This is a genomic window from Streptomyces mutomycini (assembly GCF_001700505.1).
GTDB classification, from domain to species: Bacteria; Actinomycetota; Actinomycetes; order Streptomycetales; family Streptomycetaceae; genus Streptomyces; species Streptomyces mutomycini.
On the sequence record NZ_MAPV01000012.1, the window covers coordinates 1 to 56,689 of the forward strand.

The 56,689-nt window shown below is 72.0% G+C and carries 54 protein-coding genes (1 of these 54 cut by a window edge); 12 read left to right on the forward strand and 42 right to left on the reverse strand.

Annotated elements, in window-relative coordinates; genetic code table 11:
* Nucleotides 1–63 precede the first annotated feature (63 nt).
* From BFF76_RS01255 to BFF76_RS01280, 6 genes are all read right to left on the reverse strand, one after another.
* Nucleotides 64–870: a DUF1684 domain-containing protein gene (locus BFF76_RS01255; RefSeq protein WP_031099108.1), complete on the reverse strand. Its 807-nt coding sequence runs from the start codon at nt 868–870 to the stop codon at nt 64–66.
* A 4-nt stretch (nt 871–874) separates the two neighbouring features.
* Nucleotides 875–2,164, reverse strand: coding sequence for an NtaA/DmoA family FMN-dependent monooxygenase (locus BFF76_RS01260; RefSeq protein ID WP_065846769.1), 1,290 nt, complete (start codon nt 2,162–2,164; stop codon nt 875–877).
* A complete protein-coding gene (locus BFF76_RS01265; RefSeq protein WP_065846772.1) occupies nt 2,161–3,237 on the reverse strand; it encodes an LLM class flavin-dependent oxidoreductase in 1,077 nt (358 codons plus the stop codon). Before BFF76_RS01265 ends, BFF76_RS01260 begins: the two co-directional genes overlap by 4 nt.
* Nucleotides 3,238–3,267: 30 nt before the next feature.
* Nucleotides 3,268–4,020, reverse strand: a complete 753-nt coding sequence (locus tag BFF76_RS01270; protein ID WP_031099117.1) for an amino acid ABC transporter ATP-binding protein — start codon at nt 4,018–4,020, stop codon at nt 3,268–3,270.
* Nucleotides 4,021–4,133: 113 nt separating this feature from the next.
* Nucleotides 4,134–5,975, reverse strand: coding sequence for an FAD/NAD(P)-binding protein (locus BFF76_RS01275; protein ID WP_065846773.1), 1,842 nt, complete (start codon nt 5,973–5,975; stop codon nt 4,134–4,136).
* Entirely contained in the window at nt 5,972–6,838 is an 867-nt protein-coding gene (locus tag BFF76_RS01280; RefSeq protein ID WP_065846775.1) for an amino acid ABC transporter permease, read from the reverse strand. Before BFF76_RS01280 ends, BFF76_RS01275 begins: the two co-directional genes overlap by 4 nt.
* Before the next feature lie 450 nt (nt 6,839–7,288).
* Between BFF76_RS01280 and BFF76_RS01285 the strand changes: the two genes are divergently transcribed.
* A complete protein-coding gene (locus BFF76_RS01285) occupies nt 7,289–8,227 on the forward strand; it encodes an ABC transporter substrate-binding protein (protein ID WP_031099120.1) in 939 nt (312 codons plus the stop codon).
* 30 nt (nt 8,228–8,257) lie between these two features.
* Here BFF76_RS01285 and BFF76_RS01290 read toward each other — a convergent pair whose 3' ends face one another.
* Nucleotides 8,258–9,460 carry a DUF5685 family protein gene (locus BFF76_RS01290; protein WP_199831612.1) on the reverse strand — a complete coding sequence of 401 codons (1,203 nt, stop codon included), beginning with the start codon at nt 9,458–9,460 and terminating at the stop codon, nt 8,258–8,260.
* Between the two features lie 310 nt (nt 9,461–9,770).
* Here BFF76_RS01290 and BFF76_RS01295 point away from each other — a divergent pair, with 310 nt between their 5' ends.
* Entirely contained in the window at nt 9,771–10,211 is a 441-nt protein-coding gene (locus tag BFF76_RS01295; RefSeq protein ID WP_031099123.1) for a cell division protein SepF, read from the forward strand.
* A 22-nt stretch (nt 10,212–10,233) separates the two neighbouring features.
* Here BFF76_RS01295 and BFF76_RS01300 read toward each other — a convergent pair whose 3' ends face one another.
* Nucleotides 10,234–11,454: an acyl-CoA dehydrogenase family protein gene (locus tag BFF76_RS01300; RefSeq protein WP_053930894.1), complete on the reverse strand. Its 1,221-nt coding sequence runs from the start codon at nt 11,452–11,454 to the stop codon at nt 10,234–10,236.
* Between the two features lie 92 nt (nt 11,455–11,546).
* Nucleotides 11,547–13,283 (reverse strand): MFS transporter, encoded by a 1,737-nt coding sequence (locus tag BFF76_RS01305; RefSeq protein ID WP_065846777.1) that lies wholly within the window; start codon nt 13,281–13,283, stop codon nt 11,547–11,549.
* 489 nt (nt 13,284–13,772) lie between these two features.
* Here BFF76_RS01305 and BFF76_RS01310 point away from each other — a divergent pair, with 489 nt between their 5' ends.
* Nucleotides 13,773–14,801 carry a phosphatase PAP2 family protein gene (locus BFF76_RS01310; protein WP_065846780.1) on the forward strand — a complete coding sequence of 343 codons (1,029 nt, stop codon included), beginning with the start codon at nt 13,773–13,775 and terminating at the stop codon, nt 14,799–14,801.
* A 100-nt stretch (nt 14,802–14,901) separates the two neighbouring features.
* On the opposite strand, the gene BFF76_RS01315 is transcribed toward BFF76_RS01310, so the two are convergent.
* A complete protein-coding gene (locus BFF76_RS01315) occupies nt 14,902–15,117 on the reverse strand; it encodes an I78 family peptidase inhibitor (protein WP_031099135.1) in 216 nt (71 codons plus the stop codon).
* A gap of 427 nt (nt 15,118–15,544) precedes the next feature.
* Nucleotides 15,545–16,825, reverse strand: coding sequence for a glycosyltransferase family 4 protein (locus BFF76_RS01320; RefSeq protein ID WP_031099137.1), 1,281 nt, complete (start codon nt 16,823–16,825; stop codon nt 15,545–15,547).
* 299 nt (nt 16,826–17,124) lie between these two features.
* Here BFF76_RS01320 and BFF76_RS01325 point away from each other — a divergent pair, with 299 nt between their 5' ends.
* Nucleotides 17,125–17,907, forward strand: coding sequence for a hypothetical protein (locus BFF76_RS01325; protein ID WP_053930890.1), 783 nt, complete (start codon nt 17,125–17,127; stop codon nt 17,905–17,907).
* A gap of 137 nt (nt 17,908–18,044) precedes the next feature.
* On the forward strand, nt 18,045–18,350 hold the full coding sequence (locus tag BFF76_RS01330; protein WP_031099143.1) for a hypothetical protein: 306 nt from the start codon (nt 18,045–18,047) through the stop codon (nt 18,348–18,350).
* A gap of 68 nt (nt 18,351–18,418) precedes the next feature.
* On the opposite strand, the gene der is transcribed toward BFF76_RS01330, so the two are convergent.
* From der to BFF76_RS01365, 7 genes are all read right to left on the reverse strand, one after another.
* Nucleotides 18,419–19,888, reverse strand: coding sequence for a ribosome biogenesis GTPase Der (der, locus tag BFF76_RS01335; protein WP_031099145.1), 1,470 nt, complete (start codon nt 19,886–19,888; stop codon nt 18,419–18,421).
* Between the two features lie 63 nt (nt 19,889–19,951).
* Complete coding sequence (locus tag BFF76_RS01340) at nt 19,952–20,611, reverse strand: lysophospholipid acyltransferase family protein (RefSeq protein WP_031099147.1); 660 nt, start codon at nt 20,609–20,611, stop codon at nt 19,952–19,954.
* Complete coding sequence (gene cmk / locus BFF76_RS01345; protein WP_031099148.1) at nt 20,608–21,324, reverse strand: (d)CMP kinase; 717 nt, start codon at nt 21,322–21,324, stop codon at nt 20,608–20,610. The genes BFF76_RS01340 and cmk overlap by 4 nt, the downstream gene beginning before the upstream one ends.
* Before the next feature lie 113 nt (nt 21,325–21,437).
* The gene (locus tag BFF76_RS01350; RefSeq protein ID WP_053930889.1) at nt 21,438–22,523 is read right to left on the reverse strand and encodes a prephenate dehydrogenase; all 1,086 of its coding nucleotides are present in this window, start codon (nt 22,521–22,523) and stop codon (nt 21,438–21,440) included.
* The gene (gene aroH, locus BFF76_RS01355) at nt 22,520–22,882 is read right to left on the reverse strand and encodes a chorismate mutase (protein WP_031099155.1); all 363 of its coding nucleotides are present in this window, start codon (nt 22,880–22,882) and stop codon (nt 22,520–22,522) included. Before aroH ends, BFF76_RS01350 begins: the two co-directional genes overlap by 4 nt.
* A gap of 35 nt (nt 22,883–22,917) precedes the next feature.
* A complete protein-coding gene (locus tag BFF76_RS01360; protein WP_031099157.1) occupies nt 22,918–23,547 on the reverse strand; it encodes a TetR/AcrR family transcriptional regulator in 630 nt (209 codons plus the stop codon).
* Nucleotides 23,548–23,552: 5 nt separating this feature from the next.
* Nucleotides 23,553–23,915, reverse strand: coding sequence for a DUF1304 domain-containing protein (locus BFF76_RS01365; RefSeq protein WP_031099160.1), 363 nt, complete (start codon nt 23,913–23,915; stop codon nt 23,553–23,555).
* Nucleotides 23,916–24,092: 177 nt separating this feature from the next.
* Here BFF76_RS01365 and BFF76_RS01370 point away from each other — a divergent pair, with 177 nt between their 5' ends.
* A complete protein-coding gene (locus tag BFF76_RS01370; RefSeq protein WP_053930887.1) occupies nt 24,093–24,509 on the forward strand; it encodes a Rieske (2Fe-2S) protein in 417 nt (138 codons plus the stop codon).
* 19 nt (nt 24,510–24,528) lie between these two features.
* Entirely contained in the window at nt 24,529–25,230 is a 702-nt protein-coding gene (locus BFF76_RS01375) for a nucleotidyltransferase domain-containing protein (RefSeq protein ID WP_065846782.1), read from the forward strand.
* A gap of 31 nt (nt 25,231–25,261) precedes the next feature.
* On the opposite strand, the gene BFF76_RS01380 is transcribed toward BFF76_RS01375, so the two are convergent.
* The 15 genes from BFF76_RS01380 to BFF76_RS01450 form a co-directional block, all read right to left on the reverse strand.
* Nucleotides 25,262–25,939, reverse strand: coding sequence for a maltokinase N-terminal cap-like domain-containing protein (locus BFF76_RS01380; protein ID WP_031099165.1), 678 nt, complete (start codon nt 25,937–25,939; stop codon nt 25,262–25,264).
* Nucleotides 25,940–25,952: 13 nt separating this feature from the next.
* The gene (locus tag BFF76_RS01385; protein WP_065846783.1) at nt 25,953–26,756 is read right to left on the reverse strand and encodes a nucleotidyltransferase domain-containing protein; all 804 of its coding nucleotides are present in this window, start codon (nt 26,754–26,756) and stop codon (nt 25,953–25,955) included.
* 3 nt (nt 26,757–26,759) lie between these two features.
* On the reverse strand, nt 26,760–27,782 hold the full coding sequence (locus BFF76_RS01390; RefSeq protein WP_065846785.1) for an ADP-ribosylglycohydrolase family protein: 1,023 nt from the start codon (nt 27,780–27,782) through the stop codon (nt 26,760–26,762).
* Nucleotides 27,779–28,522: an NUDIX hydrolase gene (locus BFF76_RS01395; RefSeq protein ID WP_031099169.1), complete on the reverse strand. Its 744-nt coding sequence runs from the start codon at nt 28,520–28,522 to the stop codon at nt 27,779–27,781. The genes BFF76_RS01390 and BFF76_RS01395 overlap by 4 nt, the downstream gene beginning before the upstream one ends.
* Complete coding sequence (locus BFF76_RS01400; protein WP_053930883.1) at nt 28,519–29,598, reverse strand: AAA family ATPase; 1,080 nt, start codon at nt 29,596–29,598, stop codon at nt 28,519–28,521. Before BFF76_RS01400 ends, BFF76_RS01395 begins: the two co-directional genes overlap by 4 nt.
* Nucleotides 29,595–30,248: a nicotinamide riboside transporter PnuC gene (gene pnuC, locus BFF76_RS01405; protein WP_031099174.1), complete on the reverse strand. Its 654-nt coding sequence runs from the start codon at nt 30,246–30,248 to the stop codon at nt 29,595–29,597. The genes BFF76_RS01400 and pnuC overlap by 4 nt, the downstream gene beginning before the upstream one ends.
* Nucleotides 30,249–30,383: 135 nt before the next feature.
* Entirely contained in the window at nt 30,384–31,547 is a 1,164-nt protein-coding gene (locus BFF76_RS01410) for a pseudouridine synthase (RefSeq protein WP_065846787.1), read from the reverse strand.
* Nucleotides 31,547–32,197, reverse strand: coding sequence for an SMC-Scp complex subunit ScpB (gene scpB / locus BFF76_RS01415; protein ID WP_053930882.1), 651 nt, complete (start codon nt 32,195–32,197; stop codon nt 31,547–31,549). The genes BFF76_RS01410 and scpB overlap by 1 nt, the downstream gene beginning before the upstream one ends.
* Nucleotides 32,194–33,285, reverse strand: coding sequence for a segregation and condensation protein A (locus BFF76_RS01420; protein WP_065846789.1), 1,092 nt, complete (start codon nt 33,283–33,285; stop codon nt 32,194–32,196). Before BFF76_RS01420 ends, scpB begins: the two co-directional genes overlap by 4 nt.
* A 102-nt stretch (nt 33,286–33,387) precedes the next feature.
* Nucleotides 33,388–33,993, reverse strand: a complete 606-nt coding sequence (locus tag BFF76_RS01425; protein ID WP_078958972.1) for a hypothetical protein — start codon at nt 33,991–33,993, stop codon at nt 33,388–33,390.
* Entirely contained in the window at nt 33,978–35,096 is a 1,119-nt protein-coding gene (locus tag BFF76_RS01430) for a ParA family protein (protein WP_031099184.1), read from the reverse strand. Before BFF76_RS01430 ends, BFF76_RS01425 begins: the two co-directional genes overlap by 16 nt.
* Nucleotides 35,097–35,413: 317 nt before the next feature.
* The gene (gene ald, locus BFF76_RS01435) at nt 35,414–36,529 is read right to left on the reverse strand and encodes an alanine dehydrogenase (protein ID WP_031099186.1); all 1,116 of its coding nucleotides are present in this window, start codon (nt 36,527–36,529) and stop codon (nt 35,414–35,416) included.
* Nucleotides 36,530–36,692: 163 nt separating this feature from the next.
* On the reverse strand, nt 36,693–38,768 hold the full coding sequence (locus BFF76_RS01440; protein WP_065846791.1) for a tetratricopeptide repeat protein: 2,076 nt from the start codon (nt 38,766–38,768) through the stop codon (nt 36,693–36,695).
* Nucleotides 38,769–39,018: 250 nt separating this feature from the next.
* Entirely contained in the window at nt 39,019–39,645 is a 627-nt protein-coding gene (locus tag BFF76_RS01445) for an NUDIX domain-containing protein (protein WP_031099188.1), read from the reverse strand.
* A gap of 93 nt (nt 39,646–39,738) precedes the next feature.
* On the reverse strand, nt 39,739–41,409 hold the full coding sequence (locus BFF76_RS01450; RefSeq protein ID WP_031099190.1) for a CTP synthase: 1,671 nt from the start codon (nt 41,407–41,409) through the stop codon (nt 39,739–39,741).
* A gap of 439 nt (nt 41,410–41,848) precedes the next feature.
* Between BFF76_RS01450 and BFF76_RS01455 the strand changes: the two genes are divergently transcribed.
* From BFF76_RS01455 to BFF76_RS01465, 3 genes are all read left to right on the forward strand, one after another.
* Nucleotides 41,849–43,651 (forward strand): glycoside hydrolase family 15 protein, encoded by a 1,803-nt coding sequence (locus tag BFF76_RS01455; RefSeq protein ID WP_031099192.1) that lies wholly within the window; start codon nt 41,849–41,851, stop codon nt 43,649–43,651.
* Between the two features lie 96 nt (nt 43,652–43,747).
* On the forward strand, nt 43,748–45,145 hold the full coding sequence (locus BFF76_RS01460) for an FAD-binding oxidoreductase (RefSeq protein WP_065846792.1): 1,398 nt from the start codon (nt 43,748–43,750) through the stop codon (nt 45,143–45,145).
* 101 nt (nt 45,146–45,246) lie between these two features.
* Complete coding sequence (locus tag BFF76_RS01465) at nt 45,247–46,875, forward strand: PucR family transcriptional regulator (RefSeq protein ID WP_065846795.1); 1,629 nt, start codon at nt 45,247–45,249, stop codon at nt 46,873–46,875.
* A 10-nt stretch (nt 46,876–46,885) separates the two neighbouring features.
* On the opposite strand, the gene BFF76_RS01470 is transcribed toward BFF76_RS01465, so the two are convergent.
* The 5 genes from BFF76_RS01470 to BFF76_RS01490 form a co-directional block, all read right to left on the reverse strand.
* Nucleotides 46,886–47,965: a glycosyltransferase family 4 protein gene (locus tag BFF76_RS01470; protein WP_031099198.1), complete on the reverse strand. Its 1,080-nt coding sequence runs from the start codon at nt 47,963–47,965 to the stop codon at nt 46,886–46,888.
* Between the two features lie 174 nt (nt 47,966–48,139).
* Nucleotides 48,140–49,885, reverse strand: a complete 1,746-nt coding sequence (recN, locus tag BFF76_RS01475; RefSeq protein ID WP_065846796.1) for a DNA repair protein RecN — start codon at nt 49,883–49,885, stop codon at nt 48,140–48,142.
* An 83-nt stretch (nt 49,886–49,968) separates the two neighbouring features.
* Nucleotides 49,969–50,892: an NAD kinase gene (locus BFF76_RS01480; protein ID WP_053930876.1), complete on the reverse strand. Its 924-nt coding sequence runs from the start codon at nt 50,890–50,892 to the stop codon at nt 49,969–49,971.
* On the reverse strand, nt 50,889–51,704 hold the full coding sequence (locus BFF76_RS01485) for a TlyA family RNA methyltransferase (RefSeq protein ID WP_031099203.1): 816 nt from the start codon (nt 51,702–51,704) through the stop codon (nt 50,889–50,891). The genes BFF76_RS01480 and BFF76_RS01485 overlap by 4 nt, the downstream gene beginning before the upstream one ends.
* Nucleotides 51,705–51,711: 7 nt before the next feature.
* A complete protein-coding gene (locus BFF76_RS01490) occupies nt 51,712–52,026 on the reverse strand; it encodes a hypothetical protein (protein ID WP_053930875.1) in 315 nt (104 codons plus the stop codon).
* 42 nt (nt 52,027–52,068) lie between these two features.
* On the opposite strand from BFF76_RS01490, the gene BFF76_RS01495 reads away from it, so the two are divergent.
* Nucleotides 52,069–52,416 carry an alkyl sulfatase C-terminal domain-containing protein gene (locus tag BFF76_RS01495; protein WP_065846803.1) on the forward strand — a complete coding sequence of 116 codons (348 nt, stop codon included), beginning with the start codon at nt 52,069–52,071 and terminating at the stop codon, nt 52,414–52,416.
* A 35-nt stretch (nt 52,417–52,451) separates the two neighbouring features.
* Here the strand turns inward: BFF76_RS01495 and BFF76_RS01500 are convergent, their stop codons facing one another.
* From BFF76_RS01500 to BFF76_RS01515, 4 genes are all read right to left on the reverse strand, one after another.
* On the reverse strand, nt 52,452–53,255 hold the full coding sequence (locus BFF76_RS01500) for an ABC transporter ATP-binding protein (RefSeq protein ID WP_031099207.1): 804 nt from the start codon (nt 53,253–53,255) through the stop codon (nt 52,452–52,454).
* A 56-nt stretch (nt 53,256–53,311) separates the two neighbouring features.
* Nucleotides 53,312–54,370, reverse strand: coding sequence for a FecCD family ABC transporter permease (locus BFF76_RS01505; RefSeq protein WP_031099209.1), 1,059 nt, complete (start codon nt 54,368–54,370; stop codon nt 53,312–53,314).
* Nucleotides 54,367–55,428 (reverse strand): FecCD family ABC transporter permease, encoded by a 1,062-nt coding sequence (locus BFF76_RS01510; protein ID WP_078958971.1) that lies wholly within the window; start codon nt 55,426–55,428, stop codon nt 54,367–54,369. Before BFF76_RS01510 ends, BFF76_RS01505 begins: the two co-directional genes overlap by 4 nt.
* Before the next feature lie 91 nt (nt 55,429–55,519).
* Complete coding sequence (locus tag BFF76_RS01515; protein WP_031099214.1) at nt 55,520–56,548, reverse strand: HAD hydrolase-like protein; 1,029 nt, start codon at nt 56,546–56,548, stop codon at nt 55,520–55,522.
* A 72-nt stretch (nt 56,549–56,620) separates the two neighbouring features.
* On the opposite strand from BFF76_RS01515, the gene BFF76_RS01520 reads away from it, so the two are divergent.
* Nucleotides 56,621–56,689: the 5' end (the start) of a DUF1015 family protein gene (locus tag BFF76_RS01520; RefSeq protein WP_065846798.1), read on the forward strand. It continues 1,212 nt past the right edge of the window; only the first 69 of its 1,281 coding nucleotides appear in the window; its start codon is at nt 56,621–56,623; its stop codon lies off the right edge, out of view.

Genomic DNA, 56,689 nt, shown 5'->3' on the forward strand with positions numbered 1-56,689 from the left:
CAGGCCGGGTGGGGCGGGGCCCCAGCGGCCCCTCGCGGCCCCTCGCGGCCCCGGGGGGACGGGTCAGCCGTCGATACGGTTCCGCTCCCCCGCCGGGACGGCCACCGTGAGGGTGTTGCCGGGCGGCGGGAACGGGCAGATGAAGTGATCGGCGAACGCGCACGGCGGCAGCAGGGTGCGGTTGAAGTCGACCCGCACCCTGCCCTCCCCGTCGGGGGCCGGGGGCCGCAGGAAGCGGAAGCGGTAGCTGCTGTTCCCGCTGGTGGCGTCGGCGAAGACCGCCCAGAGCGAACCGTCGGGCTCGACCGCGACCTGGAGGGTGTGCTCGGCCCCGTCCACGGTGAAGGCGATCTCGCCCGAGAGTCCCAGCCCCCGCGCACGCCCGTCGGCGTTCTCGACGCGGACGGTCCGGTCGCTGCCGTACGGCCGAAAGGTCCCGTCCAGCGACCACGCCGGGTCGTACGGTGTGGCGTCGATGGTGCGGAACGCCTGGCGGGCCGGGGACCGCGGGTCGAAGTCCCGCACCGCCCAGAGGCCTTCACGGCTCAGCACGACCAGCCGTCGCTCGCCCTGCGCCACCCTGGACGCGTCGATGGGGCCCCGGTCGGCGCCGAGACGGACCTCGCCGGCGGCCGGCTTCGCGTCGACGGTCAGCCCGTCCCCGGGGGCGGCGCTGAGCACCACCTCGCCGCCCTCCTCGCGCCACAGCCCGGGTACGGCCGGAATTCGACCCTCCGGGTGGTCGGCGAGCCAGTGGGTGCCGGCGAGGGAGAGCGGTCCGTGGGGCGCCGCGACGGCGACGATGCGCCCCTCGTGCCAGCGCTGCCAGGCGTGGAACTCCTCGCTGTCCTGCTGTGCGTCCGTGCTCATGGCGTCAACCATTCCACACCGGCTCGGCCAGGCCGAGGTGCGACCTCAGCGTGGAGCCGGTGTATTCGGAGCGGAAGACTCCGCGTTCCTGGAGGAGCGGGACGACCCGGTCGACGAAGTCGTCGAGTCCGCCGGGGGTGAGGTGCGGTACGAGGATGAAGCCGTCGGCCGCGTCGGCGGCGACGGACTTCTCCAGTTCGGCGGCGACCGTCTCCGGTGAGCCGATGAAGGACTGCCGCGCCGTCGACTCGATGACCGTCTGACGGATGGACAGCCCCCCGGCCTCGGAGAGCTCCCGCCATCTCGCGGCCACGGCCGCCGGGTCCGCGACCCGGACCCTGCCCTGGACCAGGCTCGATCCGGGGTCCGGGTCGATGGCGGGAAGAGGCCCGTCGGGATCGTACGAGGAGAGGTCGCGGCCCCAGACCTGTTCGAGGGCGAGGATGGCGTTCTGCGGGGAGACCTGCTGCCGGCGGATCTCCGCGGCGTTCTCCCGGGCCTCGGCGTCCGTGTCGCCGATGACGACGGTGACCCCGGGCATGATCTTCAGGTCACCGGGCTGTCTGCCGTACTTGGCGAGGCGCGCCTTGACGTCCGCGTAGAAGGCCCGTCCGGCGTCCAGGGTGCCGTGCCGGGTGAAGATGACGTCGGCCGCGGAGGCGGCGAATTCCCGGCCCTCGTCGGAATCCCCGGCCTGTATGACGACGGGGTGCCCCTGGGGCGGGCGGGGGACGGTGAACTCGCCTGAGATCTCGAAGTGCTGCCCGGAGTGCTGGAACGGCCGCGAGATGCCGTCGGGGGTCCATGAGTCCCACAGCTTCCGGGCGGTGGAGACGAATTCGGCGGCTCGCGTGTACCGGTCGGCCCGGTCGAGAAAGCCGCCGCGGCGGAAGTTCTCGCCGGTGAAGGCGTCCGATGAGGTCACCACGTTCCAGGCGGCACGGCCCGCGCTGAGGTGGTCGAGGGTGGCGAGCCGGCGGGCGAGTTCGTACGGCTCGTTGAAGGTGGCGTTGACCGTGGCGGCGAGGCCGAGGCGCTCGGTCACGGCCGCCAGGGCGTTGAGGACGGTGAGGGACTCGGGCCGGCCCACCACGTCGAGGTCGTGGATGCGGCCGTCGTGCTCACGCAGCCGCAGCCCCTCCGCGAGGAAGAAGAAGTCGAACTTCCCGCGCTCCGCGGTCCTCGCCAGGTGTTCGAAGGAGGCGAAGTCGATCTGGCTCCGGGAGCGGGGGTCGGTCCACACGGTGGTGCTGTTGACGCCCGGGAAGTGGGCGGCGAGGTGCATCTGCTTCATGACGTCCCCTCCGAGGAGCTCACGCGTGTGTACCGGCCGGCCGGCCGGGCCAGGCCCAGGTGCTCGCGGAGTGTGCCGCCCGGGTAGAAGGTGCGGAACAGGCTGCGGTGCTGGAGCAGCGCCACGGTTCCGTTGACGATCCTCTCCAGGTCGCGCCGCGGTGCGATGGGGGTGAGGTGGAAACCGTCCGCGGCGCCTCCCCCGTGCCACCGGGTGATGAGTTCGGCGAGGTCCACGGGTCCGCCCCGGAAGTAGGTCCCGCGCCCCGCGAGCTGTGGGCCGCTCCTCAGCCCGGGTTCGGGCGCCGCCTCGGCGTCCCCGAGGTCGACAGTGAGGGCGACCAGCACTCGCAGACCGGCGGGGTCCCGACCGTGGGCCGCGGCGCTGCGGAGCAGTTCGTCGCGGAGCGAGGCGGCCTGTTCGGGCGTGGTGGCGCGGATGTGGACGACGTCGGCGTGCTGGGCGGCGGCCTCGCGGGCCGGGCCGGTCGTGCCGTCGATGACGGTGACGGGCCGGCCCTGTGGCGGCCGCGGCACGATGGCCGGGCCGCGGACGGAGAAGGTGCTGCCCTTGAAGTCGACGTAGTGCAGTTTGTCGCGGTCGATGAACCGGCCGGTGGCGACGTCCCGGATCTCCGCGTCGTCCTCCCAGCTGTCCCAGAGCCGTGCTCCGGCGTCTGCGGCCTCCCCCGCCTCCTGCCAGAGCGCGGCGGCGGGTGCGGCCGGGCGGCGTCCGAACAGCCGTGCCTCCGCCTCGGTCGCCGACACGTCGACGTGCCAGCCGGCCCGGCCCTTGCTGACCCAGTCGAGGGTGGCCACGGCGGACGAGACGTGGAAGGGCTCCGTGTGGGTGGTGGTGACGGTGGGCACGAGGCCGATCCGTGCGGTGGCCGGGGCGGCGCGGGCCATGACGGCGAGTGCGTCTGGGCCCGGGCGGGCGAACGAGTCGCTCAGGGTGACGAAGTCGAGTGTGCCCTCCTCTGCGAGGCGTGCCAGCGCGACGTGGGAGCCGGCGTCGTAACGCGGCGGGCCGCCGATCTCGGCGGCGAGGTGGAGTGGCCTGATGGCGGACATGTGACTGCTCCTGGGTGGCGGGGACACGGCTCAGAGGACCTTGGAGAGGAAGGCCCTGGTGCGTTCATGGGCCGGGCGGTCCAGTACGTCGGCGGGCGGCCCCTGCTCGATGATCCTTCCCTCGTCCATGAAGACGACGGTGTCGGCGACCTCACGGGCGAAGCCGATCTCGTGCGTGACGACGATCATGGTGGTGCCGCCGCGGGCGAGGTCCCTGATGACGTCGAGGACCTCGCCGACGAGTTCGGGGTCCAGGGCCGAGGTCGGCTCGTCGAAGAGCAGCAGTTTCGGCTCCAGGGCGAGGGCGCGGGCGATCGCGACGCGCTGCTGCTGGCCCCCGGAGAGGTGCCTGGGGTAGGCCCCGGCCTTGTCGGCCAGCCCGACACGGGCCAGAAGCCTCTCCGCCGCGGCGACGGCTTCCCGGCGGGGGCGGCCGAGGGCCGCGACCGGGGCCTCGATGATGTTGTCGAGGACGGTGAGGTGCGGGAAGAGGTTGAAGTTCTGGAAGACGAAACCGATCCGGGTCCGCCGGCGCAGGACCTCGCGCTCGCGCAGCTCGTACAGCGTGTCGCCGGATCTGCGGTAGCCCACCGGATCACCGTCGACGGCGATCCATCCCTGGTCCGCTTTCTCCAGGTGGTTGATGGTGCGCAGCAGGGTGGACTTGCCCGACCCGGAGGGGCCGAGCACGACGGCCACCTCTCCCGCGCGGACGGACAGGTCGATGCCGCGGAGCACCGCGAGCGGGCCGAAGCTCTTGTGCACGGACCGGATCTCGACCATGACGTCGGAATCGGTGACCTGCTCTGCGGGTGCGCTCATCGCACTGTCCTCCCGGCGTGGTTGCGGCATGGTGGGGGTTCCTTCTGCGACAGGGGTACGGAAGCGGGCCGTGCTCACGCGGTGAGGGGGTCCCGACAGGAGAGGTCCCGCAGGAGGGCTAGCGCCGTCCGGGCGGTGGCGTCGTTCTGCCTGAAGGCCGGGCCGCCGGTGCGCGGCCGGGTGAAGGCGCCACTGGAGCGCGCGGTGGTGAACGGGCCGAGGGCGAAGCGGCGCGGGTGGGGGCGGCCGTCGCGGTCCAGGATCCGGCCGTCCTCGGGGGCGACGGAGAGCAGCCCCGACTCGGTGCCTGCCGCGCCGTCCTCGTACAGGCCGCTGAGCAGCGGACTGCGGGTCCCGCGCAGCGAGGGGCCGGGCAGCCGGGCCTCGACCAGGGCGCGGGCTGCGGTGCGGGCACCGGGGACGGTGGCGCTGCGGGCCCGGAAGACACCCTGTTCCTCGTCGGCCTCGACGGTCATGCCGGCGCCGAGGAAGCGGACGACGCCGGCCTGCGAGAGCGCGAGGAGCTGGCGCAGTCTGGGCCCCGGCGGTCCGGAGGCGAGATAGCTGAAGAAGCCGTGCCATTCCTCTCCGGTGTCGCCGAGGCCGGTCAACTGCCCGTAGACGGAGAGCAGTCCGAGGAACACGGCGAGGTCGGGGCTGTGCCGGGGATCGTGCCGGCGTTCCAGGTCGGCGGTGATGTAGGCGCGAAGGCCGTCCTGGAGTGCGTCGTACGAGGCGTGGCGCACCCCGTCGAGCGGGTGGTCGAGGGCATCGAGGTCGAGCCGGTCGGCGGGGTCGGGGACGGCCGAGGCGACGAGGGCCGCGAGCTCGGGGCTGCCGGGCCCGGCTACGGCGTACTTCTCCTCGAAGTCGCCCCGGTCCATGGCGGTGCGTTCGGGGTGGGCGGTGAAGAGCCGGTGGTAGTGGGCGTGGCCCAGCTCCCTGGTGACCAGCGGCCACAGATCGCGCCGGAAGTCCACGGGGCCGGGGCGGTCGAGGACCTCGGCCACCTGGGCGGCACCGAAGTGGTGGGGCAGGGGCGGCCGTTCACCCTGCCAGGTGTAGCCGATCTTGGAGTGGTACGGGACGCCCCGCCGCGACCCGACGTACAGGACGGGCTCCCTGCCGGAGGGGATGTAGGTCCCGTTGCGGTGGTGCCCGCCGCGTCCCTCGGTGAGCAGCGCCATCAGGTCGATGAAGGCGAGACCGAAGCCGCGCACGAGGACGGGCTCCCCCGCCGGCAGGGCGCTCAGGTCGGTGTCGGCGGTGAAGCCGGGCGGCAGGTGGACCAGTCCGTGGCGTGCGGCGAAGGCCGACAACTCCTTTTGTACCGGGTTCGGTTCGGCGTCGAGGTGGCCGATGGTGAGGATGACGAGTTCGGCGGTGAGTGGCTCGGCCCGCCCCTGGATCCGGACCTGCTGCCGGCCGCCGGCCGGCCCGGTGAGGCGCAGCGCGTGGCCGGTGTGTTCGTGGACGGTGATGCCGGGCGGGAGGGCGGCGACCGCCTGCTCGTACACCCAGCGCAGATAGGCGCTCTGCAGCCTCCGGCTGGGGAAGTCCTGGCCGCCGAGGCCGCGTATCTCGTCCAGGACCGCGGGGTCGGTTGCGATGACGGTCCGTCCTTCGCGGACATCCGCGGCCCAGGTGTGCAGGGCGGGGCCCGGGCGGACCGGGCCGTCCAGCTGGACCGTGTCGTCGGTGAACATGGTGACGTCCTCGGCCATGGAGTTCATCCGGAGCAGCGGGGACTGGTCCTCGCGCCAGATCCGGCCGCCGCCCGGCGGGTACGGGTCGACGAGGTGGATGTCCAGCGGCCGGTCGCCCCACAGCTCGGCGGCGTTGGCGGCTATCCGTTCGATGACTCCGGTGCCGCGCGGCCCGCCGCCGATCACGACGAGCGCCGGTGCGGCGGTCACCGTGTGCCTGCCGTGCCGCGTGCGTAGTGGCGTTCGACGTAGTACTGGCCGATGGACAGGAGGGAGGTGACCGCCACGTACCAGAGCGTGGCGACCAGCAGCAGCGGGATGACCTCGTAGGTGCGGTGGTAGACGAGCTGCACGGAGTACAGCAGGTCCTGTACGGCGATGATGCTGACGATCGAGGTGCCCTTGAGCGTCCCGATCAGCATGTTTCCCGCGGGCGGGACGATGGAGCGCATCGCCTGCGGCAGCACGATCCGCCGAAACCGGCGCCAGGGCCGGAGGCCGAGCGACTGGGCCGCCTCCAGTTGTCCGCGTTCGACGGAGAGGATGCCCCCGCGAACCACTTCGGCGGCGTACGCGGCCTCGTGGAGCGTGAGCCCGATGACGGCGACGGCGACCGGACCGAGGAGGTTGACGGTGCTGACGCCCAGGATCTGCGGGTAGAGGGCGCCGATGTTGAACCAGAAGAGCAGCTGGACCAGGATCGGCGTGGACCTGAACAGCCAGATGTAGCCCCAGCCGACCGCCTGGAGCACGCGGTTGCCGGAGAGTCTGAAGACCGCGAGCAGGGTGCCGAGGGCGAAGCCGAGCACCATGACGAGGGCGGTGAGCCAGAGGGTGAGGCCGAGGCCCCGCAGTACCGAGCCGGTTGTGAGGTAGTCACCGACGACGTCCCACTGGAAGGCGTCGTTCCGGACGACGGAGACCAGGCCCCCCGCGAGGAGGAGCAGGACGGCAACGGCCGCCGTCCACTGCCCTGTTCGGCGTACGGGGACGATGCGCGGGGCGGGGCCCCCGGCGTGCTTGTCCGGTGGGGCGGGACGTGACGGGGCATGGATTTCTGTCTGCGCGGACATGCGAAGGCTCCGTGGATGCAGAGATCGAACACGGGGCGTGCCTTCGACGCGGAGCACAACGTGGACCGGGCCCCTCAGCGCCGGTCCGCTTCAGAGAAAAGCGTCACGCGGTGCTGTTGTCAAGCGTGTCCACAGTGTGAGCCGCACGTCTCACCACGGTTGACGCCCAACCGGATGCCTGTTCCACTTGGGCCATGTATTCGCAGCTGTGGCTGGTCACCCGCTCCCACATCGACTTCGGTCGTGTGTGGTCCTGTTCCTGTTGAGCTGACCCCCCTGCGTCTCCTTTCTTCCCGCTCGCGCCCTCACAGGCGCTCGAGCGGATTTCCCCGCGTTCCTTCGCGTACACAACGCCGCTCCGCCCTCCCCTCGTATCGCTGATCTCCTGCCGCGACGCTCCGTGCTGCCCAGGCACCGGAGCGCGGTCGACGAACCCGGAGAAACCCCGCCATGCCCCGAACCCGGCAGACCGCCGCCTTCGCACTCATCACCGTGGCCGCCCTCTCGCTCACCGCCTGCGGATCGGGTGACCCCGCAGCCTCGCCGGCCGGTGCGGGACCGGCGACCGGAGGGAAGATCCCCGCCACCGACGTGGTCTCGTCGGTGAAGAAGGACGAGGCGGCGGCGAAGCTGCTGCCCGCCGAAGTGCGCGCCTCGGGCACCCTTTCCCTGGCGTCCAGCGTCGGCGCGCCCCCCGGGGCGTTCTACCGGGAGGACGGGAGGACACTCGCCGGCGCGGACATCGACTTCGCGGACGCGGTGGCGAAGAAACTCGGGCTGAAGCTGAAGCGGGAGGTCGCCTCCTTCGAGGCGATCCTGCCGGCCCTCGGCAGCGGCAAGTACGACCTGGGCACCGGCAACTTCGGGGTGACGGACGAACGCCGCAGGACGATCGACTTCGTCACGTACATCAACGACGGGCAGGGCTTCGCCGTCCGTGACGACAGCGGCCTGAAGAAGGTCACCGACCTCACGCAGCTCTGCGGCCTCACCGTCGGCACCGGTGCCGGGACCACCTTCGAGGCGACCCTGGAGGAGAACAGGCACCGCTGCGCCGACACGGGCAGGAAGGCGTACGAGGTCAGGACGTACGCCGACCAGGCCGCCGTCTGGATCTCGCTCCAGCAGGGCCGCAGCGACGTCCTGATGAGCACGATCAACGGACTGCGGTACGCCGTGGCCCAGCAGGAAGGACTGCGCTTCCTCAGCGAGTTCAAGCGGCTCGACGTCGGCTTCGCCTTCAGGAAGGGCACCCCGCTGGCCCCCGCCTTCCGGGCCGCGGTCAACGCCCTCAAGGAGGACGGGACCTACGACCGCATCCTGAAGAAGTGGGGCACCGGGGAGTCGGCCATCGAGTCGTCGCAGATCTCTCCTCCGGAGATCAGGTGAGACCCGGGGCGACGACGGCCTGACGGGTGATCAGCAGTCGCACCCGCAGTCGCAGCCCTCGCAGCAGCTGCAGCAGTCGCCGCAGCAGCCGCAGCCCTCCCCGCAGCCCTCGCACCAGTCGCAGCAGTCGGCCTTGTGGCAGAGCCCCTCGCGCTCCTGGCCGCTCCACGGGTCGTTGAAGCTGCCGGCACAGCACATCTGGCAGGTGCAGGCGAGACCGGCCCAGACCAGGCAGCCGGCTATGAGGCCACGCCGGTTGCGGGGCGGCTCGGGCGGGAGCGGTGGGCCGGACGGACCGCCGGGAGACGGGGCGTACGGGTTGCCGGGCGCCGGCCCGAAAGCCCCCGAGGGCTGCCCTCCCGGCTGGTGCGAGCACGAGGCGGGTCCGAAGGCCCGGTCCACGGAACGCCGCAGCTCGTGCACCAGGAGAACATGCGCCAGCGTACCGTCGGTGAACTCCGCGTCCCGCATCGCGAGACGCACACCGTGCAGGGCGTCGTCGCACAGGCGGCGGGCCTCGGTGAGCGGTGTGCCGGTCGCCGTGAGGGGGTTCCACGCACCCGACGCGGCGTCAGCTTCCCGGTCCTCCACGGCATCCAGCAGATGCGCGAGCCGCCCGAAGAGCCGCCCCGCCTCGGCCAGCGGCCCTGCGTTCTGCGGCTTGCCGGCGAGTACGGCGGTGTGCGCGAAGGCCGCGGCCGTCGCGGTCTCGGTGGGTTCGGTGACCGTCAGCAGCGGGGTGCCGGGCCCCGCGAGGGACTCGATACCGGTCTGCCGGTCGACGGCGTCGACCAGGACCGCCGTGTCGAAGCCCAGCTCGGCCCCGGTGCGCGCCCCCGCCCTGTCCCAGCCCGCCGCGACCCGGCGGGCGGCGGCCGCGACAGGGCGGCGCCCCAACAGCCCGTCCCGGTCGGCCACGTGGTCGCGCACCTTGGCCGACGCCAGCACGAGTGAGACGGCGGCTGCCAGCCTGGCCCCCTCGCCCCGGGCGACCGGCGCGGTCCGCATCGACCGCAGCGGACAGGGGCCGGCGGTACGCCGCCGTACGTCGGTGCGATCCGCCTGAGCGTCCGTCAGGACCGAGACGATGAGGCCGTCGTAGTTCGTGACGACCCGGGCGAACTGTCCGTGGTCCGCGCGGAGAGCGAGACAGAGCCCGCAGAGATGAGCCATCCACTCCGTCTTGAGCCCTTCGGACAGCCGATGGGTGCATGGCCTGACGATTCCGAACACGACGATCCCCCGGGAGCCGTTTCACCTGACGAGTGGCGCTCGCGTAGCTGCGCGGCGTGCATCGTATCGAGCGATCCGTTCACCCGGACGACCCCCATGTCACCCGTACGGACGGGAGCATCATATTTTCCTTCCGCAAGCCCCCCTATGCAGTAGGAACCCTGACGAATCGCCACATGTTCTGCACCAGTAGCGTTACGAATCGCCCGTGCGGCGACTATCCCCTTGGCGCTGTATCCGCATCATGGACGACCATGGGGATAGGAAAGAGATACGGAAGACCAACGAACCGCGGTGAGAGGAGGCGTCCATGGGATCGGTGCGCAAGGCAAGCGCCTGGCTGGGCCTCGTGGAGGACAACGACGAGCGGTACTACGACGACGAGTACTCCGAGGATGCGGAGACCGGCACGAATCAGCCATGGGTGACCGACCCCCGGGTACGGGTCGCCTCCGACGAGGCCGAGGACAAGGGCCGCCGGATCGCCACCGTCACCCCGGACAGCTTCCGGGACGCGCGCGCGATCGGTGAGCTCTTCCGGGACGGTGTGCCGGTGATCGTCAACCTCACCGCGATGGACCCCGGCGACGCCAAGCGCGTCGTGGATTTCGCCGCGGGGCTGATCTTCGGGCTGCACGGCTCGATCGAACGTGTGGCGACCAGGGTCTTCCTGCTGTCCCCGGCCCACACCCAGGTGGTCAACGGCGAAGCCGCCGGCCGGCCGGCCGACGGCTTCTTCAACCAGAGCTGAGCAGGGCGCTCGCCGGAGCGTCCTACCGGAAAGCGTCCAGGCCGGTGAGCGCCTTGCCCAGCACCAGCTGATGCATCTCCACGGTGCCCTCGTAGGTGAGCACCGACTCCAGATTCGTCGCGTGACGCATCACCGGGTACTCCAGCGAGATCCCGTTGGCCCCGAGAATCGTCCGCGAGGTGCGGCAGATCTCGATCGCCTCCCGCACGTTGTTGAGCTTTCCGAAGCTGACCTGCTCCGGGCGGATCCTGCCCGCGTCCATCCGGCGGCCCAGATGGTGGGCGAGCAGGATGCCCTTGTGGAGCTCCAGGGCCATGTCCGCCAGCTTGGCCTGGGTGAGCTGGAATCCGCCGATGGGCCTGCCGAACTGCTCCCGGGACCTGGCGTAGTCCAGAGCCGACTCGAAGCTCGCCCGCGCCGCGCCCATGGCTCCCCAGACGATTCCGTAGCGGGCGTGGCTGAGGCAGCTGAGCGGGCCGCGGAGCCCAGTGGCGCCGGGCAGGACCGAGTCGGCGGGGAGCCGCACGCCGTCGAGGACCAGCTCGCTGGTGACCGAGGCGCGCAGCGACCACTTGTGCCTGATCTCGGGCGCGGAGAAGCCGGGGCTGTCGGTCGGCACGACGAAGCCGCGGATTCCCGAGCCGCCGCCCGCCTGATCGGTCTGGGCCCAGACGACGGCGACCCCGGCGACCGACCCGTTGGTGATCCACATCTTGCGGCCGGTGAGGACCCAGTCCTCACCGTCCCGCTCGGCGTACGTCCGCATCCCTGCGGGGTCCGAACCATGGTCCGGTTCGGTGAGGCCGAAGCAGCCGATGGTCTCGCCGGCCGCCATGCCGGGCAGCCACCGCTGCTTCTGTTCCTCGGAGCCGAAGCGGTGGATTGCGTACATGGCGAGGGAGCCCTGGACGGAGACCAGGGAGCGGATGCCGGAGTCGGCGGCCTCCAGCTCCAGACAGGCAAGGCCGTACTGGACGGCACTGGCCCCCGCGCAGCCGTACCCCTTCAGGGACATGCCCAGCGCTCCGAGCGAGCCCAGCTCCCGGGCCAGCTCGCGGATGCCGGGGAGCTCGCCGTTCTCGTACCACTCGGCGATGTGCGGCAGGACCCGGTCGGCGGCCCAGGTGCGCACGGTGTCGCGGATCGCGAGGTCCTCGGGGTCGAGGAGGTCGTCGATGCCGAGGGGGTCACCCGGATCGAACACCGGGGGCTTCGACGGCTTCGCGGACTCGGTGGTGGACATGAGGTGCCTCCGGCGGCTCGCGGGGGGTGCGGAAACGCGCCACGGTACTAAAACTAGCAGTGGTAGTTACGGCGCCGTGCCGACGTTACGGCTCAGCGTGCCGCCCGTCCAGAGCCCGTTGCCTCGGCGGGTTCACGCCGGGCGGGAAGGGCGGCGCCGCGCTCCCGGGCCTCCTGCGCCGGGGCCGGCCGGGCCTCCCTGCGAAGCCCGGAACCCGCGATTCCGGACCCCGTGGCCTGCTCCGGCACGACGGCCGCAGACTCCCGGCCGGCGTCCTTCACCTCGGGGCAGCAGTCCATGACGCGCGGCAGGCGCAGCGCCGCCAGTGCCCCGAGCAGCAGCAGCCCCGCACTGACCAGCAGCGTGAGGTGCAGACCGTCGACGAAGGCGTGCCGGGCCGTGTCCCGCAGCAGATCCCCCATGGGGCCGCCCAGCCGGCCGGCCACCTGGTAGGCCTCGCCCAGCGAATGCGACGCGGCCGAGCCGGCGGCGGCGGGCACGCCCTCCTCGTGGAGCCGGGAGAGCCCGGGGGCGTAGGCCGCGTTCATGACACTGCCGAGCAGCGCGATCCCCAGGCCCGCACCCAGCTGGTACGAGGTCTCGCCGATCGCGGCCGCGCCGCCGGCCCGCTCGGCGGGCACCTCGCTCAGCATCGATTCGTACGCCCCGAAGAGGGTGGACTGGAGCCCGAAGCCCAGCAGCACGAAGCCGGCGGTCAGCAGCACGGGCCGGTCGTGCTGGCCCATCAGGGTCAGCAGGAGCACCGAGGCCGCCGTGAGCACGAAGCCCCACCCGACCATCCGGCGCGGACCGACACGGCTCAGGGTGTACGAACCCGTGGCGCCGGCCGCCATGGCGGCGAAGGTCAGCGGAAGCAGCCGCAGGCCCGTCTCCAGCGGACTCAGGTCGAGCACCAGCTGGAGGTACTGGACCGCGATCAGCTCCAGGCCGACCAGGGCCAGCATGGCGAGCACGATGCAGCCGACCGCGGTGCTGAAGGCGGGCCGGGAGAACATCGCGATGTCGATCAGCGGGTACTTGCGCCGCTTCTGCCTGCGCACGAAGAGGGCGAGCAGCGCGGCTCCGGCGAGCAGCGGGACGAGGGTCGCGAGGTGCAGCAGCCCCTCGCCGCCGCCGGCCCGCTTGATCCCGAGGACGACTCCGAGCACCCCCGCCGCGGCCATCAGCGCGCCGAACACGTCCCAGGGCCCGTCGCTCTCGCCGCGGGACTCCGGCAGCAGCCACCGCCCGGCCGGGAGGATCAGCGCCATGAGCGGGATGTTGATCAGGAAGACCGAGCCCCACCAGTAGTGCTCGACGAGGAAGCCGCCGACGACCGGCCCGGCCGCGGCGCCGACCGCGGCGACCGCGGTCCACACGCCGATGGCCAGGGCGCGCTCACGGCGGTCGGGGAAGACCTGCCGGAGTATCGACAGCGTGGCCGGCATGATCATCGCGCCGCCCACACCGAGCAGGGCACGCGCCACGATCAGCACACCGGCCGAATCGGCCGTCGCGGCGAGCGCGGAAGCGGCGCCGAAGAGCGCGTAGCCGCAGAGGAGGACGCGCCGTCTGCCGATCCGGTCACCGAGCGTGCCGAAGAGGATCAGCAGTGAGGCGCAGACCAGCGGGTAGGCGTCCACGATCCACAGCAGGCCGACGGCGCTGGGCCTGAGGTCCTCGGTGACGGCGGGGACGGCGACGTGGAGCACGGTCGCGTCGAGTGCCACGAGCAGCAGGCTGAGACAGAGGACGACCAGGACGACCCAGCGGTTGGCACCGTCGGCCGCCGCGCGCAGCCTGCCCACGGCCGTGGACGTCCCGGTCATGTACGTACCTCCCACACTGAGTCCCTCGCGCTCGGCGGACCTCCGGGGATCCGGCTCACGGTGCCCCCGGGCCCGGCATCGACGGGCGAGTGAGCCGTCAGCGTACGCGAGTTCCAGGTGGTCACGAGTGGCGCAGATCATACGTTCACGGGGCACCGGGTGTGGCGTACACCACTTCGCGGTCCGCGTGCGGTCCGTACGCGGGGTGACGTCCGGACCACTTCGCGGGAGCCGCGGCGGTCCGGGCGTCAGGGGGCCGACGGCTCCCCCGAAAGACGCCACCGCTGCGCGGCGCAGCCGCATTGCGCCATTCCGTCGAGGCTCAAACATTTCTACGAATAGCGGCCGGACCGAATATCCGATGGGTCCAACCCATTCCCCGGCACACGGGGAATGGATGCGCGTCTGAGACAAAGTCCACATCACATCGTCATCACAAAAGGGCGGGATCGGCCGGATCACACACTCACTCGCTGTAACGTCCATTGCGTGCGTACCGACATCTTTGCCCGTCTGGACCGGGAGCCGGAACCGCCGAAGATAGAGACCCCGCGGATGAGCCGTCACCGCATCGCTCTCTTCGGCGGGACTTTGGCGTTCTATCTCGCCATCGTCCTCGCCGTGCTGGTCTCGTCCTGGCTGGTGACCCTCGACTGGAAGGTCATGCTGTTCCGGCCCTACCAGCAGTGGCCGGAACTCCACGCCTTCCTCGACTACTACGTCGTGCTCGGCCAGCGTGGCCCCACCGCCGTGATGGTCGCCGCCTGGCTCGGCTGGCGCTCCTGGCGCCAGCACACGCTGCGCCCGCTGCTCACGCTGGGTGCCTCCCTGCTGCTGCTCAACCTCTCGGTGGGCGCCGTCAAGCTCGGCCTGGGGCGGCTCGGCCCGCACTACGCCACCGAGATCGGGTCGGCGGAGCTCTTCGCCGGGGGCGATATATTTCCTTCGGGACACACCGCCAACGCCGTGGTGACCTGGGGAATCCTCGCCTACCTGGCCACCACCCCGCGCGCCAGGCGCTATCTGTCGGCCCTGTCCGCGTTCGTCTCCCTGGGCGTGGGGCTCACCACCGTCTACATCGGCACCCACTGGCTCAGCGACGTCCTGCTGGGCTGGGCGGCCGGTCTGCTGATCCTGCTGGCACTGCCCTGGTTCGAGCCGCTGATCACGCGTACCGAGGTCTTCGTCCTCTCGGTACGCGAGCAGTGGCGGGCCCGGCGCCGGCTCCGGGAGGCCGTTCCCGCGGCTCCCGCAGCACCGGAGCCGGCCCTGCTGCCCCAGGTGCTGGGGGCGGGTCCCGAGGACACCCGGGGGGCCGCGGACAGAGGACCGGCACCCGGGACGACGGGACCCGCGGGTCATCCGGGTGCGGCCGCCAGGGCGCGGGCGCACCCCACGCGTGCGGATCGCACGCCGCTGACGCCGGGCGGCTCGCGCCGGCCGCCGCACGCCGACCGCTCACCGCGCAACAGCGCGGGTCCGTCCCGCCCGGTGGCGGGCGGTCCGGTCGCCCCCTGACCGAGCCCGCCCCTGACCTGCGGGGACGGATCGCACCACCGCTCCCACGCACAGCGAAGGCCCCGACTCCCGTCGGGGCCTTCGCTCGTGGGGACCGGGTTCAGCCGACCCAGCAGCGGGTCACGGTCGAGGCGTCCACCTCGAAGTTGATACGGCCGCCACGGAACTCCATGGTGATGACGGTGCCGGGCGGGAGAGCCCGGACCGTGCTCCAGCCACGGGCTCTGGCCTGGCGTTCGGCGGCATCGGCGTCGAGGCCGACGTACGACTCGGTGACGTCGTCCGGCTGGGCGGAAGGGGTCGGTACAGGTGCCATACCCCTCACCGTAGGCCGCCCGGCGCCCCGGCGGAAGCCGTGGTGCCCACGGGTCCCGCGCATCTCCGTGTACCCCGGCGGTCACGCTTGTGTCACAGGATCCCCACGGGCGTTTACAGCGGACACTTCACCCGATCGGCAGCCGGGCGGCACGCGAACCGAATTGTGTGACGTTCGCCTAAAGTCATCCGCAGGGCCGCCGGACGAAATTGTGTGAGGGCGCGACTGCGTGCGATCCGCTTTTCCGTGCATCCCGCGAAGGGGAATCCACGGGCACGCCACCTGGAATTCATCTGCCCTTATGCGGGCCTTGCTTTCAGCCGTCCGCCGCCCGCAGGCCCCGGCCCGGGAGGCCCCGGACCGCCACGCCATCCGGAATGCAACGGTCCGGGATACGGTGCCCGGACAGCGGCCCGGGCACCCCGCCTCAGGCCTGCTTCCGGCGGATCACCCCCGCGGCCTTGTCACGCAGCGCATACGCCCCGTCCAGCACCCCGCCCCGGGAACGGTGTAAAGCGGTACGCAGCACGCCCCGTGAACCCCCTCCTTGGCCCCTCGCGGCCAGCTCGGTGAAGAGCCTCTCGTGCCGCTCCGCGATCGGCGCCGGATCGAACCGCGCGGCGGAGATCAAGGCGGCCCGGCCCATCCGGTGCCGCAGGGCGTCGTCGTCGATCAGACCGAGCAGGGCCTTGGCGAAGGCACCGGTGTCCCCCAGCGGCACCAGCCGCCCGTCCGTCCCGTCGTCGATGATCTCGGCGGGCCCGTGCGGGCAGTCGGTCGCCACGACCGGCACCCCGCAGCGCATCGCCTCCACGATGGTCATGCCGAACGACTCCCGCTCGGAGGTGACGGCGGCGATGGAGCTCTTGGGCCACTCCGCCTCCATCGGGTCGACGGACCCCATGAGGAACACCCGTTCCCGGAGTCCGAGCTCGTCGACGAGCGCGCCCAGGGACTGCCGCTCGTTCCCGGACGCGTCCCCGGCGCCGTAGATCCTCAGCCGCCATTCCGGGCGCACCGCCGCGATCTCGGCGAAGGCCCGGATCAGTACGTCGTAGCGCTTGACCCGGTGCAGCCGGCCCGCCGCCACGATCCACCTGGCGTCGCCGTCGGCGGGCGGACCGGCCGGCTCGGGCACGCTGTTCGGGATGGCCTCGATCCGTACGCCGGGCAGCCGCAGCCTGGTGCGGTAGTCCCGGGCGTCGGCCTCGGTGACGGTGGTGACCGCGTCGAGCAGCCCGTACCGGTGGCTTATCTCACGGCGCAGCCGGTAGCCGTGGCTCTCGAGGGTGAGGTGCTCCTGGCCGACACGCACCGGTCCGCGCCGCGCCTGCCGGCTGATGTGGACGTTGAGGCCGGGCCGCGTACCGACGACGACATCGGCGTCCAGCGCGCCCAGGCACGACTCGATACGGCTGTCGGTGAGCCTGCTGTACTGGTGGTGCCTGGTGTCGCCGCGCGGGAACACGGACGCGGGCCTGGCGTGGTCGGCCGCCGCACCCTCGTATCCCGGACTCGACTTGCGCAGATCGACGAGGTGGCTCATCCGTACACCGGCGGGTGCGCCCAGCTTCGGTTCGTCACGGTGCCGGAAGACGGAGACGATCTCGACGTCGTGCTGCTCGGCCAGGGTCCCGGCGAGCGTGAAGGTGGTACGGATCGTTCCCCCGATGCCGTACGCGTTGTGGAGCAGAAATGAAATGTGCATTACGTAGTCGTTTCCCCTGTTCGACTGGTCTGCAACGGACCTTACGTTGCGTCAGGAGACGGCACAGCATTCGCACACGAGTCGTACAAACCCGTGACGTTTCGAACGAACTCCCGTGCATTGGAGGCCCTTACGCGGAATGCTCGGCTCCGATTCAGCGGTGCGTTCCTCAGGTCCATCGGCGCGCCGGCTCCGGCGCTTAATCTCCCGTTCGCGCGTGACCCCGGCCCCGGGTCTTCCGTTGTCTCTTCATGAGCCGGGAACCGCCCGGCCCACGCACCGAGTTCGAGGAGCCACCCGTGCCGCGCATGCTCGACGTCAGCGAGGACGTACGCGCCGAGATCGGCGATGCCGAAGCCGACCGGCTGCTCGTCGGCGACAGTGCCCCAGGCAGTTACGACTGCACCTCATGCCGCACGCCCGGCGACTCCGACCACGAGCGCACCAGCACGGTGCTGTTCGTGGGCGACGAGACCGCCGTGCTCGCCTTCGCCCATGCGACCTGCATCCCCTCGCAGGTCGTACAGATCGCGGAGGACCAGCTCCAGGGCGCCGTGCGGTCCATCACCGGCAGCGAGCAGAAGAATCCGGAGGGCCTCATGCCCGAACAGGCCGTCCTCGGCATCACCAGCGGTCTCGTCCTGATCGAGGACGACCTCCGACCGGCCCTGGTCGTCGAGCCGACGGGGCCGATCGCCCGGCCCGGCACCGACGGCAGCGGCGGCGACCAGTTCCTCCAGCTCCTGCTGGAGCAGGGCTTCCTGCCCACGCCGCACCTGAACCGGCTGCCGGGCGTCCTCCCCGGCTGGTCGGTCCTCCTGGCCATGGGCCAGCTGCACGCCGTGCTGCAGCCGGGCGCCGGCGGCGGCAGCCCGGTCGCCTGGTGGCAGGCCCACCAGCCGCTCCAGGTCACCGAGGGCTGGCGGACGGCCGCCAACAAGTCGCAGAGCGTGCTGGTCTTCGCCGCGCCCGCCGGTTCCATCGGCCAGCAGCCGCGCGAGGACCTGCTCCGCGACGCGCTGGACAAGGCCGCGGTCAACGGCCTCCTGGTCGCCGCGACGATGCCGCTCGCCGGGACCTGACCGTGCCGGTCCTGCCCTCCTCCGCCCGCCGGACATCGTTTTCTCCGCCCGGCCCGCATCCGACGGGCGGTGAGGTCGTTGGCACCTACGTGCACTCATACGACCCTCCTCGCCAGCAGCAGACCCCGATCCCGGCCATGCGCCCGTCGCAGGACCCATCGGGCGGCAAGTCCCAGACCCCGATCTACGACGCCCTGTACTCCGAGTACCGGCGATCGTTCCGGGCTCTACCGGGGGACCGCACCGGTGAGGAGAATCTCGGCTTCAGAACGTTCGGCATCGGGATGTTCGGCAGTCGTGCACCGCTGAACAGCCGTACGGCGGCGAACGCCCGGGGAAGCCACGCCACGGGCGGCGGCAACCCCGGTTCCTGGCAGCGGGTGGGCCGGCATGCCGGCCCCGCCCGGCCCGCGGCGCTTCCCCCCGGGTCCACGGACGCCTGAGCGGTACGAACCGGAGGGGACGGCGAAGCCCCGGACCACNNGTGGTCCGGGGCTTCGCCGTCTTACTGCTACTTCTTGCGGCCGCGCTTCTCGCGCACCCGCACCGAGATGTGCAGCGGCGTGCCCTCGAAACCGAACTCCTCGCGCAGACGGCGCTCGACGAAGCGGCGGTAGCCGTGCTCCAGGAAGCCGGACGAGAAGAGGACGAACCGCGGCGGCTTGACGCCCGCCTGGGTGCCGAAGAGGATGCGGGGCTGCTTTCCGCCACGGACCGGGTGCGGGTGGGAAGCGACGATCTCACCGAGGAAGGCGTTCAGCCTGCCGGTCGGGATGCGGGTCTCCCAGCCCTCGATCGCGGTCTCGATCGCCGGTACCAGCTTCTCCATGTGCCGGCCGGTGACCGCCGAGACGTTGACGCGCGGGGCCCAGGCGACCTGCGCGAGCTCCGTGTCGATCTCACGCTCTAGGTAGTAGCGGCGCTCCTCGTCGAGGGTGTCCCACTTGTTGAAGGCGATCACGATGGCACGGCCCGCTTCCACGGCCATGGTGACGATCCGCTGGTCCTGGACGCTGATGGACTCGCTCGAGTCGATCAGGATGACGGCGACCTCGGCCTTCTCCACGGCCGCCGCGGTGCGCAGCGAGGCGTAGTAGTCCGCGCCCTCCTGGAGGTGGACCTTGCGGCGGATACCGGCCGTGTCGATGAACTTCCAGGTGATGCCGCCGAGCTTGATCAGCTCGTCGACCGGGTCGCGGGTGGTGCCGGCCAGGGCGTTGACGACGACGCGGTCCTCACCGGCGACCTTGTTCAGCAGGGAGGACTTGCCGACGTTGGGGCGGCCGATGAGCGCGATGCGGCGCGGGCCGCCCAGCGCGGTACCGAAGGTCTGGGCCGGGGCCTCGGGCAGGGCCTCCAGGACGGCGTCCAGCATGTCGCCGGTGCCGCGGCCGTGCAGGGAGGAGACCGGGTGCGGCTCACCGAGGCCGAGCGACCAGAGCGCGGTGGCGTCGGCCTCTCCGCTCTGTCCGTCGACCTTGTTGGCGCACAGGACCACGGGCTTGCCCGCCCGGCGCAGCAGCTTGACGACGGCCGCGTCGGTGTCGGTGGCGCCGACGGTGGCGTCGACGACGAAGACGACCGCGTCGGCGGTCTCGATGGCGTACTCGGCCTGGGCGGCGACGGAGGCGTCGAGGCCCAGCACGTCCTGCTCCCAGCCGCCGGTGTCGACGACCTTGAAGCGGCGGCCGGCCCACTCGGCCTCGTAGCTGACGCGGTCGCGGGTGACGCCGGGCTTGTCCTGGACGACGGCCTCACGGCGACCGATGATCCGGTTCACCAGGGTCGACTTGCCGACGTTCGGGCGGCCGACGACGGCGAGCACGGGAAGCGGTCCGTGACCGGCCTCACCGATCGCGCCCTCGACCTCCTCGGGGTCGAACCCCTCCTGCGCGGCGAGCTCCATGAACTCCGCGTACTCGGCATCGCCAAGTGCTCCGTGCTCGTGGTCCGAGCCGTCGGAGTGAATCTGGTCGTTCATGAAGTCCGTTCCTCTTTGCATCATCATCGATGGGCCACGATCGCGCGGCCCACTACTCAAGTGTCACAGGCGTCCGGTGAGACGCCTGGCGTTCCTCAGGTGGGCGGTCAGCTCGCCCTGGATGCGCAGCGTCGCCTCGTCCAGCGCCTTCCTGGTCCGCCGCCCGCTGCCGTCGCCGGCCTGGAAGGCGTCGCCGAAGACGACGTCGACCCGGCTGCGCAGCGGAGGCAGGGCCGATACCAGCCGTCCGCGGCGCCCGGTGCTTCCCAGGACCGCGACGGGGACGATCGGCGCCCCGCCGCGCACCGCGAAGTACGCGAGCCCCGCACGGAGGGAGGCGAAGTCCCCCTCGCCCCTGGTGCCCTCGGGGAAGATCCCGAGGACCCCGCCGTCGTCCAGCACGCCGAGTGCCTGCGTGATGGCGTTGCGGTCGACGGTCGTACGGTCCACCTTCAGCTGCCCGATTCCGCGCAGGAACGGGTCGAGGGGGCCGACGAACGCCTCCTTCTTGATCAGGAAGTGGACGGGCCGGGGCGCGGTGCCCATCAGCATCGGTCCGTCGATGTTGTGCGCGTGGTTCACCGCGAGTATGACGGGTCCCGTGGTGGGGACGCGCCACGCGCCGAGCACACGGGGCCTGAACAGCCCGTACATGAGCCCGATGCCGATCCCGCGCCCGACGGCCGCTCCGCGCAGCGTAGGCGCGGCGGTGGCTTCGGTCACTTCGCGGCCTGCTTCTCCCCGACGAGGGTGACGACGCACTCGATGACCTGCGCGAGGGTCAGTTCGGTGGTGTCCACCTCGACGGCGTCCCCGGCCTTGGCCAGCGGCGAGGTCTTGCGGCCGGAGTCGGCGGCGTCCCGCTTGACCAGCGCCTCCCTGGTGGCCGCGAGGTCGGAGCCCTTGACCTCACCGCTGCGGCGGGCGGCGCGCGCCTCCGGGGAGGCCGTCAGGAAGATCTTGATGTCGGCATCGGGAAGCACGGTGGTGCCGATGTCACGGCCCTCGACGACGATGCCCCGCTCGGCCTCCTTGGCGATGGAGCGCTGCAGTTCGGTGATCAGGGTGCGCACCTCGGGGACCGCGCTGACGGCACTGACCTTGGAGGTGACCTCCTGGGTACGGATCGGGCCCGAGGCGTCCTCGCCGTCGACGGTGATCGTCGGGGCGGACGGGTCCGTGCCGGACACGATGACCGGCTTGGCGGCGGCGGTCGCGATCTCGGCCGGGTTCTGCACGTCGATGCCGTTGTTCAGCATCCACCACGTGATCGCCCGGTACTGGGCGCCGGTGTCCAGGTAGCTCAGGCCGAGCTGTGCGGCGACGGCCTTGGAGGTGCTCGACTTGCCTGTGCCGGAGGGACCGTCGATGGCGACGATCACTGCGGCCGGGGCGGTCCGGGCGGCGGCGCTTACGGTTTCCACGGTGGTGGACACCTTCCTGGTACACGGGTACGGGCGGAGCGGGGCCAGGGAACGGCCTCCCCCAAGGTTACCGAGTGCGCGAAGCGCCTTTGCACCCCTGTCGCCGGGCCCTTCCCGGGAGCCCGTTACGGGCGGATCGACCAGCCGCGGTCGCTGAGGGCCGCGCTCAGTGCGGATGCGGCGCTCGGCTCGACCATCAGCTGGACCAGACCGGCCTGCTGACCGGTGGCGTGCTCGATGCGTACGTCCTCGATGTTGACGCCGGCCCGTCCCGCGTCGGCGAAGATCGCCGCCAGCTCGCCCGGCCGGTCGCTGATGAGCACGGCGACGATCTCGTACGACGCCGGGGCGGCCCCGTGCTTGCCGGGCACCCTGACCCGGCCGGCGTTGCCGCGGCGCAGGACGTCCTCGATGCCTTCGGTGCCCGTACGGCGCTTGTCCTCGTCGGCGGACTGCAGGCCGCGCAGCGCGCGGACCGTCTCGTCCAGGTCGGCGGCGACGCCCGCCAGCACGTCGGCGACCGGACCGGGGTTGGCGGAGAGGATCTCCACCCACATCCGGGGGTCGGAGGCCGCGATGCGGGTGACGTCCCTGATCCCCTGGCCGCACAGGCGTACCGCGGTCTCGTCGGCCTCCTCCAGCCTGGCGGCGACCATCGAGGAGATCAGCTGGGGGGTGTGGGAGACCAGGGCGACGGCCCGGTCGTGGGCGTCGGCGTCCATGACGACCGGGACTGCCCTGCAGAGCGCGACCAGCTCCAGGGCCAGGTTGAGGACCTCGGTGTCGGTGTCCCTGGTCGGGGTCAGTACCCAGGGGCGGCCCTCGAAGAGGTCTGCGGTGGCCGCGAGGGGCCCTGAGCGCTCCTTGCCGGCCATGGGGTGTGTGCCGATGTACGGCGCGAGGTCGACGCCGAGCGCCTCCAGCTCGCGGCGCGGGCCGCCCTTGACGCTGGCGACGTCGAGGTAGGCGCGGGCCACGCCGTCGCGCATGGCCGTGGCGAGCACGGACGCGGTGTGTGCGGGCGGGACGGCGACGACCGCCAGGTCGACGGGCCCCTCGGGGGCCTCGTCCGTACCGGCGCCCAGTGCGGCGGCGGTGTGGGCCGAGGACGGGTCACGGTCGACGAGGTGCACCTGGACGCCGCGCCCCGCGAGGGCGAGGGCGGCGGAGGTGCCGACCAGGCCCGTTCCGATGACGAGGGCTGTTCTCACTGGGCGATGTCCTTGCGGAGGGCGCCGGTGGCGCCGAGGTAGACGTGGCTGATCTCCGCCTTGGAGAGATACGTCTCCACGTGGGCCATTATGCGGACCACCCGGGGCATGGCCCCGTCGATGTCGAGTTCCTGGGCGCAGATCAGCGGTACGTCGACGATGCCGAGACCCCGGGCGGCGGCCGCCGGGAAGTCGCTGTGCAGGTCGGGGGTGGCCGTGAACCACACGCTGATCAGGTCGTCCGCGACGATCTGATTGCGCTCCAGGAGGGCCGTGAGCAGTTCGCTCACCCGCTCGTCCATGTGACCGGCTTCGTCCCGGTCCAGCTGGACGGCTCCCCGGACTGCTCGTACCGCCACGTCGTACCCCTCGTCGCCTCGTGCTGCGTGCCCTTTCAGCCTAGAGGTGCGGCGGCGCCGCCGGTCACCGTGCTCTGTCCGTGAGACGCGGCGGCCGCGTGCACGGCGAGGAGAGTGCGCCAGATCCGCCCGGCGAGCTGCTCCGGGGTGGCGTCGGTCCGGTCGTGGACCCAGTCGGCGAGCATCCCGGTGAAGAGCCCGGCCACGGCACTCGCGGTCAGGTCGTGGCCGCTTCCGGCGGGCCTGCGCCGGCGCAGCTCGTCCAGGCTGTACTGCCGGAGCTCCTGGTGCAGCAGTTCCCCGAGGGGGCCGCCGCCGGGCCCGAGCAGGCTCCGGTAGACCTCGGCCCGGCTGCGGATCTCCCGGAGCAGGGCGGCGAGCTCCTCCGGCGGCGCATCCGGGCCGGGCGGTGTGCGGCCCCAGGCGTGCAGGGCCTCGACGGCCTCCCGTACGACGTCGGCGCAGGCGTCGACGGCCAGGGCGCGCAGATCGTCGTAGTGCAGATAGAAGGTGGCGCGTCCGACACCGGCGCGGCGCGCCACGTCCGCCACGCCGATCCGGTCCAGCGGCCGCTCCGCGCAGGCCTCCAGCAGCGCCTCGCGGAGCCTGCCGCGGGTGCGCGCGGTGCGGGGGTCACTGCTGCCGTCCGTCACCGGGGGCGTCATGCGGCTCAGCCCGCCGCGAGGACGAGGGCGAGGGCGACGGCGGCGGGCGCCGCCTGAACATAAAGGATCTTGCGGCTGACGGTGGCCGCCCCGTACACCCCGGCGACGATCAGACAGCTCAGGAAGAAGATCTGCGCCTGGTGGGCGACGGGGTCGCCCACGATCAGACTCCAGACCAGCCCGGCGGCCATGAACCCGTTGTAGAGCCCCTGATTGGCGGCGAGGGTGGCGCTGGCCCTGGAGAACTCCTCCGTGGTGCCGAAGGCCTTACGGCCGCGCGGGGTGTCCCAGAGGAACATCTCCAGGACGAGGAAGTAGGCGTGGATCAGCGCGACGAGGGCGACCAGTACCTGGGCGGCGGTCTGCATGGCGTGCGGCCTCCTGTGAATCGACTTCCTGGACAATCGTCCAGGAACACTTCCTGGACAACCGTACAGGAAGCCTCGATGCCTCCACCCGCCCGGGCGCACCCGCCGCCCGGTTGCTTCGTCCGCGCGGCACGCGGCGCCACGATGCCTCTCATCGGCCACCACGCGAGGAGAGCCATGAACACAAGACGAAGGACGGTTCTCACGGCGGGAGCCGCCGCACTGGCGACCGGCTGCGGCTCGTCCGGCGACGGGGACAGCGACGGGAGCACCACCCCGAAGACCCCTAAGCCTTCGGAGACCTCTGCCGGGGAGCTGACCCGGACCTCCGGCGTCCCGGCCGGCGGCGGGACGGTCTTCAAGGACCGAAAGGTCGTGGTCACCCAGCCGACCGCCGGCGAGTTCAAGGCCTTCTCCGCGGTGTGCACCCATGCGGGCTGCATCGTCGCCGCGGTCACCGACGGCACGATCGACTGCGCGTGCCACGGCAGCCGGTTCAGCATCGAGGACGGCGCGGTGGAGAACGGCCCGGCGACGCGTCCGCTGCCCGCCGAGCGCATCACCGTCGAGGGCGACAGCATCCGGCTCGGGTAGAGCGCGTACCCTCGCGCGCATGATCACTCCTGACGGCGCGCGGCTCGTGCGGGATCACACCGTCTACTCCTGTGTGATGGGATCCCGCGCCTTCGGTCTGGCCACGGACGGCAGCGACACGGACCGGCGCGGGGTCTTCCTGGCACCCACCCAGCTGTTCTGGGGCTTCACGAAACCGCCGGCCCACGTGGAGGGACCGGCGGACGAGCAGTTCTCCTGGGAGCTGGAACGCTTCTGCGAGCTGGCTCTGCGGGCGAACCCCAATGTGCTGGAGTGCCTGCACTCACCCCTCGTGGAGCGGATCGACGCCACGGGCCGGGAACTCATCGCCCTGCGCGGCGCCTTCCTCTCCCGCCGGACCCACGGGACGTTCGTGCGCTACGCCCTGGGGCAGCGGCGGAAGCTGGAGGCCGACGTCCGCGTGCACGGCGCTCCGCGCTGGAAGCACGCCATGCACCTGCTGCGGCTTCTGACGTCCGGCCGGGACCTGCAGAGGACGGGCGAGCTGCGGATCGAGGTCGGGGACGCGCGCGAGGATCTGCTGGCGGTGAAGCGGGGTGAGGTCCCGTGGACCGAGGTGGAACGCCGCATGACGCGCCTGGCCGAGGAGAACGACGAGGCCGCCACGCGCTCCCCCTTGCCGCCGGAGCCCGACCGGGAGCGCGTGGAGGCGTTCCTGATGCGGGCCCGGCGGGCGTCTGCGGCGGGCGGGGCGGGGTGACCCCGCGCGGCCGGTCGGCCCGGGCTCCCCGTCAGCGCGGTCCCCGGGCCAGGACGGCGAACCGGCCGCGGATCTCCTCGCCTTCGGGCAGGCTCCACCCGGCGGTGACGTGCCCCAGGACGTCGGCATCGGTATCGCCGTCCCCGGAGCCCTCCGGCAGCAGGACGCGCCTCACCCTGAGCGTCACCGGGGCCTCCTCGTCCGCCGTCGCGCCCAGCACGATGTCGGTGCCGTGCTTCCCGTCCCGGGTGGTGGCGGACGCGGCAACTGCCGCGAGGCCGGCCGGGGCCTCGCCGACGGCGACGGACGGATCAGGGGTGTCGCTCAGGCTCTGGGCCTGCGGCACGGCCCGCCCCCGCAGCAGTGCGAGCAACTGGGCCACCAGGACCGGGTCCTGCGCGCCGTCGTACACCCAGCGCCGCCCGAGCACCCCGTGTTCGGACGTTCCGACGAGCGCGTCACCGGCTCCGTCGAGCGGTGCCCCGCGGTAGGTGACCGGTACGTGGTAGGCGACGGGGCGGTCGCCCGAGGTGTCGGTGACCACCATGAACTCCATCCCCACCTCGCCCTCGGGATCGTCGAGCCGGAACCCTCCCGCACGGGCCAGCTCCGGCGCGCCCGCCCCGGTGTACCAGGGCCGGGTGGGGAGCCAGGCGGCGAGGAGCTGCAACTTGCCCGGTTCCATGGTCGTTCTGTGGATGACAGCCATGACGGGTGAACTCCTACGCGCCCCAGCCTGTTCCCAGTCGGCCATCGGACCGGGCCCGGACGACGAGGTCGTGCAGCGCGTCGAACCCTGAGGGCCTCTCGGGCAGCCGGGACCTCGCCTGCGCGTCGTCGAGGACGCCGTGCAGCGCCTCCACGTCCCGCGCCGCCACCGCACGCTCCACGGTGTCCGCCGCTGCGTGTTCCGCCTCGGCCTTCGCCTCGATCAGCGCGGGCAGGAACGACGGACCGGTCAACTCCCCGATTAGCGTCGGCAGATGAGCCGTGAGCGGTCCGCCGCGCATCAGGTGGATGCCGGTGAGCAGGGCACGGAACGTGTAGAGCAGCGGTTTCAGCTCGCCGGTCTTCTCGAACAGCCGCCACTGGGTTCCGGCGAACCCGCGGTAGTGGTGGGCGTGGTTGCGGGTCAGCACGGACGGTGCGAGCGCCACCAGTTCGGCGTGGAGGCCGCTCGTGTGCACCACCAGCGGGGACAACAGCTGCTCCAGCACGTAGCCGTTGGGTTTCAGCATGAGCCGGACGAACTTACGGAGATCGTGGGTGACGAGGTCCATCTCGACCCCGTCGTGGTCCCACATCCGTGACCGTGTCTCCTCCGGCTCACGGAGGCCGATGAGATCCTCCGCGGGCAGGACGTGGACCCCCCGCAGGTCCACGTCCGAATCCCGCGAGGGAAAGCCGTACAGGTGTGCGCCCGAAACCGTGGCGAACAGGAGTGGGCAGGGCTCCTCGGCGAGTATCGGGGTCAGGTCGGTGACCGGCAGCCCGGCCCCGCGCAGGAGCATCGTGTCGCTGTGCATGGATCAAGCGTCCCAGAGCGCGGCCAGCGACAGCAGGTCGCTGCGGTACTCGATGCGCTCCGACCACTCCTTGGGCCACGCACCCGTCCCCAGGTGAGCTCCCGCCAGTGCGCCCGTGAGGCAGGCCAGCGAGTCGGAGTCGCCCCGGGTGCAGGCGGCCCGGCGCAGGGCGGTGACCGGTTCCTCGGGGAAGAGCAGGAAGCAGTGCAGGGCAGTGGCGAGTGCTTCCTCGGCGACCCAGCCGTCGCCGGTCCGCTCGCACGGGTCGGTCTCCGGGGAGGGGTCGCGCAGGGCGTCCTGGACGGCCGCGAGCACGGTCAGGCACTCGTCCCAGCCCCGGTTGATGTACGCCTCGGGCGAGGCGTCATGGGTGTGCCGCCACAGGTCACCGAGCCACCGGCTGAGGTAGCGGCCACGGTTCTCGTACGCGTACGAGCGCAACTGGCCCACCAGGCCGAGCGGTTCGGCCCCCTGGGCGAGGAGGAACACCGCGCGGGCCATCAGGTCGGAGGCGGCCAGTGCCGTGGGGTGGCCGTGGGTGAGTGCGGCCTGGAGCTGGGCGGCGCCGGAACGCTGTTCCTCGCTGAGACCGGGCACGAGGCCGATGGGCGCGACGCGCATGTTGGCGCCGCAGCCCTTGGAGCCGGTCCGGCTGGCCTCCTGCCAGGGCCGGTCGCCCTCCAGCAGTTCACACGCCTCGATGCAGGTACGGCCGGGAGCGCGGTTGTTCTCGGGTGAGCGGTTCCACCGGACGAACTCCTCCCGGACCGGGCCCACCATCCGCTCCGGTGTGAGCAGCCCCTGGTCCATTGCGGTGCGGATGCCGCGGCCGAGCGCGAGCGTCATCTGGGTGTCGTCGGTGACGAACGCGGGCTCCGGCAGGCTCATCTCACGCCAGGGCCCGCACTTCGCGAGGATCGAGGGGACGTCGTTGAACTCGGTGGGGAAGCCCAGCGCGTCACCGAGCGCGAGCCCGGTCAGCGTGCCGGAGGCCGCCTGTTTGGTGAGAGTCCTTGTCGGGATCATGATGTCCGTCCTTCCGGGCGTCCTTCCGGGCGCAGTAGTGGAGGGTGCAGGGCGGTTGCGGCACCCGCCCGGTAGAGGGCGGCCGGTTTTCCCCGTCCGCCGGTGCGGCGCGGCGGTCCGTCCACGGCCTGGACGAAGCCGGGCGTGGTGAGGACCTTGCGCCGGAAGTTGGGCCGGTCCAGCTCAACGCCCCAGACGGTCTCGTAGACCTGCTGGAGCTCCCCGAGGGTGAACTCGGCGGGGCAGAACGCGGTGGCCAGGCAGGAGTATTCGAGCCTGGCGCCGATCCGGTCGCGCGCGTCGGCCAGGATGCGGTCGTGGTCGAAGGCGAGCGGCCCGGTGCCGTCCGCGTCCCACCACTGCGCGTGGGCCGCGTCCCCGCCGCCCCGGGGTTCGGGGAGGTCCGGCACGAGCGCGGCGTACGCGACGGAGACGACCCGCATCCTGGGGTCGCGGTCCGGGTCGGTGTAGGTGCGCAGCTGTTCGAGGTGGAAGGAGCACACGGACTCCTTCGTGAGGCCGGTCTCCTCGGCGAGCTCGCGGCGGGCCGCCTCCTCGGCGGACTCCCGGGGCAGGACGAAGCCGCCGGGCAGCGCCCAGCTCCCTTCGTAGGGCGCCTGGCCGCGTTCCACGAGCAGTACATGGAGCCGTGCCTCGCGGACCGTGAAGACGGCGAGGTCGACGGTGACGGCGAAGGGGAAGAAGGCGTGGGGGTCGTATCCCTCGGGGGCGGTGCTCACCGTCGCTCCGGCAGGGGTGCGGTGAAGTGCGGGCCGGTGGCGAGGAGCGCGTCCACGGCCGCGACGGCCGTGTCGAGACGCTCGCGACGGGAGCCGGTGACCTCGATGAACGTCCTTCCCGTACGGGTGAGTTCAGCACGGAAGCGGTCCGTCATCCAGGGGCGCAGCTCCTCGCCGTCACGCAGTCCGTCGTCCTCGAAGGCGACTTGCTCGTGGTCGGTGAGCAGCCAGAGATGATGGGTGACCCGGTCGGCGGTCTTCTCGACGAGCGGGTTGCGCCCGCCGATGTAGCGCTCGTGCCAGACGGTGGTGGCGAAGGAGTCGGTGTCGCAGAAGAGCACCGGGGATCCGGCCCGCGCCGCCGCCTCCTCCCTGGCGTTCTGGGTCTCCGCGATGAGGGGGAAGTCGTCGGTGGTGAAGGTGACGTCCTCCCACTGGGCGCCGGGCCACCGGCTGCGCAGGGCGGCGAGCTTCGCCTCGCTGAACTCCCGCCCGTACTCGGCGACGTACCGTGTCCGCGCCCATACGCCGCCGCGCCGGCGGTAGTGGTCGGCCAGGGCGAGGGCCAGTGTCGTGGTGCCGGTGGACTCGGCTCCCAGGACGACGATCCGCCGGGCGAGCGCGGCCCGGACGGGCGGCTCCAGGAAGTCCCAGCAGCGGGCGGGGTCGGCGCGGACCTCGGTGCCGGAGACGGGGTAGAGGGTGCGAGCGGGGTCCACGAGGACGGATTCCGCGCCGAAGCGGCGGGCCAGTTCCTCTCCGTACGACTCCGAGGTGAAGACGGCGTCGACCCGTTCGGGCACGGCGGCGGTGAAGACCGCCATGTGCGCGTCCCAGACCGCCGCGTCGTTCAGGTCCATGGGGATGTCGTCGACGGTGCCGACCACTTCGACGTCGGGGTGGACCTCCCGCATCCAGGCGACCCGGTCGGCGAGCGGGACGGATTCGACGGAGGCGGCGCAGACCAGGACGGTGAGCTTCTCGCAGCGGTCCCGCGCGGTGCGGACGAGGTGGTGGTGTCCTGCGTGCGGCGGATAGAACTTGCCGAGGACCAGTCCGTGACCGTGGCGTCTCATGCCGGCACCACCGCGTCCTCGCGCCGGACCGGGGTGAGGTCCCGGCTCCAGCTGCGCAGCCCGACGATGCAGAGCATGAGGAATCCGGCGTACAGCAGGGAGGTCAGGTAGAGCTCCTTGTACGCGTACAGCGGGATGTACACGATGTCGGCGGCGATCCACAGCCACCAGGACTCGACGCGCTTGCGGCACTGGCCGTACGTCGCCATGAGCGACAGCGAGGTGGTCAGGGCGTCCCAGAACGGCACGGTCGAGTCCGTGGCGCGGGACAGCAGCAGCGTGAGACCGAGGGTCCCCGCCGCCCCCGCCGCGAGCAGCCAGGCCCATTCGGTGCGGGTGGTGCTCCGCACCGGCAGGACGGATGTCCCCGGTCCACCCCCGTGGGTCCAGGTCCACCAGCCGTACGCGGCGAGGGAGATGAAGACGATCTGCAGGCCGGCGTCGGCGTACAGACCGGACTGGGCGAACAGCAGGATGAAGAACAGGTTGTTGGCGATGCCGATCGGCCAGTTGGCGAGGTGCTGGCGGGCCACGAGCCAGACGCACAGCGCCCCGCTGCCGAAACCGAGCACCTCGGTCCAGCTGACCGGGGTGTCCAGGACCGTCACCAGTGGCTGCTGCAGGGGGGCGAGTATGTCCGCGAGCGTCACGCCGTGCCTTCTCTCTTCTTTATGGTCACTATGACTATAAAGAAGAAATCGCGGCAGCGAAAGGGCCCGCGGCCGGTTCCTGTTCGAAAACGAACCAGGAACCGGCCGCGGGCCGTTGGGGGTGCGGGGCGCGGGTTACAGACCGACCTCGCGCATCAGCATGCCGACCTCGGTGTTGGTCAGGCGGCGCAGCCAGCCCGACTTCTGGTCGCCCAGCGGGATCGGCCCGAAGGACGTCCGCACGAGGCGCTCGACCGGGAAGCCCGCCTCGGCCAGCATCCGGCGGACGATGTGCTTGCGGCCTTCGTGGAGCGTGACCTCGACCAGGTAGTTCTTGCCGGTGTTCTCGACGACCCTGAAGTGGTCGGCGCGGGCGTACCCGTCCTCCAGCTGGATGCCGTCCTTGAGCCGCTTGCCGAGGTCGCGCGGGAGCGGCCCCTGGATGGCTGCCAGATAGGTCTTCTTCACGCCGTACTTGGGGTGCGTCAGACGGTGGGCCAGCTCGCCGTGGTTGGTGAGGAGGATGATCCCCTCGGTCTCGGTGTCGAGCCGGCCGACGTGGAACAGCCGCGTCTCGCGGTTGGTCACGTAGTCGCCGAGGTTCTGCCGGCCGTCGGGGTCACCCATGGTGGAGACCACACCGGCGGGCTTGTTCAGCGCGAAGAAGAGGTGCGACTGGGTGGCGACGGTCAGGCCGTCGACCTTGATCTCGTCCTTCTGCGGGTCGACGCGCTTGCCCTGCTCGAGGACGATCTCGCCGTTGACCTCGACCCGGGCCTGCTCGATGAGCTCCTCGCACGCCCGGCGCGATCCCATACCGGCCCGGGCGAGGATCTTCTGCAGACGCTCGCCCTCCTGCTCCGCGCCCGGGTGGGTCTTGGGCAGCTTGATGTCGGGCTTGTCGGCGTACCGGTCGCGGTTGCGCTGCTCGATCTTGGCGTCGAGCTCGCGGGGGCGGGACGGCGCGCCCACACGGCGTCCACCCTTGCTCACGTTCTGTGCGGGCTTGGGGCCGCCCTTGGCGCCGCCGCGTGCCGCCGCGCCGCGGCCCTTGCGGGGGCCGCCGTCGCCGCCCGGCTTGTCGGCGCCGACGTCGTAGCGGCGCTCCTCGGGGCGCGGCCGGCGGGGGCGCTGCTCCTGCTTGTCGTCACGCTCGGAGCCGGAGACCCGGGGGTTCGGGTTGCTGTTCCTGCCTGTGCCGGTGTTGTTCCTGGCGCCGCTCCAGCCGCCGCCACCGCTCCGGCCGCCGCCGCTCTTGCCGCCGCTGCCGCTTCCGCTGTTCCTGCCACTGCTTCGCATCAAAAATCCGTCTTGTCGTCTGCGTGAGTATCCGGGGTGTCCGGTGCGTCCGGATCGAACGACGGCACACCCTCTAGCGTCTCAGCCTCGATCGCGTCCGCCTCCGGGAGGAAGGGCGCGAGCTCCGGGAGCTCGTCCAGGCCTCGCAGGCCCATGCGCTCCAGAAAGTAGTTCGTCGTCCTGTACAGGATCGCACCTGTTTCGGGTTCCGTGCCCGCCTCCCCTACCAGACCCCTCTGGAGCAGGGTCCGCATGACGCCGTCGCAGTTCACTCCGCGCACCGCCGAGACCCTCGACCGGCTGACCGGCTGCCGGTACGCGACCACCGCGAGGGTCTCCAGCGCCGCCTGGGTCAGCCGGGCGTGCTGGCCGTCCAGGACGAAGCCCTCGACCGCGTCCGCGTACTCCGGACGGGTGTAGAAACGCCAGCCCCCGGCAACGAGCCTCAGGTCGAATCCACGGCGCTGGACGGTGTACTCGTCGGCCAGCTCCCGCAGGGCGTCCGCGACGGCCCTGCGGGGCCGCTGGAGGACCTTGGCGAGGTGTTCCTCGGTGGCGGGCTCGTCGACGACCATGAGGACCGCCTCCAGTGCGGGCCTGAGGTCGAGCCCCGCGACCCGTGCGTCGCGCCCTTCGTCGTCCGTGGTCATGCCTGTACCCCCTCCTGTGGCTCGCGCACCTCTTGGTCGAACTCGTCCGTGACCACCGGTTCGGACCCCTCTCCCCCGGCCCAGCGCACCAGGAGGTCGCCGAGCGCCTCCTCCTGGTCGAGCGCGACCGCCTTCTCCCGGTAGAGCTCCAGGAGTGCCAGGAAGCGTGCCACCACCGTGAGGGTGTCCTGTGCGTCCTCGGTGAGCGCCCGGAAGCTGATCTCGCCCTCCGCCCGCAGCCGGGCCACCACGATCTCCGCCTGTTCGCGCACGCTGACGAGGGGCGTGTGGATGTGGTCCACGTAGACCTGCGGTTCCGGCCTGGGCCGCATCGCTCTGACCGCGAGCCGGGCGAACCCCTCGGGGCCGATGCTGATCACGACCTCGGGCAGCAGCTCGGCGTGCTGCGGTTCGAGCCCCACGGTGCGGGGGTAGCGGCGCGACTCGGACTCCAGCCGGTCGCTGAAGATCTCCGCGATCCGCTTGTACGCGCGGTACTGCAGCAGCCGCGCGAAGAGCAGGTCCCGCGCCTCCAGCAGGGCGAGGTCCGCCTCGTCCTCCACCTCTGCGGTGGGCAGCAGCCGGGCGGCCTTCAGGTCGAGCAGGGTGGCGGCCACGACGAGGAACTCGGTGGTCTGGTCGAGGTCCCAGTCCGGCCCCATGGCACGGATGTACGCCATGAACTCGTCGGTGACCTTCGACAGCGCGACCTCGGTCACATCGAGCTTGTGCCTGGAGATCAGCTGGAGCAGCAGATCGAAGGGGCCTTCGAAGTTCACCAGGCGCACGGTGAACCGCCGCTCGTCGGCGGCCGGCTCCGGGACGGTTTCGGTCCCGGCACCGTCGGCCGTCACACCCACGGCTCCCGCGACGGGCTCGCCGGGGCCCTCCGCCTCCGTGGGCGGGGCCGCGTCCGCTCCCGCTCCCGTGAGGCGCCCGGCGGGGCTCAGCGGGGCCGCCGGGGCCTCCGTGGCCGCCGAGGGCACGGGCGGAGCCGCAGGGGCCTCCGCGGACGCCCCGGGCCGCGTCCCGGGCCCACGGCCGAGGGCACGGCGGGTCGGGCGGGGCGTGTCGTCGGCAGTCGGCATGTGCTGGGAGTCCAGGGGTGCGGCGGGAGGCGGGCCGTGGGCCCCGGGGCGGAGCCGCCCGTACGGCGGCCCTCCCCCGGCAGGCTACCGGCGCCGCGCCGCTCAGCGGCCCCGCAGCCTCCGTACGAGGATGCTCGCGTCGCCGCGCGACTCCAGGTCGGCCAGCACCACGGCGACGGCCTCCCGGACGATGCGCCCGCGGTCGACCGCCAGTCCGTGCTCACCGCGCAGCACGAGACGCGCGTGCTCGAGGTCCATCAGTTCCTCGGCCGACACATAGACGGTGATCTTCTCGTCGTGGCGTTCCCGGCCGCTGGGCCTGCGGTTCGCTCCCCGTCCCCCTCCGCCCCCGCGGCCGCGCTGCGGCTGGACGGCGGGAGCCGCCTCCTGGGACGGCGCGGTGCGGGCGCGGGGCGGGGCGGCTGTGCCCCGGTCGTCCCCGTCGGTGCGGCTGCGCGAGCCGCCGCCGTCGGCGTCCGCCGCGGAGTGCTCCTCCCGGGCCGCCGCGGCGGTTGTGTCACCGCCGGAGGGTGCGCCGCCCCGGCCGCCGGTGTCCGCCGCAGGATCGCTTCCTCCGGCCGGCGCGGGGACCCGTGGCTCGCCGTTCGCCTTCCGCCGCCTCTCGGCGGAGGACGAGGCCTGCAGGCCCATGCCCCCGGTGGTACGGAACAGCTCGTCGGCCCCCGGCAGACTCACTCGGCGTGACACCGGGCGAGCACCTCCCTGGCGAGCTGGCGATAGGCGGCGGCACCGACCGAGTTCGACGCGTACGTGGTGATGGGCTCACCGGCGACCGTGGTCTCCGGGAAGCGCACCGTACGGCCGATGACCGTGTGGTAGACGTGCTCGTCGAACGCCTCGACGACACGTGCGAGGACCTCACGGCTGTGCACCGTGCGGGAGTCGTACATGGTGGCGAGGATGCCGTCCAGCTCCAGCTCGGGGTTGAGCCTCTCCTGGACCTTCTCGATGGTCTCGGTGAGCAGCGCCACACCGCGCAGCGCGAAGAACTCGCACTCCAGCGGGACTATCACCTTGTGGGCCGCCGTCAGGGCGTTCACGGTGAGCAGTCCGAGCGAGGGCTGACAGTCGATCACGATGTAGTCGTAGTCGGCCATCAGCGGCTTGAGGGCGCGCTGCAGCGTCGACTCCCGGGCCACCTCGCTCACCAGCTGCACCTCGGCGGCCGAGAGGTCGATGTTGCTGGGGAGCAGGTCCATGTTGGGCACGGCCGTCTTCAGCAGGACCTCGTCGGCCGCCATGCCCCGCTCCATGAGCAGGTTGTAGACGGTGAGGTCGAGCTCCATCGGGTTGACCCCGAGGCCGACGGACAGGGCTCCCTGCGGGTCGAAGTCGACGAGCAGGACGCGCCGGCCGTACTCCGCGAGTGCGGCGCCCAGGTTGATGGTCGACGTGGTCTTGCCGACGCCGCCCTTCTGGTTGCACATCGCGATGATCTTCGCGGGGCCGTGCTCGGTCAGCGGACCGGGAATCGGGAAGTACGGCAGCGGCCGGCCCGTCGGGCCGATCCGCTCGCGGCGCTGGCGGGCCGCGTCGGGCGCGAGCGTGGCCGCGTACTCCGGATCGGGCTCGTATTCGGCATCGGGGTCGTAGAAGTGCCCCTCGGGCACCTCGGCGAAGTCGGCGAAGTGGGCGGTGTCTCGGCCACTTTCGTTGCCGGCCATGGCGTTCACGTGTAGGCCGTCCATCATCTGGGGGGCTGTCGTCATGTGCTGGTGGGTGGCGAAGGTGCGGACAGCGACGGAGCCGACAGCTTCGAGCCCGATCGGGCTCAGACCCCGTGCAGGCATCCCTGGTTGACCACCCCCGGGAGTAATTGTCGACTCATTCACAAGTCGTCTTACCTCCTTGGATGTGACCAGGAAACTTATCGATAGGTCAGCGTGGCACCATGCCGACGATTGGCGACTCTATGGCGTGTCACCGGTTCGCAGCAACACAATCCGCCGGACCCGGCCCGATGTGTCGGCAATCGAACACCCCTCTGTCAAGAGCGTGGAGCGCCCGGGGCGCACCTTTCGCGGGGGTGCAAAAAGGGTAGAGGGTTATGTCTCCGGCGAGTTGGGCCGGGGCCGGACGCATGAGGTTGACGGAGGGGGTTGACAGCTCAGCCGAGAAGCGTGGTCAGTTCGACGTGGTCGAGACCGTGCGCCTCTGCCACCTCGCGGTAAACCACCTGTCCGTCATGGGTGTTGAGACCCCTGGCGAGCGCGGCGTCACGGCGCAGGGCGTCGGCCCAGCCCCGGTTGGCGAGCTCCAGGATGTAGGGCAGCGTGGCGTTCGTGAGGGCGTAGGTGGAGGTGTTCGGCACCGCGCCCGGCATGTTCGCGACGCAGTAGAAGACCGAGTTGTGCACCGTGAAGGTCGGCTCGGCGTGCGTCGTCGGATACGAGTCCTCGAAGCAGCCTCCCTGGTCGATCGCAATGTCGACAAGAACACTTCCGGGCTTCATCTTGGCGACGAGCTCGTTGGTGACCAGCTTCGGCGCCTTCGCGCCCGGGATCAGCACGGCGCCCACGACGAGGTCGGCCTCGACGACGGCCTTCTCCAGCTCGAGGGCGTTGGAGACGACCGTCCGCACCTTCGTACCGAAGACCTTGTCGGCCTCGCGCAGCTTGTTGATGTCCCTGTCGAGCAGCGTGACGTGGAAGCCGAGCCCTACGGCGATCTGCGTGGCGTTCCAGCCGGAGACACCGCCACCGATGACGACGGCCCTGGCCGAGCCCGTGCCGGGAACTCCGCCGGGGAGCACACCGCGCCCGCCGACCGAGCGCATCAGGTGGTAGGCGCCGACCTGGGGGGCGAGGCGGCCGGCGACCTCGGACATCGGGGCGAGCAGCGGAAGCGCGCGGGTCGCCGTCTCGACGGTCTCGTACGCGATGGCGGTCGTGCCCGACTCGAGCAGGGCGTCCGTGCACTCGCGGGAGGCGGCGAGGTGCAGATATGTGAAGAGCGTCTGGCCCTTACGGAGGCGGTGGTACTCCTCGGCGACCGGCTCCTTGACCTTGAGCAGCAGATCGGCGGCGGCCCAGACCTCGTCGGCGGTGGGCAGGATCCGCGCACCGGCGGCGACGTACTCGGCGTCCGGGATGGACGAGCCCTCACCGGCGTGCTGCTCGACGAGGACCTGGTGGCCGTGGCGGACGAGCTCATGCACTCCGGCAGGGGTGATCGCCACCCGGAACTCGTTGTTCTTGACTTCGCGGGGGATGCCGACCTTCACGTCGATCACGGTCCTTGGCTCGGAGAGTCGCTCGGGCATAACGGGTGATACCCGCATGTACTAAGCATAAGGGGAGACACCGCGGGGATGTGCGGCAGAGCCATCATTAATGAAGGACTTCTCGCTGTCCAGCCTTACAAAGCATTAAGTTTTCATCGAAGCGCTACGGATTTCGCAGGTCTGGCTCTTCCTGTTCAGCGTCCTGCGCCTCTTCACCCAGCAGCCTGTCGGCCGCCGCCCTGTGCAGCCGGGCCGCCGCCGGGTCCCCCAGCCGGTCCAGGGTGTCGGCCAGCCTGAGCTCCAGCGCGGCCTGGAGGCGCACGTCACCCGCCCTGCGGGCCAGGTCGACCGCCTCGCGGCAGGTGTGCAGCGACTCCTGCGGCCGGCCCGCGTACTCCTGCACCCGCGCCGCCTCGCTGAGCGCACGCGCCTGGCCCGGGACGTCCCCGAGCCTGCGGTGGCCCGCCGCCGCCGCCCGCCAGTTGCGCAGGGCCTCGCCGTAGCGCCCGGCGTACGTGTGGACCGCTCCCAGCCGGCCGTACAGCCGCGCCTCGTCGGCCCTCTCCCCCTGGCCGAGACGCTGTGCGAGCGCGCGGCCGTACCAGTCGGAGGCCCGGTCGAAGTCCCCCAGCTCGGCGTACGCGCCGCCCGCGGATTCCATCGCCCTGCCGGTCGCGTAGAGGTCGTTGGCCGCGCGTCCGGCGTCCAGCGCCGCCCGGTAGCGGGCCAGCGCCTCCCGCGTACGGCCGGTCCTGGCGTCCAGGTCGGCGAGGTTGAGCAGGGCGGCGGCCTTCTCACGGGGCAGATCGCGGCGCTCCGCCACGTCGAGCACCAGCCCGTGCAGCCCGTACAGCACGGGAGCGGCCTCCTCGGTGCCCCGGTGCACGGCGAGGGCGCGGACGAGCGCGGCCACCAGCCGGCGGGCGAGGGTGTCCAGGTCACCGTCGCGCACCGCGGCAGCGGCAGCGGCCAGCAGCGCCGGCTCACGGATGCGGAGCCACTCGGCGGCGGACTCGGGATGGGGGAAACGCAGCGAGCGCGGCAGCCCGGCGAGCCTGCGGCGGGCCGGGGAGTCCTCGGGATCGGTTACCGCGCGGCATGCCTGGAGCCGGCGCACGGTCCGCTCCAGCATCCTGGCCCGGGCCAGCTGGATCTCGGCGGGCCGCTCCCGCTCCTCCAGCAGCGCGCGCACCAGCGGGGCGAGGCAGCCGGGGACCTCGTACTGCGGCAGCTCGGCGCCGTTCGTCCTGAGCAGCCCGAACCGGACGAAGTCGTCCAGGGTCGTCCGGGCGGCCGAGACCGAGCATCCGGCGAGCGCGGAGGCGGTGTGGGCGTCGGCCAGACCTGCGGGGGCGAGCGCCAGCAGTCGCAGTATTCCGGCGGCCACCGGTGGGAGCGAGTCATGGACCAGTCGGACGGCGCGGGCCAACGGCCTGTCCCCGGATGGCAGTTCGGGGTCGGTCCGCTGCTCACGCAGCCGCTTGGTGACATCGGCGACCGAGGCACCTGGCCGGGCGGCGAGCCAGCCCGCGACCAGGGTCAGCGCGGCGGGCTGCCCCCCGCACTCCTCCGCGAGCGACTCGGCGGTCCGCGGATCGACGGTGATCCGGACCTGGCCGATGGTGCGGGCGAGCAGTTCCACGGCGGAGCCCGTGTCGAGACCGCCGATGGTGCACGGGCGGACGCCGGGGATCCCGGTGAGGGGGCCGGTGGCGGTGGCGACGACCAGGCAGTCCGGGTTGTCGGGCAGCAGCGGATCGACCTGTTCGGCGTCCACCGCGTCGTCGAGCACGATCAGGGCGCGGCGTACGGCGAACGCCTCGCGGACCATCTCGGACAGCTGGTCCTCGTCGGCGCCGGGCGGGGCAGTGACGGACAGCAGGTCCAGGAGGGCGCGCGCGGTGCGCTCGGCGGGGACTCGGGCGCCTCCGGGTTCCGTGAGCGAGACCCGGAAGACACCGTCGGGGTAGCCACCGGGTTCCCGGAGCCGTCGGGCGAGTTCGGCGGCGAGCGCGGTGCGTCCGGATCCGGGCCGTCCGGCGATCAGGAGGACCCGGGCGCGGGCGGCCTTGCGGCCGGCCAGGGTGTCCAGGCCCGCGCGCCCGATGTCCTCCTGAAGGGCTTTCAACTCTCTTTGCCGACCGCAGAACTGAGGTGACGTCACATTTGGCGGCCCCTGGGCTCCCGCGGTCCCCGCAACTCCGCCCGGGCCGTTGGTGTCCACCGCCTGATGGGTCACGGGCCACGCTCCACTTCGCTGCACGCGGTTGCCCGCCGGAAGTCCGGTCGGGGCCTTCCGAGCGTAGTTCAGTGGTGCGGACGATCATGGCCGAGCGTGGCGGACGCGTCCCTCGATCGGATCTGCGTTTCGTACGATCGGCGTACAAGCGGACCGGTGCCGGCCGTCCCGTCACGGCCGGACCGACGAGACGGACCGGCCGGACGGATCGGGCCGAACGGATCAGGCCGGACGGATCAGGCCGGACGGATCAGGCCTCGAACGGCCGCGCCGGCCACGGCGCCTCGGCCGGGCGAAGCGAGTCCACCCCGTCGCCCGCGAGCACCGCGGTGAGCGACAGGACGCCCACGACCAGGCAGTTGTTGTGCAGATCGCCGGCGAGCACACCCCGTACGAGCTCTTCGAGCGGGACCCGCGCCTGCTCCATGTCCGCCTCCTCCTCGGCGACCGCGAAGCGCTCGCCCTCCGCCTCGGAGAGGTCCCGGGCGAGGAAGACGCGCACGGCTTCGTCGCAGCCGCCGGGCGTGGTGTAGACGTCGGTCAGCACCCGCCAGTCCTCAGCCTTGACGTGGGCCTCCTCGTAGAGCTCACGCTGGGCGGCGTGCAGCGGGTTCTCGCCGGGGATGTCGAGCAGCCCGGCCGGGATCTCCCACAGCTTGTGGCGCACCGGATGCCGGTACTGCCGCAGGACGAGGACGCGGCCGTCCGCGTCGAGCGCGAGCACGGCCACCGAACCGGGGTGCACCTGGTAGTCGCGGCTGTGGACGCTGCCGTCGGGCATCACCACGTCGTCGGTGCGGACGCTGGTCTTGTTGCCTGTGAAGGGGGTCACTGTCGCGGTGACCTGCCACTCCTCGGGCGTGTCCTGGAAACCCATGTACGTCCTCCCACGAACAAACAGAAACCGGGGCACGCATCCCGTGAAGGATCCGTACCCCGGTCAACCGTATCGCCTCGGAGCCGGACGCTCCTACGCGTCGGCGCCTGTCCCGTGCGCCGCGACCTTGCGCTCCACGGCGGCCTTCACCAGGCCGGCGAAGAGCGGGTGGGGGCGGGTCGGGCGCGAGCGCAGCTCAGGGTGCGCCTGGGTGGCCACCAGGTAGGGGTGGGTCTCACGCGGGTACTCGACGTACTCGACGAGCTTGTTGTCCGGGGAGGTTCCGGAGAAGACGAGTCCGGCCTTCTTCTCGAGCTCCGCGCGGTAGCCGTTGTTGACCTCGTAGCGGTGCCGGTGGCGCTCCTCGACGTACGGCTCACCGGCGTAGGCCTCGCGGACGAGGGAGCCCTCGGCGAGCTTCGCCGGGTACAGGCCGAGCCTCATGGTGCCGCCCAGGTCGCCGGCGCCCTCGACGTAGGCGAGCTGCTCCTCCATCGTGGAGATGACGGGGTGGCCCGTGGCGGCGTCGAACTCGGTGGAGTTGGCGTCGGGGATGCCGGCGAGGTTGCGCGCGGCCTCGATCACGATGCACTGCAGGCCGAGGCAGAGGCCGAGCAGCGGCACCTTGTTCTCACGGGCGTACTGGATGGCGCCGACCTTGCCGACCACACCGCGCTCGCCGAAGCCGCCGGGGATGCAGACGGCGTCGACGTCGCCGAGCTGCTTCTGCGCGCCGGCCGGGGTCTTGCAGTCGTCCGAGGCGACCCACTTGACCTTGACGCGGGCCTTGTTCGCGAAGCCGCCGGCCCGGATGGCCTCGGTGACCGAGAGGTAGGCGTCGGGCAGGTCGATGTACTTACCGACCAGGGCGACGGTGACCTCGTGGTCGGGGTTGTGGACCCGGTCCAGCAGGTCGTCCCAGGTGGTCCAGTCGACATCGCGGAACGGCAGGTCCAGCTTGCGGACGACATAGGCGTCCAGGCCCTCGGTGTGCAGCACCTTCGGGATGTCGTAGATCGACCGGGCGTCCTTGCAGGCCACCACCGCGGTCTCGTCGACGTCGCACATCAGTGAGATCTTGCGCTTGATGGCGGTCGGGACGTCACGGTCGGCGCGCAGCACGATGGCGTCGGGCTGGATACCGATGTTGCGCAGGGCTGCGACGGAGTGCTGGGTGGGCTTGGTCTTCAGCTCGCCTGACGGGCCGATGTAGGGCAGCAGCGAGATGTGCACGACGAAGACGTTGTCGCGGCCGACCTCGTGGCGGACCTGGCGGACCGTCTCCAGGAAGGGCAGCGACTCGATGTCACCGACCGTGCCGCCGACCTCGGTGATGACGACGTCGACGTCGTCGGTCGCCATGCGCCGGATGCGGTGCTTGATCTCGTTGGTGATGTGCGGGATGACCTGGACGGTGTCGCCGAGGTACTCGCCGCGCCGCTCCTTGGCGATCACGGTGTTGTAGACCTGGCCGGTCGTGACGTTGGCCGAACCGTCGAGGTCGACGTCGAGGAAGCGCTCGTAGTGGCCGATGTCCAGGTCGGTCTCGGCGCCGTCGTTGGTGACGAACACCTCACCGTGCTGGAAGGGGTTCATCGTGCCGGGGTCGACGTTCAGATAGGGGTCGAGCTTCTGCATGGTGACCCGCAGGCCACGTGCCTTGAGCAGGGCACCCAGGCTGGAGGCAGTCAGACCCTTGCCGAGGGAGGAGGCGACACCCCCGGTGACGAAGATGTGCTTGGTCGTCGTGGATGTGGGCTGCATAGCCAAAGGGGGCTCCCGTGGTCGCGATCGTGAGGTGCGTACCGGCATGCCGTGCGGAGGATTCCAGCAGGCGCCGTCGCTGCGGTTCGGGGGCCTCGTCCACTGTCGGGACGACCACCGGTCCACGGGCTACCAGGGTAACAGCGACGGGAGGAGGCCGCTTCCGGCCATGCCCTCTCCCCCGTCACCACAAGATCATCACGTCCGTTTCAGGTCCCACCCATTCGCCCATGACAGGCTGCGGACAACCGGTGGACAGTCGCGCGGATCTTCCAGGTGCGTCGTATCCTGCTCGGACACTCGCTGCCGAGTTGGCCGGCCCAGCGGCTCCACCCCAGCCCGCTCACCCGCGCAAGAGCTCGTCGGTTCTACTACAACGACCCCTTGACCAGCAGTAAGCGCCCTGCGGGGCGACATGGCCGTTCGACTGGAGACGCACGTGGCCGGGCGCATCGAGGATTACGCACTCATCGGAGACATGCAGACCGCAGCCCTGGTCTGCCGGGACGGCACAGCGGACTGGCTGTGCCTCCCACGCTTCGATTCACACGCCATTTTCGCCGGACTTCTCGGCACCGAGGAGCACGGTTTCTGGCGGCTGGGACCCGCCCGTCCCGAGGGGGCGGAGCCCCCGGCGGCGGACCGGCGCCGCTACCGCGGCGACTCACTCGTCCTGGAATCGGAGTGGGACACCCCCCGGGGCACGGTCCGCGTGACCGATTTCATGCCGCCGCGTGACGGTGCCCCCCAGCTGATCCGCATCGTGGAGGGCGTGAGCGGGCGGGTTTCGATGCGCTCCGAACTGCGGATGCGTTTCAGCTACGGGCGGGTCACCCCGTGGGTGCACAAGGTCGACGGCCGTACGGTCGCGGTCGCGGGCCCCGACTCGGTGTGGCTGGACACGGAAGCGGACACGTACGGCCAGAATCTGACGACGTACTCCGACTTCACCGTCTCCCCCGGCGACCGGATCGCGTTCACCATCAGCTGGCAGCCCTCGCACCACGAGCCGCCGAGTGTGCCGGAGCCCGAGTCGTCCCTGGAGGCGACCGAGAACTTCTGGCGCGAGTGGGTCGAGCAGTGCACGTACCACGGCCCCTACCGTGAGGCCGTCGTCCGCTCGCTGATCACGCTGAAGGCGCTCACCTACGCGCCGACCGGCGGCATCGTCGCGGCCCCGACCACCTCCCTGCCGGAGGACATCGGCGGCTCGCGGAACTGGGACTACCGCTACACCTGGCTGCGGGACGCGGCGATCACGCTCTCCTCCCTGTTGCGCACCGGGTACCGCGAGGAGGCGCGCGCCTGGCGCGAGTGGCTGCTGCGGGCCGTCGCGGGAGACCCGGAGAACCTGCAGATCATGTACGGCATCGCGGGCGAGCGGGAGCTCGGCGAGGCGGAGCTGGACTGGCTGCCCGGATACGAGAACTCCGGCCCGGTCCGGGTCGGCAACGGCGCGGCGAACCAGCTCCAGCTCGACGTGTACGGCGAGGTCACCGAGGCGCTGCACCTGGCGCACATGACGGGCCTGACCCGCAACGACTACGCGATGGGCCTCCAGCTCAAGCTGATCGAGTACCTGGAGAAGCACTGGGAGGAGCCCGACGAGGGCATCTGGGAGGTGCGCGGACCGCGCCGGCACTTCGTGCACTCCAAGGTGATGGCCTGGGTCGCGGTGGACCGCACCATCAAGCTGATCGAGTCGGGGGACGCGGAAGGACCGCTGGAGCGCTGGCACCAGCTCCGGGACGACATCCACCGTGACGTCTGCGAGCGGGGCTACGACCCGGAGCGCAACACCTTCACCCAGTCCTACGGGTCGAAGGAACTGGACGCTTCCCTGCTGCTGATCCCTCAGATGGGCTTCCTGCCCCCCGACGACAAGCGCGTCATCGGCACGATCGAGGCGATCCAGCGGGAGCTGTCCACGGAGGACGGATTCGTCCTGCGCTATCCCACCGAGGGCGACGACGCCGGCGTCGACGGCCTCGAGGGTGACGAGGGCGCGTTCCTGGCCTGCTCGTTCTGGCTGGCTGACGACCTGGCGATGATCGGCCGGGTAGACGAGGCACGCCGGCTCTTCGAGAAGCTGCTGTCCCTCCGCAACGACCTCGGTCTGCTGGCCGAGGAGTGGGACTCGAGGCTCCAGCGCCAGGTGGGGAACTTCCCGCAGGCGTTCAGCCACGTGCCGCTGATCGACACGGCCCTGCGGCTGACGGCCAGCGGGGCGTACGCCGGCTGATCCCTGAGGGCGTGACAGGACTCTGCGGAACGGCCGATGTCCACGGCCGGACCTACGATGGAAGGGTCCTGTCACGCCCTGCGAAGGGGGCACAGCATGACGCCCCGAACGTCTCTCCCGGATGCCGCTCTGACCGGCCTCCGCTCCGGTTTCGCCGGGGAGGTCCACGCTCCCGGCGACCCGGGCTACGACGAGGCCCGTACGGTCTTCAACAGCATGATCGACCGCAGACCCGCGGTGGTGGCGCAGTGCGCCTCCGAGGCGGACGTCGCGCGGGCGCTCGCCCTCGCCCGTGACCGGGAGCTGGAGGTCGCGGTGCGCGGGGGCGGCCACAGCGTCGCGGGCATGGCCCTGAGCGAAGGCGGTCTGGTGATCGACCTGCGCCGGATGCGCGGGGTGAGCGTCGACCGGGACGCCCGGTCGGCCCGCGTCGGCGGCGGTGCCGTCATGAGCGACCTGGACCGGGCCACCCAGCCCCATTCACTGGCCACCACGGGCGGGCGGGTCTCCACCACCGGCGTCGGCGGCTTCACCCTGGGCGGCGGCTCGGGTTGGCTGGAGCGCAAGTTCGGACTGGCCTGCGACAACCTTCTGGCCGCCGACGTGGTGACCGCGGACGGCGGCACCGTGCGAGCGAGCGCCGACGAGAACCCAGAGCTCTTCTGGGCGCTGCACGGCGGCGGCGGCAACTTCGGTGTGGTCACCTCGCTGACGCTGCGGCTGCACGACCTGCCGGCGATGAGCATGGTGATGGTGCTCTTCCGCCCCGAGAACGGCCCCGAAGCGGTTCGTACGTACCGCGACGTGATGGCGACCGCCCCCGACGAGGCCGGCGGCGCCTGCATCTACATCACCGGGCCGCCCGAGGAATGGGTGCCCGAGGCCCTGGTGGGCCGTCTCGTGTGCGCCGCCCTGATCACCTTCGCCGGTACGGAGGCGGAGGCCCGTGACGTGGCCGCGCCCCTGCTGGCGCTGGATCCCGAGGCGGCGGTCATCGACACGGTTCCCTACGCGGACCTGCAGTGCATGCTCGACGACCCGCCCGGCATGCGGAACTACTGGTCGGCGGAGTATCTGAGCGGTTTCCCCGACGAGGCGGTGGCGGCCTTCTGCGCGGATGCCGCCACGATGCCCGTGCCCACGAACACCCAGCATGTGCTGTTCCCCATGGGCGGCGCGGTCGCGCGCGGGCCCGCCGACTATCCGCTGCCCTGGCGCTCCTCCCCCTGGGCCGTGCACCCCTTCGGCGTCTGGGAGAGCGAGGCGGACGACGAACGGGTCAGGCGGTGGGTGCGCGGGGTCCGCGCCACGATGATGCCGTGGGCGAACGGCGCCGTTTACCTCAACTTCATCGGCCGCGAGGGGCAGGAGCGGGTCATGGCCGGGTTCGGCGAGGACGCCTACGAGCGGCTGTCCCGCGTCAAGGCGCGGTTCGACCCGGACAACGTGTTCCACCTCAATCACAACGTCAAGCCCGCGGTGGCCATGGTGTGACGAGCCCCGGCCGGGCCCGGTAGCTTCCTGACCGGGGCCGTTCGCGCCTCACGACGGAACGGGCGCGCGGGCGCACGAGTGGAAGCACGAGGCCGGAGCCGGTGGAGACAGAGGGCGGGATCACCGTGCGGCGGGCGCTGGACCTGCCGGGACTGCGCGGAGGGCTCCCGGAGGTACTGACCTGTGCGGAACGTCTGGACCGTACGGTGCGCTGGGTGCACGCCGGTGAGGCGCCGAACATCCCGGCCCTCCTCAAGGGCGGGGAGCTGCTGCTCACGACGGGGCTGGGCCTCGGGTCACGGCCCGCCGACCAGCGCGCCTTCGTCCGCAAGCTGGCCGACCGCGGCATCGCCGCTCTGGTCGTGGAGCTCGGCCCGCGCTTCAGCAGGCTGCCCGCGGCGATCGTGGACGCGGCGCGGACGGCGGGGCTGCCGCTCGTCCAGCTGCACCGCGAGGTGCCGTTCGTAGCGGTGACCGAGGAGATCCACACCGAGATCGTCAACGGCCACTACGCCCTGCTCCAGCGGGCGGAGGAGGTTCACCGGCGGTGTACGCAGGCGGTGCTGGGCGGCGGCGGGGTGCCTCAGGTCCTGGGAATCCTGGCGGACTTCGCCGCGAACCCGGTCTTCCTGGAGACTCCGGACGGCCGGCTGCTGTTCGCGGCGGGCAGCGGGACCGCCCCGGCGGGCGCCGATCCGCTGCAGGTCTGGGAGGGCCTGCGCGGAGCACGCGCGGCCCGTGAGGCTCCACCGGCCGACGCCGTCCTGGTGGAGGTACCGGGAGGCGGGCACGGGACCGGTTCCGTACGGGCCAGGCTGGTCCTGCTCGCGGTGTCGGGCCCGCTGGTGGCGGTGCACCGGATGGCGGCCGAGCGTGCGGCGGGCATCCTGGCGGTCGTGCTGATGCAGGCCCGCCAGGAGGAGGAGGTGGCGGCGCGGGGACGCGGCGACTTCCTCACGGATCTCGCCGAGGGCCGGATCGCTCCCGAGGACGCCCCCGCGCAGGCCGGGGTGCTGGGATTCAGGCCGGGGGGCGATCCGCTGCTGCCTGTGGTGATGCGGCTCGCCCCCGAGTCGGCGCCCGCGGGCAGCTGGGCGCTGCTGGCGCGGGCCGTGACGGAGGAGCTCTCGGCGGTGGGCGCTCCGGTGCTCGTAGGAGTGCGCCCGGTGGAGGGCCGGGTCCCGCTGCTGCTGGCGCTGCGTCCGGGGACCACGCGCGCGGTGCTCGCGGACCGGGTGGCGGCGGCGCTGCGGGCCGGGGCCGTACGGGCGGGCCTGGAGCGGGCCGGGGACCGTACGCCGGTCGTCGTGGTGGTCGGGGCCGCGGGCGGCTGGACCGCGGCGGGCGCGGGGCTGCGGCACGCGGCGGAGGCCTCGACGGCCGCGCAGGGGCTCGGGGAGCGCCCCTGGCACGACGCGCGCCGCCTGGACATCGACCTGCTGCTGTGGCGGCTGCGGGACCATCCGGATCTGGCGTCCTTCGTCGGCCGGGCGATCGGACCGCTGCTCGAACACGACCGGACCTCGCGCCCCGCGCTGCTGCCGACTCTGGAGGCGTACGTCGCTCACGCGGGCCGCAAGGCGGAGGCCGCGCGCGAACTGCATCTGAACCGGCAGACGCTCTACAACCGGCTGGCGCGGATCGGCGAGCTGCTCGGCACCGACCTGGACGACCCGCAGTCGGTACTCGCCCTGAGCCTGGCCCTGCGGGCCCGCCGGCACACCCGCTGAGGGCCGGGGCCTAGGCCCGGCCGGCTGTCAGGGGCTGGGCCAACTCGTCGTACACGGAGAGCACATGGGCGATCGCCTCGTCCTCCGTGGGCCAGCTCGCGGCCTTGGCGCGCCCCGATTCGGCGAGCCGCTCCCGCCGCCCGGGGTCGTCCAGCAGCCGCACGACGGCACCGGCCAGTGCTCCGGCGTCCCCGTACGGAACGAACTCGGCCGCGTCACCCGCGAGTTCCGGCAGGCCGTCGGCGCGGGCCGCGACCAGCGGGACACCGAGACGGAGAGCCTCCTGGGCGAGCAGCGACCCTCCCTCCCCCCGGCCGGACAGTACGGCGATGTCGGCGGCGGCGAGGAGGTCACCGATGCCGTCCGAACCTCCGGCAAGGACGGCGGGCAGCCCCTCCGCCGCGATCCGGCGCCGCACGGCACCGGCCCGGGGTCCCTCACCCACGACGGCCAGCAGCGGCACCGGGTCGAGCGCGTCCCACCGGCGCGCCGCGTCCAGCAGTGTGTCGTGCCCGTGCTGAGCCACCGATACCAGTAACGGCCTTCCGACTGCTCCCAGTTCGGCACGCGTCTTGCCGTCGTCGGGAGTGCCGCGGAAGCGGCCCGTGGGAATCGCGGCCAGTGCGAGCCGGGCGTCCCTGGCCCCCCGGCGGCGGGCCCGGTCGACCAGTTCCCACGAGGTTCCCAGCACGACCGCGGCCGCACGGGCGGCCCGTCGCTCCAGCAGACGCAGCAGCCTGCCGCGGGCACCCTCGGCGTGGGCGCGGGTGTGCCAGGTCACGACCAGCGGGATGCCCTGCCCGCTGAGCGCGAGCCCCGCCCGTACGGCGGCGTGCAGCCCGTGGGCGTGGACGATGTCGGCCCCGGTGCAGGCGGTACGGAGAGCCGCGACGGCCGCGGGGTCGCTGCGCCGGGGCACCGCGACGAAGCGGGCGCCGGTCGCGGGCAGTCCGTGGGCGCGGCCGGAACCTGCCGGGGCGCAGACGGTGACCTGCACACCTCTGGCGACCAGACCTGCGGCGAGCGAGCTGACACGAGCGCTGCTTCCGGCTCCGCCGCCCAGGACTTGGACCGTACGCAGCTGTGACACGTTGATTGGCTCCCGGGGCTCCCGAGTCGGCGGTATGTACAGCGTCAAGGATGCCAGTCCGTACGCCTGTTCCGGCACTGACGAAACGTTGTTCCCGTCCTCGCGCCGAGAGCGGGACGGCCCGCCCCACTCGTACGAGTGAGGCGGGCGGCGCAGGACTGACGCCGGTGGCCGCTATCCGTCGGCGCGCGCGGCCTCCAGCAGCTCTTCGGCGTGGGCCCGGGCGGTCTCCGAATCCTCCTGCCCGGCGAGCATCCGGGAGAGTTCCCGCACCCGGTCCTCGCCTTCCAGGACCGTGACGCCGCTCCTGGTCACCGATCCGTCGACGGTCTTCTCGACCAGCAGCTGCCGGTCGGCGAAGGCCGCCACCTGCGGCAGGTGGGTGACCACGACGACCTGCGCTGACCTGGCGAGCTTCGCCAGCCGCCGGCCGACCTCCACGGCCGCCTTGCCGCCGACACCGGCGTCGACCTCGTCGAACAGGTACGTCGGCACGGGGTCGGAACCGGCGAAGACCACCTCGACGGCGAGCATCACCCGGGACAGCTCACCGCCCGAGGCGCCCTTGGCGATCGGCCTGGGCTGGGCACCGGGGTGCGGCGCCAGCAGGAGCTCCACCTCGTCGGCGCCGGACGGCCCGTAGACCACGTTCCGGCCCCCGATCTCGATGCCGGACGCCTCGTCCGGCGCCTCCGTCTGCCCGATGGCGAAGGAGACCCGTGCGTGCGGCATCGCGAGCGACGCCAGTTCCTGGGTGACGGCGGCGGCGAAGCGCGCCGCCGCCTCCGTCCGCGCGTCGGTCAGCTCCTGGCCGAGGACGGAGAGCTCGGCGCGCAGCGCGTCGCGTTCCGCCGTCAGTTCGCCGATGCGGTCGTCGTCGCCCTCCAGCTCGGTCAGCCGGGCGGAGCCGTCCCCGGCCCAGGCGAGCACGCTGGTGATGTCCTCGCCGTACTTGCGGGTGAGCGCGGTGAGCGCGGCACGCCGCTCCTCCACGGCGGCGAGCCGCAGCGGGTCGGCGTCGAGCTGGTCGGCGTATCCGGCGAGCTCCCCGGCGACGTCGGCGAGCAGGATCGAGATCTCGCCGATCCGGTCGGCGAGCGCGGCCAGCGCCGGGTCGTGCGCCCGTACGGCGTCCAGGGACCGTCCGGCGGCGGCGACCACCGTGGTGGCGTCCACGCCCTCCTGGTCCTCCGGATCGCCCACGAGCGCCGTGTGGGCGAGGGCCGCGGCCGAGGCGAGCGCCTCGGCGTGACCGAGCCGCTCGGCCTCCGCGGCGAGTTCGGTGTCCTCCCCGGGCAGCGGCTCCACGGCGGCGACCTCTTCCAGGCCGAAACGCAGCAGATCCGCTTCCTGGGCGCGTTCCCTGGCCCTGGTGGTCAGCTCGTCGAGCTCCGTGACGACCGCGCGCAGCCGCCGGTAGGCCGCCGCGTACTTGGTGTGGGGCACGTCGACACCGCCGCCGGCGTACCGGTCGAGGGCCTGGCGCTGCCGTGCGGGCTTGAGCAGGCCCTGCTGGTCGGTCTGGCCGTGTACGGCGACGAGTTCGTCGGCGAGCTCGGCGAGCACTCCCACGGGCACGGACCTCCCCCCGAGATGCGCGCGGGAGCGCCCTTCCGCCGAGACGGTACGGCTGATGATCAGCGCCCCGTCCTCGATCTCGCCCCCGGCCTCCTCGGCGCGCACCGCCGCCGCGTCGCCCGGGGACACCGTGATCCGCCCCTCGACGACCGCAGCCTTGGAACCGATCCGCACCAGGGCGGGGTCGGCGCGCCCGCCGAGCAGCAGCCCGAGGCTCGTGACGACCATGGTCTTGCCCGCGCCGGTCTCACCCGTCACCGCGGTGAAACCGGGTGACAGCTCCACCACCGCGTCGTCGATGACTCCGAGCGACCGTATCCGCATCTCCTCCAACACGGACATGACCTTACGAGGTCCGGCGCCCGGTGTGCGACGGACCCCGGTGACCGGTTCACTCCCGCGGGTGTGAGCAGCGGTCCCGGGAGTCAGTGCGGAGCGCCCCGCCAGCCCTGCACGGGCAGCGCGAACTTGGCCACCAGCCGGTCGGTGAACGACGCCTGGTGCAGCCGCGCCAGCCGTACGGGCACGGCGCCGCGCCGCACCTCCACCCTGGCTCCCGCGGGCAGCTCGACGGTCCGGCGGCCGTCGCACCACAGCACACCGTGCGGGGTGTACTGCTGGACCTCGACGGCGAGCACCGAGTCGGGCGAGGTGATCAGCGGCTTCGCGAACAGCGCGTGGGCGCTGATCGGCACCATGAGAAGCGCCTCGACCTCCGGCCAGACGACGGGGCCGCCCGCCGAGAAGGCGTACGCGGTAGACCCCGTCGGGGTGGCGCAGACGATCCCGTCGCAGCCGAAGCCGGTCACGGGGCGGCCGTCGATCTCCAGGACGACCTCGAGCATCCGCTCGGGCGAGACCTTCTGGACCGCGGCCTCGTTGAGCGCCCAGTCGGTGTGCACGACGTCGCCGTTGCTGTGCACGACGACGTCGAGCGTCATCCGCTCCTCGACCTGGTACGCCCGGGTGACGACCCGGTCGACGACCTTGTCCAGGTCGTCGCGCTCGGCCTCGGCGAGGAAGCCGACCCGTCCGAGGTTGACGCCGAGCATCGGTACGCCGGAGGCGCGGGAGATCTCGGCACCGCGCAGCAGCGTCCCGTCCCCGCCGAGCACGATCAGCAGTTCACAGCCGTCCACGGCCGCGGGCGTCGCGTCGCTGACCGTCTCGACGGACGGCGGCAGCGGCAGGTCCGCCGCCTCCACGGCCAGCACCCGGACGCCCAGGCCGTTCCGCAGCAGGCCCTGGACCACGAGCTCCGCGCTGCGGATCGCGGCCGGGCGGCCGGTGTGCGCGAGCAGGAAGACGGTGCGTTCCGCGTTCCCTGGTTGTGCCGCATGCGTCGTCAACGGGGCCCCTCCGCCACTGCACGGTCGACATCCGCGGGATCCAGCTCAGGTGCGCCGGCCCGCAGCCACAGAAAGTACTCGACGTTTCCCGACGGGCCCGGCAACGGGCTCGCCGTCACACCCTGGACGCCGAGGCCCAGCAGTCCGGCCCGGCGCGCCACCTCCCGTACCGCTTCGGCCCGCAGTTCGGGGCTGCGGACCACTCCGCCGCTGCCGAGGCGCTCCTTGCCCACCTCGAACTGCGGTTTGACCATGAGCACCAGGTCGGCGTCGGGCGCGGCGCAGCGCGCGAGGGCGGGCAGCACCAGGCCGAGCGGGATGAACGACAGGTCGCCCACCACCAGGTCCACCGCCTCGCCGTCGATCTGCTCCAGCGTCAGCTCCCGTACGTTGGTACGGTCCTTGACGGTGACGCGTTCATCGGACTGCAGGGACCATGCGAGCTGCCCGTACCCGACGTCCACGGCCACGACATGGCCGGCGCCGGCCCGCAGCAGCACATCGGTGAAGCCACCGGTCGAGGCTCCCGCGTCCAGTGCCCGCCGGCCCTCGGTCTTCAGCCCCAGGGGCACGAAGGCGGCGAGGGCGCCCGCGAGTTTGTGCCCGCCGCGCGAGACGTACTCGGGGTCGCTGTCGTCCTTGACGACGACGACGGCCGCGCTGGTCTCCACCTGGGTGGCGGGCTTGGTCGCGGTGTTCCCGCCGACGGTCACCCGCCCCGCGGCGATCAGCTGGCTCGCGTGCTCGCGCGAGCGGGCGAGCTTGCGGCGTACCAGCTCGGCGTCGAGGCGGCGACGTGCCACTCCTGCCACTTCTCGTTCAGCTCCTGTTGTCGTGCGCGGGCGTCGGTGCGGGTGCGGGCCGTACGTCCAGCGCGGTCAGCTCGTCGCGCAGCCCACGGTGTACATCCTCGTACACCTCGGTGTGGCCGTCGGCGGCGAGGTGGTCCGCGTCGGCCAGCCGCTCCAGCCGCGCGTCCACACCGGCGTGGCCGGTGGGGGTGCGTGCGACACCGAGGGGTGTGGGCGGGGCGGGGTCGAAGGAGGGCACGGGAGGCACGGCGGGCGCCGACGCGGCCGCTTCGTCCGCCTCGTCCCGCTGCGCCGTGTCCGGCCCCGGCATCCAGTCGCTCATGCGGGAACGCTACCCCGAAGGGCCGGTGTACCGTCGGTGACGATGGCGACCATGGCGGAGTGCCGCAGCGCACTCGACACACTTTCCGACAATCTGGCGGGGGCCGACGGCGACGTACGCCGTGCCGCCGACCTCGACCGCTCGCTGAGCTGCCACATCAGGGATCTCGACGCGACGTTCACCGGACGGCTGGCGAACGGCCGGATCACGGTGCTGGACACGCATGACGGCCCGCCCCGTGAGAAGGCCGAGATCAGGCTCGCGATGACCGGCGACGACCTGGTGGCCATGGTCGGCGGCGACCTGAACTTCGCGAAGGCCTGGGGGTCGGGCCGGGTGCGGCTGGAGGCGGGCTTCCGCGATCTGCTGACGCTCAGGTCCCTGCTCTGAACGGGGCGGGCCTCCGGCTCTGAACCGGGCGGGCCTCAGACGGACGCCCGGGTGCGCTTTCCGCGGGCTGCCGGCACCACCAGCGGTGTCCCCGTCTCGGGGTCCTCGATGACCTGGCACCGCATCCCGAAGACCTCCTCCACGAGCTGCGCGGTGACGACGTCGCCGGGCGCGCCCTCGGCGACGACCACCCCCTCGCGCATGGCGATCAGGTGGGTGGCGTACCGGGCGGCGTGATTGAGGTCGTGCAGGACGGCGACGAGGGTGCGGCCCTGTGTCTCGTGGAGTTCGGCGCAGAGGTCGAGCACGTCGATCTGGTGCTGGATGTCGAGATACGTCGTCGGCTCGTCGAGCAGCAGCAGCGGGGTCTGCTGGGCCAGGGCCATGGCGATCCAGACCCGCTGGCGCTGGCCGCCGGACAGCTCGTCGACGTAGCGGTCGGCCAGCTCGCCGACGCCGGTCGACTCCATGGACTCCTTCACGATCCGCTCGTCCTCGGGCGACCACTGGCGCAGCAGGCCCTGGTGGGGGTAGCGGCCGCGCGAGACGAGGTCGGCGACGGTGATCCCGTCGGGTGCTATGGAGGACTGCGGCAGCAGGCCCAGCGTCCTGGCGACCTTCTTCGCGGGCATCCGGTGGATGGACCGCCCGTCCAGCAGGACGTCTCCGGCGCTCGGCTTCAGCATCCGGGAGAGGGCGCGGAGCAGGGTCGACTTGCCGCAGGCGTTGGGGCCGACGACGACCGTGAAGGAGTTGTCGGGTATCTCGACCGAGAGGTTCTCCGCGATGATCCGCTGGTCGTAGCCGAGGGTCACGGAGTCCGCGGTGAGGCGCTGCATGGTCGTACTCCCGGAGTCTGTGGGTGTGGGCTGCGAGCTGTCCGGTGTGCCCGGCTTCATATGCGTCCTGCCCTGCGCTCGGACACGAGGAGCCACAGCAGGTAGCAGCCGCCGAGTACACCGGTGACGACGCCCACGGGGAGCTGGCGGTCCCCGAAGGCGTTCATGGCGGTCCAGTCGGCGACGAGCAGCAGGGCGGCGCCCGTGGCGGCCGCGGCCGCCAGGTTCGGGCCGGACGCGCGGGTGAGGCGGCGGGCGACCTGCGGGGCGCTGAGCGAGACGAAGACGATGGGCCCGGCGGCGGCTGTCGCGACGGCGACGAGCAGCACGGCGCAGCTCAGGAGGACGAGGCGGGTGCGTTCCACCCGTACGCCCAGGGCGTGTGCGGCGTCGTCGCCCATCTCGATCATGCGCAGCGCCCGCCCGTGGCCGAGGACCAGGGGGATCAGGACACAGCAGACGGCGAGCAGCGGCCAGACCTGGGCCCAGTCCCGGCCGTCCAGCGAGCCGGTCATCCAGACGACGGCACGGGTGGCGTCGACGAGGTTGGCCTTGGTGATCAGGTAATGCGTGGTGGCGGTGAGCATCGCGGCGGCGCCGATGCCGACGAGGACCAGCCGGTAGCCGTGCACCCCGCGCTTCCAGGCCAGCAGGTAGACGGCGGCGCCCGTGAGCAGACCGCCGACGACGGCGCCCGCCGCGACCTCGGTGGGTCCGCCGTGGAAGAGCACGATCACGATGAGCGCGCCGACCGCGGAGCCCTGGCCGAAGCCGAGGACGTCGGGGCTTCCGAGCGGGTTGCGGGAGACGCTCTGGAAGACGGCGCCTCCGACACCGAGCGCGGCGCCGACGAGGAGCCCCACCAGGACCCTGGGCAGCCGCAGTTCGGTGACGATGAACTCCTGCTGGAAGGTTCCGTCACCGAACAGCGTGCTGACGACCTGGCCGGGGGACATGGCGTAGTCGCCGCTGCCGATCAGCACCACGGCGGCGAAGACCGCCGCCGCGACCAGCAGCACGATCACTGCGGACGCCCGCGCGTCCACGCGGAAGGAGAGCCCGCCTGCCGTCCGCACGGCGCGGACCGTCCTCGTGGTGTCCTGCGCGGCCTTCACAGCTGGGCCATCCTCTTGCGGCGTACGAGGTGGATGAAGACGGGCCCGCCCAGCAGCGCCGTGACGATGCCGACCTGCAGCTCGGAGGGGCGTGCGACGACCCTGCCCACCACATCGGCGCCGAGCAGCAGCACGGGTGCGAGCACGGCCGCGTAGGGCAGGATCCACCTCATGTCCGGGCCGGTGATGGTGCGGACCAGGTGCGGGATCATCAGCCCGATGAAGACGATCGGCCCGCAGGCGGCGGTCGCCGCCCCGCAGAGCAGGGTGACGGCCACCATCGCGAGGACGCGGGTACGGGTCAGATGCGCGCCGAGCGCCCTGGCCGTGTCGTCGCCCATCTCCAGCGCGTTGAGCGGCCGGGCGATGAGCAGGGACAGCACGACGCCGAGCGCGATGAACGGCCACACCTTGCCGACCGTCTCCGTGTTCGCGGAGGCCAGCGACCCGACGGTCCAAAACCTCAGCCGGTCCAGCGCCGCCGCGTCGAGGAGCTGTACGGCGTTGACGTAGCCGAAGAGCGCCGCGGTGACCGCCGTGCCGGCGAGCGCCAGCCGTACGGGGTTCGCGGACCGGCTGCCGCCGAGCAGGTAGACGGCGACGGACACGATCGCGGCGCCGCCGAACGCGAACCAGACGTACCCGGTCAGCGAGGTGACGCCGAGGAAGGTGATGGCCGAGACGACGGCCGCCGCGGCGCCCGCATTGACACCCAGCAGGCCGGGCTCGGCGAGCGGGTTCCGGGTCAGCGCCTGCATCACCGCGCCGGCCAGCCCCAGCGCCGCCCCGACGATCAGCCCCAGAACGGTGCGCGGAACCCGCACATCCCGTACGAGGACATCGCCGCCGGTGCCCGAGTAGTGGAACAGGCCGTGCCACACCTCGGAGAACGGCAGGGCCTTGGCACCGATCGCGATACTCGCGAGGCACACCAGCGCCAGCACCGCCACGGCGGCCAGGAGGCCCGCGGCCCGTACCGCGTGGCGCCCGGCACGCCGGCCGGTGTCCGGCGTGGCCGGGCGGCCGGAATTCGATTCGGGGGGACTCTCTACCAACACCTGGTTAGGTTAGCCTGTCCTGCTGTTGGATCAACGCCCGTGTTCCCCACCGCCCGGGGCCGGCTCCTCGTACCGCGCCCGGTCCGGCTTCCTACAGAGCCAGGGAGGCCACGGCCTTGTCCGCGTCCAGCCCGCACACACCCTGACCGGCGTGCGTCCACGCCGCCCCGCACAGGGCCCGCAGTCCGTCGATCCCGTCGCCCTCGCCGTCCAGTACGAGTGCGTCCCCGCGCACCGCGGCCGTCCAGCCGCCGCAGCGGAATCCGCCGCCCTCCTCGGACACCTCGGGCTGTCCGGTGAGCAGCCCCCGCAGGTCCCGGTCCACATAGGTCGGGCGGTGCTCGGGTCGGGCCGCGATCAGCTGCGCCGCGTCGGTCACCCCGGTGAGGACGAGCAGCGAGTCGACCCCGCCGTTGAACGCGCCCTCGATGTCCGTGTCCAGCCGGTCCCCGACGACCAGCGGCCGCTCCGCCCCGGTCCGCAGCACGGTCTCACGGTGCATCGGCGGCAGCGGCTTGCCCGCGACCTGCGGCTCGGCACCCGTCGCGATCCGTACGACTTCCACCGCCGCGCCGTTGCCCGGAGCGATCCCACGGGCGCCCGGAATCGTCAGGTCCGTGTTGGACGCGAACCACTCGGCGCCGCGCGAGATCGCGTACGCCGCCTCGGCGAACCGGCCCCACGCGAGATCGGGCCCGCCGAACCCCTGGGCCACGGCGACCGGACCGTCGTCCGCCGACTCCACCGGCACCAGCCCGCGCTCGCGCAGCGCGACCCGCAGCCCTTCGCCTCCGACCACGAGCACCCTTGCCCCGGACGGCAGCTGATCGGCCATCAGCCGGGCCACCGCCTGCGCCGACGTGATCACATCAGCGGGTTCGGCCGGCACCCCGAGCTCCGTCAGGTGCTCCGCCACGGCGTCCGGCGTCCGCAGCGCGTTGTTCGTCACATACGCCAGGTGCATACCGCCCGCGCGTGCACTGCCCAGCGACTCGACGGCGTGGACGATGGCATGCCCGCCCGCGTACACCACCCCGTCGAGGTCGAGCAGGGCCGTGTCGTACGCCTCGCTCAGCGCGACGCTGCTCCCGAGCGGCCGGAACGTGTGCTGATGACTCATATGCCTGTGCTCCTCTTTCCATGCCTCTCCCCCGATCATCGCCCATCACGGGAGCGCACTTACCATGCACGGATGAACACATCCGGGCCCGCCTCCGGTCAGGGACTGCGGCTGATCCCCTTCCGCGGGCTGCGATACGTC

Excerpts from the sequence above, each read along its gene's own strand:
- BFF76_RS01315 (WP_031099135.1), bottom strand. The coding sequence starts at position 15,117 with ATGGCACCTGTACCGACCCCTTCCGCCCAGCCGGACGACGTCACCGAG.
- BFF76_RS01420 (WP_065846789.1), bottom strand. The coding sequence starts at position 33,285 with ATGCCGACTGCCGACGACACGCCCCGCCCGACCCGCCGTGCCCTCGGC.
- BFF76_RS01320 (WP_031099137.1), bottom strand. The coding sequence starts at position 16,825 with ATGCACATTTCATTTCTGCTCCACAACGCGTACGGCATCGGGGGAACG.
- BFF76_RS01445 (WP_031099188.1), bottom strand. The coding sequence starts at position 39,645 with ATGGGTTTCCAGGACACGCCCGAGGAGTGGCAGGTCACCGCGACAGTG.
- BFF76_RS01330 (WP_031099143.1), top strand. The coding sequence starts at position 18,045 with ATGCGCCCGTCGCAGGACCCATCGGGCGGCAAGTCCCAGACCCCGATC.
- BFF76_RS01370 (WP_053930887.1), top strand. The coding sequence starts at position 24,093 with ATGAACACAAGACGAAGGACGGTTCTCACGGCGGGAGCCGCCGCACTG.
- BFF76_RS01265 (WP_065846772.1), bottom strand. The coding sequence starts at position 3,237 with ATGTCCGCCATCAGGCCACTCCACCTCGCCGCCGAGATCGGCGGCCCG.
- scpB (WP_053930882.1), bottom strand. The coding sequence starts at position 32,197 with ATGACCACGGACGACGAAGGGCGCGACGCACGGGTCGCGGGGCTCGAC.
- BFF76_RS01450 (WP_031099190.1), bottom strand. The coding sequence starts at position 41,409 with ATGCAGCCCACATCCACGACGACCAAGCACATCTTCGTCACCGGGGGT.
- BFF76_RS01410 (WP_065846787.1), bottom strand. The coding sequence starts at position 31,547 with ATGCGAAGCAGTGGCAGGAACAGCGGAAGCGGCAGCGGCGGCAAGAGC.
- BFF76_RS01380 (WP_031099165.1), bottom strand. The coding sequence starts at position 25,939 with ATGGCTGTCATCCACAGAACGACCATGGAACCGGGCAAGTTGCAGCTC.
- BFF76_RS01270 (WP_031099117.1), bottom strand. The coding sequence starts at position 4,020 with ATGGTCGAGATCCGGTCCGTGCACAAGAGCTTCGGCCCGCTCGCGGTG.
- BFF76_RS01260 (WP_065846769.1), bottom strand. The coding sequence starts at position 2,164 with ATGAAGCAGATGCACCTCGCCGCCCACTTCCCGGGCGTCAACAGCACC.
- BFF76_RS01385 (WP_065846783.1), bottom strand. The coding sequence starts at position 26,756 with ATGCACAGCGACACGATGCTCCTGCGCGGGGCCGGGCTGCCGGTCACC.
- der (WP_031099145.1), bottom strand. The coding sequence starts at position 19,888 with ATGAACGACCAGATTCACTCCGACGGCTCGGACCACGAGCACGGAGCA.
- BFF76_RS01285 (WP_031099120.1), top strand. The coding sequence starts at position 7,289 with ATGCCCCGAACCCGGCAGACCGCCGCCTTCGCACTCATCACCGTGGCC.
- BFF76_RS01280 (WP_065846775.1), bottom strand. The coding sequence starts at position 6,838 with ATGTCCGCGCAGACAGAAATCCATGCCCCGTCACGTCCCGCCCCACCG.
- BFF76_RS01400 (WP_053930883.1), bottom strand. The coding sequence starts at position 29,598 with ATGAGACGCCACGGTCACGGACTGGTCCTCGGCAAGTTCTATCCGCCG.
- BFF76_RS01390 (WP_065846785.1), bottom strand. The coding sequence starts at position 27,782 with ATGATCCCGACAAGGACTCTCACCAAACAGGCGGCCTCCGGCACGCTG.
- BFF76_RS01490 (WP_053930875.1), bottom strand. The coding sequence starts at position 52,026 with ATGAGCGACTGGATGCCGGGGCCGGACACGGCGCAGCGGGACGAGGCG.
- BFF76_RS01460 (WP_065846792.1), top strand. The coding sequence starts at position 43,748 with ATGACGCCCCGAACGTCTCTCCCGGATGCCGCTCTGACCGGCCTCCGC.
- BFF76_RS01430 (WP_031099184.1), bottom strand. The coding sequence starts at position 35,096 with ATGCCTGCACGGGGTCTGAGCCCGATCGGGCTCGAAGCTGTCGGCTCC.
- BFF76_RS01360 (WP_031099157.1), bottom strand. The coding sequence starts at position 23,547 with ATGACGCCCCCGGTGACGGACGGCAGCAGTGACCCCCGCACCGCGCGC.
- BFF76_RS01300 (WP_053930894.1), bottom strand. The coding sequence starts at position 11,454 with ATGTCCACCACCGAGTCCGCGAAGCCGTCGAAGCCCCCGGTGTTCGAT.
- BFF76_RS01305 (WP_065846777.1), bottom strand. The coding sequence starts at position 13,283 with ATGACCGGGACGTCCACGGCCGTGGGCAGGCTGCGCGCGGCGGCCGAC.
- BFF76_RS01365 (WP_031099160.1), bottom strand. The coding sequence starts at position 23,915 with ATGCAGACCGCCGCCCAGGTACTGGTCGCCCTCGTCGCGCTGATCCAC.
- BFF76_RS01255 (WP_031099108.1), bottom strand. The coding sequence starts at position 870 with ATGAGCACGGACGCACAGCAGGACAGCGAGGAGTTCCACGCCTGGCAG.
- recN (WP_065846796.1), bottom strand. The coding sequence starts at position 49,885 with ATGTCCGTGTTGGAGGAGATGCGGATACGGTCGCTCGGAGTCATCGAC.
- BFF76_RS01295 (WP_031099123.1), top strand. The coding sequence starts at position 9,771 with ATGGGATCGGTGCGCAAGGCAAGCGCCTGGCTGGGCCTCGTGGAGGAC.
- BFF76_RS01375 (WP_065846782.1), top strand. The coding sequence starts at position 24,529 with ATGATCACTCCTGACGGCGCGCGGCTCGTGCGGGATCACACCGTCTAC.
- BFF76_RS01495 (WP_065846803.1), top strand. The coding sequence starts at position 52,069 with ATGGCGACCATGGCGGAGTGCCGCAGCGCACTCGACACACTTTCCGAC.
- BFF76_RS01500 (WP_031099207.1), bottom strand. The coding sequence starts at position 53,255 with ATGCAGCGCCTCACCGCGGACTCCGTGACCCTCGGCTACGACCAGCGG.
- BFF76_RS01515 (WP_031099214.1), bottom strand. The coding sequence starts at position 56,548 with ATGAGTCATCAGCACACGTTCCGGCCGCTCGGGAGCAGCGTCGCGCTG.